This window comes from Rheinheimera sp., from assembly GCF_036782235.1.
In the GTDB taxonomy this organism is placed as follows: Bacteria; Pseudomonadota; Gammaproteobacteria; order Enterobacterales; family Alteromonadaceae; genus Pararheinheimera.
Window position 1 is genome coordinate 339,073 of record NZ_DAIPZL010000004.1, and the last position, 49,118, is coordinate 388,190.

The 49,118-nt window shown below is 49.4% G+C and carries 45 protein-coding genes (1 of these 45 running past the window's edge); 24 read left to right on the top strand and 21 right to left on the bottom strand.

The annotated features are described in order from the left end of the window. Nucleotides 1-1,564: the 3' portion of a TolB family protein gene (locus V7P87_RS07240; RefSeq protein ID WP_333796831.1), read on the top strand. It extends 1,379 nt beyond the left edge of the window; 1,564 of the gene's 2,943 nt are visible here — the last part of the coding sequence; its start codon lies off the left edge, out of view; the stop codon is at nt 1,562-1,564. A 93-nt stretch (nt 1,565-1,657) separates the two neighbouring features. Further along, on the top strand, nt 1,658-2,197 hold the full coding sequence (locus tag V7P87_RS07245; RefSeq protein ID WP_333796832.1) for a YbhB/YbcL family Raf kinase inhibitor-like protein: 540 nt from the start codon (nt 1,658-1,660) through the stop codon (nt 2,195-2,197). 111 nt (nt 2,198-2,308) lie between these two features. Here V7P87_RS07245 and mnmE read toward each other — a convergent pair whose 3' ends face one another. From mnmE to rpmH, 5 genes are all read right to left on the bottom strand, one after another. Beyond that, nucleotides 2,309-3,673 carry a tRNA uridine-5-carboxymethylaminomethyl(34) synthesis GTPase MnmE gene (gene mnmE / locus V7P87_RS07250; protein WP_333796833.1) on the bottom strand — a complete coding sequence of 455 codons (1,365 nt, stop codon included), beginning with the start codon at nt 3,671-3,673 and terminating at the stop codon, nt 2,309-2,311. Nucleotides 3,674-3,770: 97 nt separating this feature from the next. Continuing rightward, nucleotides 3,771-5,405, bottom strand: coding sequence for a membrane protein insertase YidC (yidC, locus tag V7P87_RS07255; protein ID WP_333796834.1), 1,635 nt, complete (start codon nt 5,403-5,405; stop codon nt 3,771-3,773). Nucleotides 5,406-5,413: 8 nt separating this feature from the next. Continuing rightward, entirely contained in the window at nt 5,414-5,671 is a 258-nt protein-coding gene (gene yidD / locus V7P87_RS07260) for a membrane protein insertion efficiency factor YidD (protein ID WP_260657572.1), read from the bottom strand. Next, nucleotides 5,623-5,994, bottom strand: coding sequence for a ribonuclease P protein component (rnpA, locus tag V7P87_RS07265; protein WP_333796835.1), 372 nt, complete (start codon nt 5,992-5,994; stop codon nt 5,623-5,625). The genes yidD and rnpA overlap by 49 nt, the downstream gene beginning before the upstream one ends. Before the next feature lie 14 nt (nt 5,995-6,008). After that, nucleotides 6,009-6,146 carry a 50S ribosomal protein L34 gene (rpmH, locus tag V7P87_RS07270; RefSeq protein ID WP_046519750.1) on the bottom strand — a complete coding sequence of 46 codons (138 nt, stop codon included), beginning with the start codon at nt 6,144-6,146 and terminating at the stop codon, nt 6,009-6,011. Between the two features lie 451 nt (nt 6,147-6,597). Between rpmH and dnaA the strand changes: the two genes are divergently transcribed. The 9 genes from dnaA (at nt 6,598) to glyS (ending at nt 20,383) form a co-directional block, all read left to right on the top strand. Next, nucleotides 6,598-7,968 carry a chromosomal replication initiator protein DnaA gene (gene dnaA / locus V7P87_RS07275; protein ID WP_333796836.1) on the top strand — a complete coding sequence of 457 codons (1,371 nt, stop codon included), beginning with the start codon at nt 6,598-6,600 and terminating at the stop codon, nt 7,966-7,968. 12 nt (nt 7,969-7,980) lie between these two features. Beyond that, nucleotides 7,981-9,084, top strand: coding sequence for a DNA polymerase III subunit beta (gene dnaN / locus V7P87_RS07280; protein ID WP_333796837.1), 1,104 nt, complete (start codon nt 7,981-7,983; stop codon nt 9,082-9,084). A 12-nt stretch (nt 9,085-9,096) separates the two neighbouring features. Continuing rightward, complete coding sequence (recF, locus tag V7P87_RS07285) at nt 9,097-10,212, top strand: DNA replication/repair protein RecF (protein ID WP_333796838.1); 1,116 nt, start codon at nt 9,097-9,099, stop codon at nt 10,210-10,212. Continuing rightward, nucleotides 10,196-12,613, top strand: coding sequence for a DNA topoisomerase (ATP-hydrolyzing) subunit B (gene gyrB / locus V7P87_RS07290; protein WP_333796839.1), 2,418 nt, complete (start codon nt 10,196-10,198; stop codon nt 12,611-12,613). Before recF ends, gyrB begins: the two co-directional genes overlap by 17 nt. Nucleotides 12,614-13,130: 517 nt before the next feature. Continuing rightward, the gene (locus V7P87_RS07295) at nt 13,131-15,398 is read left to right on the top strand and encodes a hypothetical protein (RefSeq protein WP_333796840.1); all 2,268 of its coding nucleotides are present in this window, start codon (nt 13,131-13,133) and stop codon (nt 15,396-15,398) included. A 215-nt stretch (nt 15,399-15,613) separates the two neighbouring features. Then, entirely contained in the window at nt 15,614-15,997 is a 384-nt protein-coding gene (locus V7P87_RS07300; RefSeq protein WP_333796841.1) for a BlaI/MecI/CopY family transcriptional regulator, read from the top strand. After that, entirely contained in the window at nt 15,990-17,183 is a 1,194-nt protein-coding gene (locus V7P87_RS07305; RefSeq protein ID WP_333796842.1) for a M56 family metallopeptidase, read from the top strand. Before V7P87_RS07300 ends, V7P87_RS07305 begins: the two co-directional genes overlap by 8 nt. A 212-nt stretch (nt 17,184-17,395) precedes the next feature. After that, nucleotides 17,396-18,319 (top strand): glycine--tRNA ligase subunit alpha, encoded by a 924-nt coding sequence (gene glyQ, locus V7P87_RS07310; protein ID WP_296299617.1) that lies wholly within the window; start codon nt 17,396-17,398, stop codon nt 18,317-18,319. Between the two features lie 3 nt (nt 18,320-18,322). Then, the gene (gene glyS, locus V7P87_RS07315; RefSeq protein ID WP_333796843.1) at nt 18,323-20,383 is read left to right on the top strand and encodes a glycine--tRNA ligase subunit beta; all 2,061 of its coding nucleotides are present in this window, start codon (nt 18,323-18,325) and stop codon (nt 20,381-20,383) included. Nucleotides 20,384-20,455: 72 nt separating this feature from the next. Here the strand turns inward: glyS and V7P87_RS07320 are convergent, their stop codons facing one another. The 5 genes from V7P87_RS07320 to V7P87_RS07340 form a co-directional block, all read right to left on the bottom strand. Beyond that, nucleotides 20,456-21,214 (bottom strand): MerR family transcriptional regulator, encoded by a 759-nt coding sequence (locus V7P87_RS07320; protein ID WP_333796844.1) that lies wholly within the window; start codon nt 21,212-21,214, stop codon nt 20,456-20,458. Nucleotides 21,215-21,320: 106 nt separating this feature from the next. After that, nucleotides 21,321-22,364 carry a GGDEF domain-containing protein gene (locus tag V7P87_RS07325; RefSeq protein ID WP_333796845.1) on the bottom strand — a complete coding sequence of 348 codons (1,044 nt, stop codon included), beginning with the start codon at nt 22,362-22,364 and terminating at the stop codon, nt 21,321-21,323. Between the two features lie 63 nt (nt 22,365-22,427). Further along, nucleotides 22,428-22,676 carry a sulfurtransferase TusA gene (gene tusA / locus V7P87_RS07330; protein WP_333796846.1) on the bottom strand — a complete coding sequence of 83 codons (249 nt, stop codon included), beginning with the start codon at nt 22,674-22,676 and terminating at the stop codon, nt 22,428-22,430. A gap of 117 nt (nt 22,677-22,793) precedes the next feature. After that, on the bottom strand, nt 22,794-24,116 hold the full coding sequence (gene pepQ / locus V7P87_RS07335) for a Xaa-Pro dipeptidase (protein ID WP_296299622.1): 1,323 nt from the start codon (nt 24,114-24,116) through the stop codon (nt 22,794-22,796). A gap of 97 nt (nt 24,117-24,213) precedes the next feature. Next, the gene (locus tag V7P87_RS07340) at nt 24,214-26,097 is read right to left on the bottom strand and encodes a transglycosylase SLT domain-containing protein (protein WP_333796847.1); all 1,884 of its coding nucleotides are present in this window, start codon (nt 26,095-26,097) and stop codon (nt 24,214-24,216) included. Between the two features lie 212 nt (nt 26,098-26,309). Here V7P87_RS07340 and fadB point away from each other — a divergent pair, with 212 nt between their 5' ends. Next, the gene (gene fadB / locus V7P87_RS07345; RefSeq protein ID WP_333796848.1) at nt 26,310-28,463 is read left to right on the top strand and encodes a fatty acid oxidation complex subunit alpha FadB; all 2,154 of its coding nucleotides are present in this window, start codon (nt 26,310-26,312) and stop codon (nt 28,461-28,463) included. Nucleotides 28,464-28,478: 15 nt separating this feature from the next. Next, the gene (gene fadA / locus V7P87_RS07350; RefSeq protein WP_260657589.1) at nt 28,479-29,648 is read left to right on the top strand and encodes an acetyl-CoA C-acyltransferase FadA; all 1,170 of its coding nucleotides are present in this window, start codon (nt 28,479-28,481) and stop codon (nt 29,646-29,648) included. Nucleotides 29,649-29,923: 275 nt separating this feature from the next. Here the strand turns inward: fadA and V7P87_RS07355 are convergent, their stop codons facing one another. Both V7P87_RS07355 and V7P87_RS07360 read right to left on the bottom strand, forming a co-directional pair. Further along, nucleotides 29,924-30,739, bottom strand: a complete 816-nt coding sequence (locus tag V7P87_RS07355; protein WP_333796849.1) for a hypothetical protein — start codon at nt 30,737-30,739, stop codon at nt 29,924-29,926. Nucleotides 30,740-31,144: 405 nt separating this feature from the next. After that, complete coding sequence (locus V7P87_RS07360; protein WP_333796850.1) at nt 31,145-31,744, bottom strand: LysE/ArgO family amino acid transporter; 600 nt, start codon at nt 31,742-31,744, stop codon at nt 31,145-31,147. Between the two features lie 108 nt (nt 31,745-31,852). Here V7P87_RS07360 and V7P87_RS07365 point away from each other — a divergent pair, with 108 nt between their 5' ends. Beyond that, nucleotides 31,853-32,734: a LysR family transcriptional regulator ArgP gene (locus V7P87_RS07365; protein WP_333796851.1), complete on the top strand. Its 882-nt coding sequence runs from the start codon at nt 31,853-31,855 to the stop codon at nt 32,732-32,734. Nucleotides 32,735-32,754: 20 nt separating this feature from the next. Here the strand turns inward: V7P87_RS07365 and V7P87_RS07370 are convergent, their stop codons facing one another. After that, on the bottom strand, nt 32,755-33,642 hold the full coding sequence (locus V7P87_RS07370) for a CPBP family intramembrane glutamic endopeptidase (protein ID WP_333796852.1): 888 nt from the start codon (nt 33,640-33,642) through the stop codon (nt 32,755-32,757). A 298-nt stretch (nt 33,643-33,940) separates the two neighbouring features. Between V7P87_RS07370 and V7P87_RS07375 the strand changes: the two genes are divergently transcribed. Next, the gene (locus V7P87_RS07375) at nt 33,941-34,495 is read left to right on the top strand and encodes a GNAT family N-acetyltransferase (RefSeq protein WP_333796853.1); all 555 of its coding nucleotides are present in this window, start codon (nt 33,941-33,943) and stop codon (nt 34,493-34,495) included. A 74-nt stretch (nt 34,496-34,569) separates the two neighbouring features. Here the strand turns inward: V7P87_RS07375 and trkA are convergent, their stop codons facing one another. Genes trkA through def form a run of 4 tightly spaced genes read right to left on the bottom strand, consistent with a single transcriptional unit; the run spans nt 34,570 to nt 38,719 of the window. Beyond that, a complete protein-coding gene (gene trkA / locus V7P87_RS07380) occupies nt 34,570-35,946 on the bottom strand; it encodes a Trk system potassium transporter TrkA (protein ID WP_296299635.1) in 1,377 nt (458 codons plus the stop codon). Continuing rightward, nucleotides 35,943-37,244 (bottom strand): 16S rRNA (cytosine(967)-C(5))-methyltransferase RsmB, encoded by a 1,302-nt coding sequence (gene rsmB, locus V7P87_RS07385; RefSeq protein WP_333796854.1) that lies wholly within the window; start codon nt 37,242-37,244, stop codon nt 35,943-35,945. Before rsmB ends, trkA begins: the two co-directional genes overlap by 4 nt. After that, nucleotides 37,241-38,194 carry a methionyl-tRNA formyltransferase gene (gene fmt, locus V7P87_RS07390; protein ID WP_333796855.1) on the bottom strand — a complete coding sequence of 318 codons (954 nt, stop codon included), beginning with the start codon at nt 38,192-38,194 and terminating at the stop codon, nt 37,241-37,243. The genes rsmB and fmt overlap by 4 nt, the downstream gene beginning before the upstream one ends. A gap of 18 nt (nt 38,195-38,212) precedes the next feature. Beyond that, nucleotides 38,213-38,719: a peptide deformylase gene (gene def / locus V7P87_RS07395; RefSeq protein ID WP_333796856.1), complete on the bottom strand. Its 507-nt coding sequence runs from the start codon at nt 38,717-38,719 to the stop codon at nt 38,213-38,215. Nucleotides 38,720-38,842: 123 nt separating this feature from the next. Here def and V7P87_RS07400 point away from each other — a divergent pair, with 123 nt between their 5' ends. The 4 genes from V7P87_RS07400 (at nt 38,843) to V7P87_RS07415 (ending at nt 42,301) form a co-directional block, all read left to right on the top strand. Then, nucleotides 38,843-40,039, top strand: coding sequence for a LysM peptidoglycan-binding domain-containing protein (locus tag V7P87_RS07400; protein WP_333796857.1), 1,197 nt, complete (start codon nt 38,843-38,845; stop codon nt 40,037-40,039). 27 nt (nt 40,040-40,066) lie between these two features. Beyond that, complete coding sequence (gene dprA / locus V7P87_RS07405) at nt 40,067-41,158, top strand: DNA-processing protein DprA (RefSeq protein WP_333796858.1); 1,092 nt, start codon at nt 40,067-40,069, stop codon at nt 41,156-41,158. Between the two features lie 2 nt (nt 41,159-41,160). Then, the gene (locus V7P87_RS07410) at nt 41,161-41,634 is read left to right on the top strand and encodes a DUF494 family protein (RefSeq protein WP_260657601.1); all 474 of its coding nucleotides are present in this window, start codon (nt 41,161-41,163) and stop codon (nt 41,632-41,634) included. 127 nt (nt 41,635-41,761) lie between these two features. Beyond that, the gene (locus V7P87_RS07415) at nt 41,762-42,301 is read left to right on the top strand and encodes a DNA topoisomerase family protein (RefSeq protein ID WP_333796859.1); all 540 of its coding nucleotides are present in this window, start codon (nt 41,762-41,764) and stop codon (nt 42,299-42,301) included. A gap of 76 nt (nt 42,302-42,377) precedes the next feature. On the opposite strand, the gene V7P87_RS07420 is transcribed toward V7P87_RS07415, so the two are convergent. Together V7P87_RS07420 and purE are read right to left on the bottom strand one after the other, a co-directional pair. Next, on the bottom strand, nt 42,378-43,532 hold the full coding sequence (locus tag V7P87_RS07420) for a 5-(carboxyamino)imidazole ribonucleotide synthase (RefSeq protein ID WP_333796860.1): 1,155 nt from the start codon (nt 43,530-43,532) through the stop codon (nt 42,378-42,380). Continuing rightward, nucleotides 43,529-44,020: a 5-(carboxyamino)imidazole ribonucleotide mutase gene (gene purE / locus V7P87_RS07425; protein ID WP_333796861.1), complete on the bottom strand. Its 492-nt coding sequence runs from the start codon at nt 44,018-44,020 to the stop codon at nt 43,529-43,531. Before purE ends, V7P87_RS07420 begins: the two co-directional genes overlap by 4 nt. A 116-nt stretch (nt 44,021-44,136) precedes the next feature. Between purE and V7P87_RS07430 the strand changes: the two genes are divergently transcribed. Genes V7P87_RS07430 through V7P87_RS07440 form a run of 3 tightly spaced genes read left to right on the top strand, consistent with a single transcriptional unit; the run spans nt 44,137 to nt 46,719 of the window. Then, nucleotides 44,137-44,700, top strand: a complete 564-nt coding sequence (locus V7P87_RS07430; protein ID WP_333796862.1) for an L-threonylcarbamoyladenylate synthase — start codon at nt 44,137-44,139, stop codon at nt 44,698-44,700. A gap of 28 nt (nt 44,701-44,728) precedes the next feature. Next, on the top strand, nt 44,729-45,661 hold the full coding sequence (hemF, locus tag V7P87_RS07435; RefSeq protein WP_333796863.1) for an oxygen-dependent coproporphyrinogen oxidase: 933 nt from the start codon (nt 44,729-44,731) through the stop codon (nt 45,659-45,661). Between the two features lie 53 nt (nt 45,662-45,714). Beyond that, nucleotides 45,715-46,719, top strand: a complete 1,005-nt coding sequence (locus tag V7P87_RS07440; RefSeq protein WP_333796864.1) for a D-alanine--D-alanine ligase — start codon at nt 45,715-45,717, stop codon at nt 46,717-46,719. A gap of 66 nt (nt 46,720-46,785) precedes the next feature. On the opposite strand, the gene V7P87_RS07445 is transcribed toward V7P87_RS07440, so the two are convergent. Next, nucleotides 46,786-47,226: a group II truncated hemoglobin gene (locus V7P87_RS07445; RefSeq protein ID WP_333796865.1), complete on the bottom strand. Its 441-nt coding sequence runs from the start codon at nt 47,224-47,226 to the stop codon at nt 46,786-46,788. 9 nt (nt 47,227-47,235) lie between these two features. Between V7P87_RS07445 and aroE the strand changes: the two genes are divergently transcribed. Together aroE and V7P87_RS07455 are read left to right on the top strand one after the other, a co-directional pair. Then, entirely contained in the window at nt 47,236-48,051 is an 816-nt protein-coding gene (aroE, locus tag V7P87_RS07450) for a shikimate dehydrogenase (protein ID WP_333796866.1), read from the top strand. Beyond that, a complete protein-coding gene (locus V7P87_RS07455; protein ID WP_333796867.1) occupies nt 48,048-48,296 on the top strand; it encodes a DUF1488 domain-containing protein in 249 nt (82 codons plus the stop codon). Before aroE ends, V7P87_RS07455 begins: the two co-directional genes overlap by 4 nt. Nucleotides 48,297-48,384: 88 nt before the next feature. Here the strand turns inward: V7P87_RS07455 and V7P87_RS07460 are convergent, their stop codons facing one another. Next, complete coding sequence (locus V7P87_RS07460) at nt 48,385-48,918, bottom strand: gamma carbonic anhydrase family protein (RefSeq protein WP_333796868.1); 534 nt, start codon at nt 48,916-48,918, stop codon at nt 48,385-48,387. Between the last annotated feature and the right edge of the window lie 200 nt (nt 48,919-49,118).

The window sequence follows — 49,118 nt, forward strand, 5'->3', positions numbered from 1 at the left end:
TCTGACTGAAGCTGAACTTGAGAAAATTTATGATTTTCCAAGAATTTCACCCAACCAACAACAATTTGCAGTGCTGCACTTTGCACCCCAACAAGGCTGGCAATTACAGCTGCGTGATTTAACTGGTCAGTTGCAGCAACTGGTGCCAATGCCGGATGGTTATCAGTATTTGTCTTATCCGAACTGGAGTACTGATGGCAAGTCGTTATTTTTTGTCGCCAGCCAGCAAGGACGTTTGTGCTTGTATCGATATGATTTAGCAAACCAAAAGCTTTGGCAGCTGACACAGGGCGCGGAAATGGTACAAATGCCTGTGCCAATGAAGAATGGTTCATTATTGTTGCAGCTGGTGAATCAGCAAGGGCCGGATTTGTATCTGACTGAACAATTTAACGCAGTTGAAGTGACACGTTTTGCCGGCAATACCGCCAGTGAAGGCTCCTGGTTGCTGGCAAAAAACTCAATCAAGCCGGCCGTTGGTGATATAGCCAGCCAAACCCATACCCGCAGAACGGACACTGCGCCTGTACAAAATCATCTGCGGATGCCAGAGGTGCAGGTGCATCAGGAAGCTCCGGTTGGCGCCAGCCAACAGCCTTATGGTGTAGGTCCTCAACAACAAAGTCTGACATTGCATTACCACTTCAGTAACTTTACGCCTGATGCTATTGGTGTTGCGTTAAAAGGTGGCGATCCGGTGAAAATGCTGGATTATCAGTTGGGTGTACAAAAGGACCTTAGCCACAACGATTTTAGCGCTGCTTTTGGCGCTGTGCGTTATCAGGGTTGGCCGGTTAAAGTGTTATTGTCACTACAACAATCCAGGCTTGACCTGAGTGGTCAGCAAAATTTCGAGCTGGGTTTGGAAAAGCAAAAATCTGCTTTATTGCAGCTGAGTTTTCCATGGCGCGCCGGTGAGTGGCAATTTGACCAACAATTACAACTGCGTGAATTGGATTTAACCGGCAGTTTGGGTAACGGCGAGTTATTACCGGACGATCACAACAGCAGTGCCAGTTTGGTGTTGAGTCAGAGCTGGCAGCATCAGCGCAATAGCTGGGGGCTTGGTTTTGCCAACAGTTTTAGTTACCACCAGAGTGCCGGTGACAGCTGGCGTGGTGTCGACTGGTCTCCTGAGGTGCAGGGTCGTTGGCAAGACTGGATTTTAGCTGCGGAAGGCCGTTGGCAGCGCCGTTGGCAGCAGGATGCGTTGCTGCGACTCGGCGGCTTTAGTTCGGCTGCGATGACTGCTGCAGTAGATCCAAACCGGATTTTGTCGTCTGAGCTGGCTTTTGCCACGCTGCAGGGCCAGGACTATCGTCGTTATCAGCTGAGCCTGGCGCATCAGTCGATGCCACCTTTGCGGCTGTTGTACCGTCGTCACCAGTTTGCCGGTATGCCGGATGTGGACACTTATGGTGTGGCTGTTGATATGCCACTGAGTTTTGGTGTCGGGCCGGTCAGCCTCAGTGATCTGCAATTAGATCTCGGCTTGTTCCGCATATCTCCTGAAGGTGCAGAACAAGACACAGCGCTTTGGTTGCATCTGGGTTACCAGTTCTAAGATTCGAAAATGCTGGCCTTGCTGGCCAGCCGTTGGTGCCGTTATAGTGCTTTACCATAAGCGATTTAGCGGCACTAAAAAGAAGGAAAAGTTATGTTAAAACAACTCTGTATCGCTGGTTCTTTATTGTTGGCGTTGCCCGCGCTGGCGCTTGAAGTCAGCAGCCCTGATATTAAAGAAGGCCATTTTATGGCCAAAACCTTTGAGTTTTCCGGTTTTGGTTGTGGCGGTGACAATAAATCGCCTGCGTTAAACTGGAAAGACTTACCAGCAGGCACCAAAAGTATTGCCGTGACGGTGTATGACCCGGATGCGCCAACAGGCTCCGGCTGGTGGCATTGGTTAGTGGCTGATATCGCGGTGGAAAATACCGGTCTGGCGCAAGGCGCGGGTAATGCCGGTGGCAAAATGCCGGCCGGTAGTCGTAGTTTTAATAACGACTATGGCATTAAAGATTTTGGTGGCGCCTGCCCGCCGGTAGGCCATGGTATGCACCGTTACCAGTTTACCGTGTGGGCTTTACCGGATGTGAAGTTGCCGGTTCCGGACAACGCGAACGCTGCTGTTGTCGGTTACACCTTAAATGCCAAAGCGTTGGCGAAAAAGACCCTCACTGCTACTTATGCCCGATAGGATCAGGCGCTAAACAGAATGCCGGAAGTTAAAACAACAAAGCCAGCTTGATGCTGGCTTTGTTGTGAGCGATTTAGTAACTGTGTTACTGCTCTGTTTTCGCAGCAGCAGTTATTTCCCGATACAAAACGAGCTGAAAATACGCCCTAATAAATCGTCTGAGCTAAATTCACCGGTAATTTCATTCAGATGTTGTTGGGTTAAGCGCAGCTCTTCCGCCAGTAGCTCCCCAGCCAGATGGTTATGCAGCTGATGTTCGCCAATTTGCAGGTGCTCCATGGCGCGCTCCAGTGCGTCCAGGTGGCGGCGTCTGGCAATAAAACTGCCTTCGCTGCTAGCTTCAAAACCAATACAGGCTTTGAGATGGTCGCGCAGTGCATCAATACCCTGGTTGGTTTTGGCGGATATATGAAACACCGGCGTTTCACTTTCGTGATTGGCGCCAATTTGTTCACCTGTTAAATCGGCTTTATTGCGCACCACTGTCACGCCCAAAGTTTTGGGCAAACGTTCAATAAACTCAGGCCAGATTTCTGCCGGGCTAATGGCTGCTGTGGTGGTACTGTCCACCATAAACAGCACCCGATCGGCTTGTTCAATCTCTTGCCAGGCGCGCTCTATGCCAATCTGCTCCACTTTGTCGGTGGCTTCACGCAAACCTGCAGTATCGATGATATGCAGCGGCATACCGTCAATATGGATATGTTCGCGCAACACATCACGGGTGGTGCCTGCGATATCGGTGACAATAGCGGCTTCACGGCCGGCCAGCGCGTTTAATAAACTAGATTTACCGGCGTTGGGGCGGCCGGCAATCACAACTTTCATGCCTTCCCGCAAAATGCTGCCCTGAGTGGCCTGTTTTTGTATAGCTGCTAAATCCTGAATAATTTCCGCTAAGTCGCCAGCCACTTTGCCGTCAGATAAAAAGTCGATTTCTTCATCGGGAAAGTCGATAGCGGCTTCAACATAAATACGCAGGTAAATGACTTTTTCCACTAAGTCATGGATTTTCCGTGAAAACTCACCCTGTAAGGATTGCATGGCGGAGCGGGCAGCTTGTTCTGAGCTGGCGTCAATTAAGTCGGCAATGGCCTCGGCCTGGGTTAAATCCAGTTTATCGTTTAAAAAAGCCCGCTCAGAAAATTCGCCTGGTCTGGCGATACGCACATCTGGCAACTGCAAAAGCTGGCGTAACAACATGTCTAAGAGCACCGGGCCGCCGTGGCCTTGCAGTTCCAGCACGTCTTCACCGGTAAAAGAGTTAGGGCCAGGGAAAAACAGCGCTATGCCTTGATCCAGCACTGAACCGTCCGCTGCGTAAAAGGGCAGATATTCGGCATAACGGGCTTTAGGGATTTTACGCAAAATGACTTGTGCCACCGCCTTTACCGCCGGACCTGAGATGCGCAATATGCCAACGCCTGCTCTGCCCGGCGCTGTGGCTTGTGCCGCTATGGTATCTGTGGCGAACATCTGAACCTCGAATTGTTTGCTGCAGCTTGTGCTGTTTGGTCATAAAAAAATGCCCATTAAAAGAATGGGCATTGTCAGGCGTTACGTCAAAAAGCGATTAAGCGTTTCGGACGTACAAACCTTTTTTCTCCATACCGCGGTAGATGTAGAGCATCTGTGCCAGTGAAATCAGGTTGCTGATCACCCAGTACAGCACCAGACCACTTGGGAACCACAGGAAGAATACAGAGAACGCCACCGGCATCCACAGCATAATTTTGGCCTGCATTGGGTCTGTGACTGTCATTGGTGTTAATTTCTGCATGATAAACATACTGATACCATACAGCACCGGCAATACATAATATGGATCTTTCACTGAAAGGTCGGTGATCCACAGCATAAACGGTGCCTGGCGAAGCTCAACACTTTCAACAAAAACCCAGTATAAAGCCAGGAAAATTGGCAATTGGATCAGCATCGGCAGACAGCCACCCATAGGGTTCACTTTTTCTTTGCGATACAGTTCCATCATGGCCGGGCCCATCTTTTGACGGTCGTCTTTGTAACGGGCCTGCAGTTCGTCAATTTTTGGCTTCAGGTTGCGCATTTTGGCCATAGATTCGTACTGAACCTTGGTCAGCGGGAACAAAATACCTTTGACTAATAAGGTGATAGCAATAATAGCCACACCCCAGTTACCGACAACACCATGGATTAACTGTAATAACCAGAACAGTGGTTGTGAGATAAACCATAACATGCCGTAGTCAACGGTCAGATCCAGACCATTGGCAATTTGCGCTAAGTTATCCTGATCTTTTGGGCCGGCATAAAAAGTGGCCGCAAAAGTCTTTTGTTCGCCTACCGCAATGCTTTGTTGTGGACCCTGTACACCAATCACGCCCAGGTTATTAGCAACCATGCTGTACAGCTGGTTGTTCCCTTCGCCCTGTGGTACCCAGGCGGCAACAAAATAGTGTTCCAGCATACTGACCCAACCACCCTGGGTGCCGACATTCAGGTTGGCTTCTTTCATGTCGTCAAAAGACAGTTTTTCGTAGCGTTGTTCGGCAGTTGAATAAGCACCACCACGGTACACCGGCATCATCATATTGGTGCCTTCGCCGTTGTCGATGGTCTGGGCAAAGTGGAAATAAGGTTGCACAACCTTGCTGCCATCACCCTGGTTGGTCACAGAATATTCTACCCGGACATCATATTTACCAGCGGTAAAAATAAACCGTTTTTCAATAACTAAACCTTTGTGTGTCATGGTTAAAGGCACGACCAGCTCAGTCTGACCATTGGCCAGCTGATAGCTGCTCTGGGCGGCCTGGTAAATCTGCCGTGGCGCTTTTTTATCGTCCGGACCATCACCTAATAAGCCTGATTGGGCAACATACTCAAAACCTGGTTGTTGACGCATCAGCTGATAAGCGGCTTTGTTTTCCTGAGAAACGGTAAAACCAGGAAGTTCCAGCGCAACAATGTCGCCACCGCGGCTGTCAATTTTTACCGTCAGCACGTCGGTTTTTACTTCAATCAACTGCGCTTGAGTGGCTTTTACTTCAGGCGCTGCAGCAGTGGTGCTGCCGCTGGCGGAAAGTTGTAAGTCAGCAGCGCTGCTGGTGGTTTGACTGTTGCTGGCCGGCACCACAGGTTTTGGACCATAGTCCACCTGCCATTGTTGCCACATTAAAAAACTGACCAAGGCCAGAGCAATAATTAAAAAACTGCGTTGCGATTCCATGTGTGAGCTTATCTCTTTGGCTTTTCCGGAACGGGATCATCACCACCCGGGTGTAGGGGGTGGCATTTTAATAGACGTTTGGCTGTTAACCAACTGCCTTTTAGCGGTCCAAAACGGGTTAGGGCTTCTACCGCATAATGCGAACAGCTGGGATAAAAACGACAACTGGGCACAAACAGAGGGCTGATACAGCGCTGATAGCCTTTCACAACCTTAATTAAGGCTTGGGCTGGATAGCGTTGTATTGGCGGGAGATCTTGCTCCATAACCGCTCCAGTTGTTTATGTAGTTCTGCGTTATCCGTGTTGCTGATGTCACCTTTCACCATCAACACACAATCTACCGGAGGTAACTGATGTTGGTGTAAGCGAAAGCTGTCGCGGGCACAACGTTTGATTCTGTTGCGTTGCGTGGCTAATTTAACACGTTTTTTCGCGATCGTCAGACCAATACGCGGAACAGCTAAAGAATTAGCTTTACAGAGGATGGTAAACAGGGGAGAAGCAACCCGGAAAGGGTTTTGGAACACATTGTCGAATTCGCGGGGAGTTAACAGACGTAACTCCCTGCTGAAGGTATAGCTGACCACGCAGCGCTTAAAAATTAAGCGACAGTTAAGCGTTTACGGCCTTTAGCACGGCGACGCGCTAATACTTGACGACCATTTTTGGTAGCCATGCGAGCACGGAAACCGTGAACGCGAGCACGTTTTAACACGCTAGGTTGAAATGTTCTTTTCATAACTTCGTCCGTCCGGTCGATATTTACTAAGGTTTATCTGTGTTTTAGTAAAAAACCAAAACGCAGCGATTTCAAAAGAGCGCGAATTTTAAGGACTAAGTACACGCTTGTCAATGCGATCCTTGGTTAAATAACCATCCGATCCTTGAAATAACGCCGATCAACCAGAGTTTTCCACAGGTATGCACATTTTGTTGGATAAAATGTGCATGAATTGGTCGCAAAGCACTTGATATTTCCGAATCGCCTTGGAAAAACCCGCGGTATTATCAATTTGAATAATGGTTATAAATTCAATAAAAACATGAGCATATGTTGTTTTTGCTGCAAATGATGCTTTTTTCAGAAAGTCAATATTGCAGTTGTGGATAAGATCAGCCCATAATGCCAACCTTCGCTAAAAAACGCCTGCCTTGCTAAATACTAATTATTCGGGGCTGTTGGAGATATGGTGTATCAGTCAGTCTGGCAAAATTGCCTAGAAGCACTGCAGTCAGAATTGCCTGCGCAGCAATTCAGCATGTGGATCCGCCCTTTGCAGGCCGATAGTTCCCATGACGCTCTCACATTGTTTGCCCCAAACCGCTTTGTGCTGGATTGGGTCCGGGATAAATATTTAAACCGGATCAACGAGCTGATCCACGATTATTGTGGTGATCATGCACCGCGCCTGCGTTTTGAAGTGGGCAGCAGTCAAAAGGCTGTCAAAGCGGCACCAGCGCCGGTCAGCCGCAGTCAAACAGCGGCCGCTGTGCCAGTGGCAGCGCCGGAAATTCCTGAACCTGCGCCAAAAACCATAGTGCGTAGTAATGTCCGTGCCAATTACACCTTTGATAACTTTGTAGAAGGTAAATCCAACCAGCTGGCGCGTGCTGCGGCCAGTCAGGTGGCAGATAATCCTGGCACTGCGTACAACCCGCTGTTTTTGTATGGCGGCACAGGTTTAGGTAAAACCCACTTATTACACGCTGTTGGTAACGGTATTCTGGCGAAAAAGCCCGACGCTAAAGTGATTTATATGCACTCAGAGCGTTTTGTGCAGGATATGGTGAAGGCACTGCAGAATAACGCCATTGAAGAATTTAAGCGTTATTACCGCTCTGTCGACGCTTTGCTGATTGACGATATTCAGTTTTTTGCGAAAAAAGATCGGTCTCAGGAAGAATTCTTTCATACTTTCAATGCGTTGCTTGAAGGTAATCAGCAAATAATCCTTACATCCGACCGTTATCCAAAAGAGATTGACGGTGTGGAAGAGCGGTTAAAAAGCCGTTTTGGCTGGGGTTTAACCATTGCGATTGAACCGCCAGAGCTGGAAACCCGCGTTGCCATTCTGATGCGCAAAGCGCAGGAGAATAACATCCGTTTACCGGAAGAAGTGGCGTTTTTTGTCGCTAAGCGGCTGCGCTCCAACGTACGGGAATTAGAAGGGGCGTTAAACCGCATTACCGCAAACGCTAACTTTACCGGCCGCCCTATTACCATTGATTTTGTCCGTGAGTCTTTGCGTGATTTATTGGCGTTACAAGACAAACTGGTCACCATCGAAAATATTCAGAAGACAGTGGCTGAATATTACAAAATCCGTGTCGCCGATTTGTTATCTAAACGCCGTTCCCGTTCTGTGGCCAGACCCAGACAAATGGCGATGGCGCTTTCCAAAGAATTAACGAACCACAGCTTGCCGGAAATTGGTGATGCTTTTGGTGGTCGCGACCACACCACTGTGCTGCACGCTTGCCGTAAAATTGAGTCTCTGAAAGAAGAAACTCATGAAATTAAAGAAGATTTTCAGAATTTAATTCGCACTTTGTCGTCTTAATAGGGAAAGGTTATGCAATTTTACATTGACCGTGACACGCTGCTGAAACCACTGCAAATGGTATCTGGTGCTATTGAGCGCCGTCATACTTTGCCTATTTTGTCGAATGTGCTGCTGGACGTGACGCCTGAAGCTTTATCTTTAACAGGTACAGATTTAGAAATTGAACTGGTCGCCGCTGTGCCTTTAACCCAGGTGCAGGTGCCAGGCCGGGTGACGATTCCTGCAAAAAAACTACTCGATATCTGCCGTTCTTTGCCAGAAGGTTCACCGCTGCATATTTCGTTGCAAGGCGACAACTGTGTTGTCAGTACCGGCAAAAGTAAATTTACCTTATCAACCTTAAGCGCCAACGACTATCCGAATCTGGAATCCTGGCAAGGTGAAGTGGAATTTGATTTAACCCGGGCGCAATTACGTAAGTTATTGGACGACACAGCCTTTTCGATGGCGAACCAGGATGTGCGTTATTACCTGAATGGTTTGTTGTTTGAAGTGGATAACGGCACTCTGCGCACTGTGGCAACCGACGGTCACCGGCTGGCGCTCAGCTCAATGGAATTGGCAGTAACTGCTGGTCAGCAAAAACAAGTCATTATTCCGCGTAAAGGTGTGCTGGAGTTAATGCGGTTGTTAGTGAATGATGATCAGGTGATCCGGCTGGCCATTGGCCAAAACCATATCCGTTTACTCGACAGCCAGTTTAGCTTTAGCAGCAAATTAATTGACGGCCGTTTCCCGGATTATCGCCGGGTGTTGCCGCGTAACAGTTCCAAACAAGTCACAGCACATCGTGCTGTGTTAAAAGATGCTTGTGTGCGCGCGTCAATATTATCGAATGAAAAATACCGTGGTGTACGTTTTACGCTGAGTTCCGGTGAGTTGCAGATTGTTGCCAATAACCCTGAGCATGAACAGGCTGAAGAAGTCATTGAAGTTGAGTATCAGGGCGACACCCTGGAAATTGGCTTTAACGTGGGTTATGTGCTGGACGTGTTAAACACTTTAAGTACAGATTTGATCATTATGCATTTAAGCGATGCCAACTCCAGCTCGCTGGTGGAAGGTGTGGGCAATCAGGGCGCCTTGTACGTCGTGATGCCAATGCGGCTGTAATTGTTGTAGTTTATGGCGCTGGCGCTGTTACAGCTGACAGGTTTTCGCAATATCAACAATGCGGCTTTGCAATTTTCGCCAACGATCAATCTGATTTATGGTGAAAACGGCAGTGGCAAAACCAGCATTCTGGAAGCTATTTATTTGCTGGCGCATGGCCGCTCTTTTCGCACCAGCAAACCGCAGAAGGTGATTGGCCATCAGCACTCACAGCTGGTGTTGCACGGCAAAGTGCAATGGGCGCAGCAGTTGTTGAGTGTGGGTATGTTGCGCGACAGATTGGGCGAATGGCAACTGAAGCTAAACGGCGAGAAGGTGCTGCGGGTGGCCGATATTGCCACTTTACTGCCGGTACAGTTGATCACGCCTGACAGTTTCAGATTGTTTTTTGGCGGGCCAAAAGAGCGGCGGCAGTTTTTTGATATGGGATTGTTCCACGTGGAACCTTCCTTTTTTGAACTCTGGGTGTTGTTTAATAAGGTTTTAAAACAGCGTAATGCCTTATTAAAAAGCAAACAGCCTTATGGTGACAACTACAGATTCTGGGATCTGCAGTTGTGTGAAACTGCGGTGGCGTTACAGCGAATGCGGCAGCAGTATATCAACCAGTTGTTTTTAGCCTTAACGCCTTTGCTGCAAGATATTGAAGTGTTGCAGCAACTGGAGCTCGAGCTGACGCCGGGTTGGGCAATGAAACAAGGTAATGCCGCTGAATTAATGCAACAGCTACAACAGAATTTCAGCAGTGACCTGAAGTTTGGTTATACCCAATTGGGGCCACAAAAAGCAGATCTACGGATCAAAATTGCTGGCGAATATGCCGATGAATTTTTGTCGCGTGGTCAGCTGAAAATGTTGTTGTTTGCGTTAAAGGTGGCACAAAGCAATGTAATTTTTAGCAGAGGTCATAAACAGCCACTGCTGCTGATTGACGATTTGGCGTCGGAGCTGGATGACCACTCTAAACGCCATATTTTTAGTTTTTTACATCATATCAATTCGCAGGTGTTTATTACTGCAATTGAAGCTGCTCAGGTCTTGCCATTAGTGTCAGGCACTGAGGTTGGATTGTTCCACGTGGAACATGGGCAGATAGTACGGACGGATGATAATGGCCGAAGAACATAATTACGACTCCTCCAGTATAAAAGTACTGAAAGGTTTAGACGCAGTCCGCAAAAGACCGGGCATGTATATTGGTGATACCGACGACGGTTCAGGATTACACCATATGGTGTTTGAAGTTGTCGATAACTCGATTGACGAAGCGCTGGCTGGCTATTGTAGCGACGTGTTTGTCACTATCCACAGCGATAACTCAGTGTCTGTCCGCGACAATGGTCGTGGCATTCCAACCGATATGCACGAAGAAGGTGTGTCCGCTGCTGAAGTCATCATGACAGTACTGCACGCCGGCGGTAAATTCGACGACAACTCTTATAAAGTGTCGGGTGGTTTACACGGTGTTGGGGTGTCGGTAGTAAACGCTTTGTCGGATAAACTGGAACTGACCATTCGCCGCAAAGGCCAGGTGCATAACCAGATTTACCGTTTAGGTGTGCCGGACGAACCGCTCAAAGTGATTGGTGAAACCGATAGCACTGGTACAGAAATTCGTTTTTGGCCAAGCCCAACCATTTTTACCGATATCAATTACCACTACGATATTCTGGCCAAACGTTTACGTGAGCTGTCGTTCTTAAACTCTGGTGTTAGCATTATTCTGACCGATGAGCGTGACGACAAAAAAGATCACTTTAAATATGAAGGTGGTATCGAAGCTTTTGTGCAGTATTTAAACCGCACCAAAATGGCGATTCACCCTAAAGCCTTTTATTTTACCGCCAGCCGCGAAGATGGCATTTCAGTTGAAGTGGCGATGCAGTGGAATGATTCGTTCCAGGAAAGCATCTTCTGTTTTACCAACAATATTCCACAGCGCGACGGCGGTACTCATTTAGCCGGTTTCCGTTCGGCCTTAACCCGGGTGCTCAACACTTATATTGACGCCGAAGGTTACGCTAAAAAGATGAAAGTGGCGGCTACCGGTGATGATGCCCGTGAAGGTTTAACTGCCGTTATCAGCGTCAAAGTGCCGGATCCGAAGTTCAGCTCACAAACCAAAGACAAGCTGGTGTCCAGCGAAGTGAAGTCGGCGGTTGAAAGTGTGATGCATGAAAAGCTGAATGAATATCTGCTGGAAAATCCAAACGACGCCAAAATCATCGTCACCAAAATTGTAGACGCAGCCCGTGCCCGTGAAGCTGCGCGTAAAGCCCGTGAAATGACACGCCGGAAAGGGGTGTTGGATATTGCCGGTTTACCAGGAAAATTGGCCGACTGTCAGGAAAAAGATCCAGCATTATCAGAACTTTACCTGGTAGAGGGTGACTCTGCGGGTGGGTCTGCCAAGCAGGGCCGCAACCGCAAAAACCAGGCGATTCTGCCACTGAAAGGTAAAATTCTGAACGTAGAAAAAGCCCGCTTCGACAAGATGATTTCATCACAGGAAGTTGGCACCCTGATCACCGCTTTAGGTTGTGGTATCGGCCGTGAAGAATACAATCCGGATAAAACCCGTTATCACAGCATCATCCTGATGACGGATGCGGACGTCGACGGCTCGCACATTCGTACCCTGCTGTTGACCTTCTTCTACCGTCAAACGCCTGAACTGATCGAGCGTGGTTATATTTATATTGCCCAACCACCTTTGTACAAAGTGAAAAAAGGTAAACAAGAGCAGTACATCAAAGATGATGCGGCGATGACTGAATACCTGACCACACTGGCACTGGACGAAGCAACCTTACATGTAAACGCCGATGCCCCAGGTATTGGTGGTGCACCACTGGAAGCTCTGGTTGGCCAGTACCATAAGTGCAAAGCCACTATTGAGCGTTTAGGTCGGAAAATTCCATTGAACCTGCTGAACGAGCTGGTTTATGTGCCGGGTATTACGGTTGAGATGTTAAAAGACGCCACTTTAACCAAAGAGTGGGTTAGTAAACTGGCAAAACGTCTGCAGGACAAAGAAGGTGATGGTTCCAGCTATACTTTTGATGTGACTGAAGATCGTGAACGTAATCTGACCCTGCCAAAAATTGTGATCCGCCAGCACGGTATCGACAATGAATATGTGCTGCATTACGACTTTATCACCTCCAGCGACTATGGCCGTATTGCCGCTTTAGGCGACGCGATTCGTGATCTGGTGGAAGAAGGTGGTTATATCCGCCGTGGTGAAAAAATCAAACCTATTACCAGCTTTGTTGAAGGTCTGGAATGGCTGATGACAGAGTCGAAAAAAGGTCTGTATATTCAGCGTTATAAAGGGTTAGGTGAAATGAACCCTGAGCAGCTATGGGAAACCACCATGGATCCAAATACCCGCCGTATGCTGCGGGTGACCATTGAGGACGCCATTGGTGCCGACCAGTTGTTTAATACGCTGATGGGTGACGACGTAGAACCACGTCGTGCCTTTATCGAAGAAAACGCGCTGCGGGTGGCTAACCTGGACGTGTAATTTGCTGGGGCTAAATAGTGCGGTGTTCACCCTTGTGAATAGCCGGTTTAGCCGCAGACACAAAAACAGCAGCAACAAAAGCCCGGTCGATTGACCGGGCTTTTTTTATGATCATTCCCAGTGTTGTTGAAGCTGTAGCAAACTGAAATTCTGCCGCAATACAACGATCGCCATATGCTGCAGATATTTCCTGCTGCAATCAGCCAGGCATAACGAATTGATTTTTATGGATAGTTCCGAAATCAGGCAACTACAGTTGCCATGTGATGTAGCAGAACTCTGCCAGTCGTGACGCCAGTATCTAATTTAGCCAAGTTGCATTGCCGCCAGGTCAGGCCTATGGTTGGCGGGCAGTCAGGGAGCAGGCGGCATGCAGTGCTACTGGACAGTTGTGTATTCGTTATCCTTTCACCAAGCCCTCTTGTTCTCTATGTCAGGTTTATACCAAATGACACTGCAATCAGTTGCCTTCAGCAACTGAACCCTTTGCCATTTCTGCTGCAGAAGGAGAGTGCAGATGAATACTATCTTTAACCCTGTGACCGGTGATGAAGAGGATGTTGCAACTTTACCGGTCGAGTTGCAGCTGTTGCAACGTGATGACCACCCTGACTTTGTGTCACTTAAAATCAGTGAAGACAGCACAGAGCAGATCCAGGCTTATCAGCCAACACCGGATTGGCCGGAAATGCCAAAGCCACGGATGCCGGAATTACCGCTGCCGTATCCGCCTAAACTACCGTTGCCCATTAAAGTTTGTGCTGCAGTCAGCGGGCGTTATCGTTATCAACCCATTGCCAAACCGGGCACTTTTCCGCTGAACCTGCTTAGTATAACTGTGCGGGTTGATGTGGATAGATTTTTACCCCAGCAGCGCATTTCTATTGAGGCGCGCCGGTTGTTTCCTGCGTCCAGCGCGCATTTAATTGCAGAAGTCACTTCGGATGCCTGCCTCGGGCTGAATCATCGCCGGATCAAAGCCAGTGTGGTATACCGCCACGGTTCCGCCGCTTTATTACCTGCTGATCAACTGGTGTTTGAAGCCAAACGTGGTGCTGTTGGACTGCAGTATGCAAATTATCAGTTAACGGTGATCAACGCAGGTGTCAGCAAAACCTATCCGCTGAGCTTCTGGTCACAGTATTTTGATGAAGTTGAGTTTGAGGTAGACCAGGTGGCCGGTACTAATAATGTCACCACCAGTTACCAGACTCACAGCCATCCGAACCGGCCGGCTGATTTACCCAACGAAACACTCAATCTGACCAACGTGTTTCAGCGTGCGGGTTTTAATGCCACATTGTCACCACATCCTTCGACTATCCCGGTGACGGCTGCGGGGGCGAATGCCACCTGGTCTGACAGCGAAATGCACAATGCAATGGTGACGTACTGGCAGCGTTTTGCCAATAAACCACAGTGGGCTATGTGGGTGCTGTTTGCGGCCAGGCATGACAGTGGACATAGTCTGGGTGGTGTGATGTTTGATGATATTGGCGCTAATCATCGCCAGGGGACGGCCATCTTTACCAATAGTTTTATTCAGGATGTGCCGGCAGGAGAAACAAACGCCGCAGCCTGGCGCCAGCGTATGGTGTTCTGGACTGCGGTGCACGAAATGGGTCACGCTTTTAATCTGGCGCATTCCTGGCAAAAAGCACTTGGGGTGCCGCAGGGGGCACCAGGTAACCCATGGCTGCCGCTGGCCAATGAACCTGAAGCCCGTAGTTTTATGAACTATCCGTATTTTGTTTCTGGCGGACAGTCAGCGTTTTTCAGTAATTTCCGTTTTCGTTTTAGTGATGACGAGCTGGTGTTTATGCGCCATGCACCCCGCAGTTTTGTGCAGATGGGCAATAACAACTGGTTTGATCAACACGGTTTTGAAGCGGCACCTGCTCATACTGAATCTGGTTGGCAACTGGAGATCCGCAGCAACAAAGCCAGGCCATCGTTCAGCTTTATGGAGCCGGTCTGGCTGGAACTCAAACTGAAAAACATTGCAGAGCAGCCGCAGTTGCTTGATGCGGACCTGCTGCAGGATGGCCAGCATTTTAGCCTGGTGATCCAGCGTGAAGGTGGGGTGGCGAAATTCTGGCGGCCGATGATTACCCGTTGTCATCAGGCACATCAGGACGCAATAGCAGCCGGCTCTGCCATTTATGGCAGTCACAATATCAGCTGCACCAGCAGCGGTTGGTTAATTGATGAACCCGGTTTTTATCAGGTGCAGGCGGCGATTGACCTTGGACATGCCGTGGTGCGTTCTAACCTGTTGCGGATTTATGTGGTGGCTTCGGGTTCTGCTGAAGAGCATCAGTTGGCGCCGGATTATTTTACCGAAGATGTAGGGCGGGTATTAAGTTTTGGTGGAGCACCAGCGCTCACTGCTGCAACAGAAGTGCTGCAGGAACTGGAGCAGAGCTGCCCTCAATCTGCAGCAGCTTTACATGCACGTTGGGCCTTAAATGCACCAGCCATCCGGGCTTACAAGACTTTGGGCTACAGTAAAACCGGCGCCGGTTTTAGCTGCAGTACGCCCAATAGCAAGGCGGCAGAGCGGTTAAGAAAACTGCTGACATCTGATGTGCAACAAGTCGCCAACAGCATGGGTAATATTCATTATTACGCTGCTGTGCGTGAGCTGGCCGATTGTTTCCGCCAGGCAGATGACAAAAAAGCTGCCAAAGCCTTGCTGGAGCAGGGTGTGAGCACGATGAAACAACGCCAGGTTCTGCCCGCAGTGCAAGCAGACTGGAATCAGCAGTTAAAACAACTGAAATAACAAACAACAATGCTGCAGTTACTGTGGATATATATTGATACACAGTAACTGCACTACCAATGGCTCCAGTGTTCGTTCTCTTCACTGTTATCCATCACATGGTTCCGTGAACTCTTTGCACAAATAACCGCGAATTTTATTGACTGTTATGATTACAGGTGTAATCTTATGAGGATTACACCTGTAATCCATTGTGCTGTCTGAGGGAGTAACAAATGAATAAAGACATTAGCCAGGCTGAGCTGGAAGTTCTCAAAGTGTTGTGGGCCAAGTCACCCCTCAGCGCTAACGAAGTGGTTATTGCTCTGGCGGACGCCAGTGAGTGGCATGAAAAAACCGTCAAAACCTTACTGAATCGTCTGGTGACAAAAGAGGCTGTGGGCTTTGAAAAAGATGGCAGGGCTTATTTGTATTACCCGCTGGTACAACAAGCGGATTACCAGCAAAAAGAAAGTCTGAGTTTTATTCAACGGGTATTGTCCGGGCGGATCAGCCCGCTGGTGGCCGGTTTTGCCAAACAGCAAAAGCTGGATGCCCGTGATGTGGCAGAGCTGAAACAATTAATTGCAGATTGGGAAAAGGAGCAAAAACATGACTAACTGGCTGCTGTCGCAACTGCTGCCGCTCAGCCTGTTGCTCGCAGTGCTGCTACTGCTGCGCCCTTTTGTACTGCGTATGCTGGGCGCCCGCTGGCAATACAGTCTCTGGGCTTTGGTGCCCCTGTGGTTCGTGTTGTCGTTATTGCCTTTGCCGGTTTATCAAACCACAGACAATGTGATCAGCCGTGTTCAGATTGGTATTAGCCAACTGAATGCGGATATCACTGACAAGTTGTATGCCGTTGATCTGTTGTTGCTGACCTGGCTGGCAGGTGTGTTGTGTCTGAGTTTTGTGCTGTATTGGCAGCAAAAACAAATATGGGCCGAGCTGGCTGCAGCCGAAATGGTGCAGAACCCCACTGTAACCCCGCTCAGCTGCAAACAAAGTATTGGCCAGCACGGCCCATATCTGACGGGGCTGTGGTGCCCACAACTGCTATTGCCCAACGACTTTAACCGGCGTTTTAGTGCAGAACAACAACAGCTGATTCTGCAACATGAACTGACACACTGGCAGCGTGGGGATTTACATGCCAATGCGCTGGCTTTGCTGGTATTAAGTTTGTTTTGGTTTCATCCACTTTGCTGGTGGGCGTATCGCCTGTACCGGCAGGACCAGGAGCTGGCTTGTGACGCTGTGGTATTACAGCATGCCAATGCCAGACAAAAAATTGCTTACAGTCATGCACTGCTGAGTAATGCCCAAACTGCTGCCGGACCATGGCAGTTACTGACCCATCCTTATGGAGATAAACAAATGATCAAACAACGTTTAATGCAGTTACAGCAACAACATGGCTTTAGTAAACCTATGTTGAGCCTGAGTCTTTTGGTGCTCACTGTGGCACTGCTGTGGCTGCAACAACCGGTGCTGGCGGTGGCCAACGACAATGCGGCACCGATCAGCAGGGTTGAGCCACGTTACCCGCTAGCGGCGGCACAAAATAAAATAGAAGGTTATGTGGTGGCGCAATTTGATATCAGTGCCGAAGGTCAGGTGCAAAACATAAAAATTCTGAAGTCTGTACCTGAGCAGGTTTTTGATAAAGAGTCAGTGCGTGCGCTGGAGCAATGGCAATATGCCAAAACGATGGCCGGTCAGCAGGGCGTCAAGGTGCAGCTTGATTTTGCCATGGATCCGGTGGACTACAATATTGAGCGGGTTGAGGTGTCGCCGTCAAAATAACTGCAGCAGCTTATCAGCCAAAACAGCAAAGGGGCCACTGGGCTCTTTTGCTGTTTCGGTTACAGCCAGAGCGCAAATTGGCTTTCACGCAATAATTTTCCCGTGATTCCTGCAGAAAATGCCGCGAAGCGCTACAGAAACGCCACGTAAATGGGTATACTTTTCGGTCATTTTTGCAGGTCTATCTCATTCAGCGAGCAGGTGCGCCTTCTATGCACAATTACGATATTAAAACATTCCAGGGATTGATCCTGGCATTACAGGATTATTGGGCCCGTCAGGGTTGTGTCATAGTGCAGCCCCTTGATATGGAAGTGGGTGCCGGTACCTTCCATCCGATGACCTTTTTACGTTCTTTAGGCCCAGAGCCAAGCAACGTGGCTTATGTGCAGCCGTGCCGCCGTCCAACCGATGGCCGTTATGGTGAAAACCCAAACCGCTTACAGCACTATTACCAGTTTCAGGTGATTTTAAAGCCGTCGCCGGCCAATATTCAGGAGCTGTATTTAGGCTCTTTACGCGAGCTGGGCATTGATACCCTGGTGCACGATATCCGTTTTGTCGAAGACAACTGGGAATCGCCAACCCTGGGTGCCTGGGGTTTAGGCTGGGAAGTGTGGTTAAACGGCATGGAAGTCACACAGTTCACTTATTTCCAGCAAGTGGGTGGCTTAGAGTGCCGTCCGGTCACAGGCGAAATTACCTATGGTTTAGAGCGTCTTGCCATGTACATTCAGGGCGTGGACAGCATTTTTGATCTGGTCTGGACCGACGGCCCTATGGGGCGTGTGACCTATGGTGATGTGTTCCACCAGAACGAAGTTGAACAGTCTACTTACAACTTTGAATATGCCGATGTACCAGCGCTGTTTGCCGCTTTTGACCAATACGAAGCCGAAAGCCATAAACTGATTGAGCTGGGTTTACCACTGCCGGCTTATGAAAAAGTGATGAAAGCCTCTCATGCCTTTAACCTGCTGGATGCACGCCACGCCATTTCTGTGACAGAACGTCAGCGTTATATTCTGCGGGTGCGCACTTTAGCCAAGGCCTGTGCTGAAGCTTATTATGCTGCCCGCGAAAAGCTGGGTTTCCCGTTATGCCGTAACCAGTCACAAGTGCAGCAGGAGGTTTAAGTGGTGCAGGATTTTATTGTTGAGATTGGTACTGAAGAGTTACCACCGAAGTCGCTGCAAACTTTAGCAACGGCTTTTGAACAGAATATTGTCGATGAGCTGAATAAGCTCGGTTTGTCTTTCAGCAACACTGCCTGGTACGCAGCGCCACGCCGTCTCGCGGTGCGGGTCAATCAGCTGGTGGCTCAACAGGCCGATAAAGTGGTGGAAAAACGCGGGCCGGCGCTCGCAAGTGCTTTTGATGCTTCTGGTCAACCGACCAAAGCAGCACAAGCCTGGGCTGCTTCCAACGGCATTAGTGTGGAACAGGCCGAACGCCTGGAAACGGACAAAGGTGCCTGGCTGGTGCATAAAGCCAAAGTGCTGGGCGCTGCTACCGTCAGTTTATTACCTGAAGTCATTCACAACGCGCTGGCAAAATTGCCTATTGCCAAGCCCATGCGCTGGGGCCATTCCACTGCCGAATTTATCCGTCCTGTGCACACTGTGGTCATGCTGTATGGCAATGACATAGTGCCGGCCACAGTGCTGGGTAAAACCTCAGGCCGTGCTACTCATGGTCACAGATTCCACGCCCCGGCGCTGGTGGAAATTGCCAATGCCGATGCTTACTTAAGCACGCTGGAACAGGCTTTTGTGGTGGCCGATTACGCCAAACGCCGTGCTTTTATTGCCGCTGAAGTAGCAAAAACTGCTGCTTCGCTTCATGGCGTGGTCGCAACTGACGAAGCGCTGCTCGATGAAGTGACCTCTTTAGTGGAATGGCCAGTGGTGCTGGTCGGTTCATTTGAAGAGCGTTTCCTCGAAGTGCCGGCTGAGCCGTTAATTTCGACCATGAAAGACAACCAGAAGTACTTCCCGCTGCTCGATAATAACGGCAAGCTACTGAATAAATTCATTTTTGTGGCAAATATCAACAGTAAAGACCCAAGCCAGATCATCTCGGGTAACGAAAAAGTAGTGCGGCCAAGGTTAACAGACGCCCAGTTCTTTTTTACTGTGGATAAAAAAACCAAACTGGCCGACCGCCTTGAGAGTTTAGGCACTGTATTGTTCCAGCAAAAACTCGGCACTTTACGTGAAAAATCTGAGCGCATTGCCAAACTGTCGGCTTATATTGCCGGCAAAATTGGCGCCAATGTACAGCATGCTGAGCGCGCTGGTTTACTGTCGAAAACCGACCTGATGAGCAACATGGTTGGTGAGTTCCCGGAAACACAGGGCATTATGGGCATGCATTATGCCCGGATTGACGGCGAGCCAGAGGCTGTTGCGGTTGCGCTGAACGAACAATACAAACCGCGTTTTGCCGGTGACAGCCTGCCAAGTCAGCTCGAAGCCTGTGCAGTGGCCATTGCTGATAAACTCGATTCGTTAGTGGGTATTTTTGGTATTGGTCAGGCGCCAAAAGGCGATAAAGACCCCTTTGCACTGCGCCGTGCTGCCATTGGTGCGCTGCGCATTATGGTAGAAAAACAGCTGCCATTAGACTTGCTGGACATCATCAGCTATGCCCAAAACACTTTTGGCGACAAGTTAACCCAAGCCACTGTTGCCGACGAAGTGCTGGAATTTATGCTGGCGCGTTTCCGTGCCTGGTACGAAGGCGAAGGTTATGCCGTCGATGTAATTCAGGCCGTACTGGCGCGTCGCCCAACCAATCCGGCCGATTTTGACCGCCGTGTTAAAGCTGTGGCCGAATTCCGCAAATTGGAAGCGGCTTCAGCTTTAGCTGCTGCCAATAAGCGGGTTGCCAATATTCTGGCCAAAGTGGAAGGTGAGCTGCCACAACAGGTCAATACCACTTTATTGCAGGCGGGTGCTGAACAAGCCTTGTTTGCCGCTTTATCGGCTAAACAAACTGAGCTGGAAACCCTGTTTGCCAAAGGTGACTACAACACAGCCTTAAGCACGCTGTCCTCCTTACGTCAGGTGATTGATCAGTTCTTTGACGAAGTGATGGTGAACGTTGAGGATATGGCGGTGCGGCAAAACCGCCTGGCGCTGTTAAACCAACTGCGTTTAGCTTTCCTGCATGTTGCTGATATTTCTGTGCTGCAATAACACTGCAGTTTGGTGCTGATATCAAAACAAAACCCGGCAAGCGCCGGGTTTTTTTATGCTTGAGCTCTGCCATCAGTCTGATTCAGTCCCGGTCAAGGTTGCAGCGTACAGTCTCAGGCCGTCATGCATCAGTTCTGCTGTACCTGCACCAAACCTGTTGTAATAGTTGTTAAAACGTTCGTCCTGCACATAGAGGCTGGCCAGTTGCAACAGCCGCTCCGCCGGGCAGGCGCCATAACTCAGTAACCATTGGTGCTGAGCCTGCATCAGTTGTTGTACTTCAGCTGCGTCCGCGCTGAGGTGACGCAGTTGTGACAATTGTGACGCTATCAGCTCGCCTTGTTCGGCTTGCGCCTGTTGTTCGCTGGCTGATAACTGTTGTTGTTGCTGCTCGTGCTGCTCAATTTCAGTGGCTCCCCAGCGTTGCATTGCTTCTTCGCGCAGCACCTGTGGACTGAAATGCTGAAATAAAGCTGAATGATTTGGGTTAGACATAGTGTCAGACTCCAGTTGTAACAAGGATTGATCCAGCATGGCTAACAGTTTGGTCAGATGGTCCAACCTTGCTGTTAGCTGCTGCTTTTGCGCCAATAAACAAGAGACTAAGTTGTAGTCCGGGTTTTGCAGCAGACGCTGAATTTCCGCCAGCGGCAATTCCAGTTCGCGATACATCAGGATCTGTTGCAGCTGCAATAATTGTTGCTGCTGATACAAACGGTAACCGCCGGCACTGCGTGCCATGGGTTTAAATAAACCTATCTGATCATAATGGTGTAAGGTGCGGACACTAATGCCGGCAATCTTAGCTAACTGGCTGATGGTAAAAGACATAACTTAGTTTCTTTGTTTAGGCTCAACTGCAGTCTGGGCCCTGACGTTACGTCAGACGCAAATGATTTTTTAAAATCTTCAGGCTGGCGCTGATCAAAGCTGTGAGTTAGTGCACCTGATTGCGGCCACTGGCTTTGGACAGATACAACTGCTGATCGGCTCTTTTAATTGCAGCCTGAATGTCCTCTGCTGCTGTGGCTTCGGCCACCCCAAAACTGCCGGTGATCACTAAGTCGGGATGCTGGGGTAACAACCGTTTTTGGGCAATAGCAGCACGAATTTTATCAGCCACCCTTAACGCGTCCTGCAGGCTGGTTTTGGGTAACAACAATAAAAACTCTTCGCCGCCATAACGGCAACAAATATCTTGAGTGCGCAGTTTTTGCCGGAACAACAGCGCCGCCTGTTGTAACACTAAATCGCCCTGATCATGGCCAAAACTGTCGTTGATATGTTTAAAGTGGTCAATGTCGGTCATGACCACCGCCATAGGGAAAAACAGCTCAGGTTGTTGTTGGGTATGTTCCGGCAATACTTCTTCCAGAAAACGCCGGTTGGCCAGATTGGTCAGTACGTCGGTATTGGCTTGTTGCTCTTTGCTGTGCTGTAGCACACTCATTGAATGATGGCTGCGCTCACGGAAATGTTCGTTGATCCAGCCGACCGCCAGCACAGTGGCAAAAGAGGCCAGAAAACGCGGCACCTCGGCTGTGGTATAACGGGCTTGTTGTAGCTCAGGACCAAATAACAAAAATATCAGTCCGGAAAACATCAGCAGATTCAGAATAATGCCGGCTTTGGCACCAAGCAGGCCAAACATGATCAGAGGTACCGGAAATACCCAATATAAAGCAGTGTTTTGTGAACCGCCGTGCCATACCAGTAACAACACAAAAAACAACGCAAAAAGAGCCACTAAAGTACAGGCCAGCTGCAGTTGCTGTGAGCGGTGAAACCAGATAGAAATTAACAGCAGCGCCAGCGCAGCACCAAATATCAGCAGTTGTAATGACAAATCAGCGCTGAATAAGTGATAAAAGCCCATCAGCAATAATGTCAGTGAGCTGATATAGCTGGCAAATAACAGAATATAACGCCGTCTGAGCTGATCGATAGAAGCGGCTTTATGATGGCTTTGCGACAATGGCAAAACGGTAGTTCCGAAGCTGTTGAATAATCAAGAGTCTGCGACCGGATCCTTGAAATAACAAGTTTAACCGGCGCTTTTTTTCAGCAAATAACGATAAGGCAGCGCTGAAGTGTCCATCGCCACAAGTTCGTGATCCATAAAACGGCAAAAAGCCGGAATGTCGCGGGTGGTGGCCGGGTCGTCGGCCAGGATCAACAGAGTTTGGCCTGCGGCCATTTTCCGGATGGTCAGCCGCACCATCATTACAGGCTCAGGGCAGCGTAAACCTAAAGCATCCAGTTGTTGATCGGCATGGGCAAACACATCAGTCATGGTGCATTCCGCGAGAGTAAAACAGCCGCTTATGGTAACGGCTTGGCTGGTGGATTTCAAAATATAAAAAACGGCCGCTAAAGGCCGTTTTGCAAATGATGCTGCTGATGTCAGTGATCAGGCTAAACCTAAATCCCTGGTCATATTTTCATTGCGGTCACGGTGCACTATCACGTTGTCTTCAATCCGGATGCCACCAAACTTACGCATCGCATCTACTTTGTGCCAGTTTACGTATTTGCCGTGTTCACTTTGTTTGAGCGTGGCCAATAACGAATCAATAAAATACAAACCCGGTTCTATGGTAAACACCATGCCAGGCTCAACCAGCCGGGTTGAGCGCAGGAAAGGGTGATTCTGGGGGGCCGCCACATGAGTGCCACGTTCATCCGCCATAAAACCACCCACATCATGCACCTGCAGCCCCAAATGATGGCCAATACCGTGTGGGTAAAAAGTACGGCTGATTTCGGTTTCTACTATGGCGTCGGCGCCCAGCTGCACTAAGTCAAAATCGGCCAGAATATTGGCAATCAGCTGATGTGACTTTAAATGCACTTCAGTGTATTTAATGCCGGGTTTTAAGCTGTCGACCAGTTGTAATTCAATGGCATTCATTGCCTGGATCAGGGCGGCAAATTCGTCGTTTTTCGCACTGTAAGTGCGGGTAATGTCGGCGGCATAGCCATGAAATGACGCGCCGGCATCGATTAAAAACGAATGATGTTCAGCAGGTTTTTGCCGCTCCAGCACTGTGTAATGCAAAATGGCGGCGTTTTGGTTCAGTGCAATAATATTGCCGTAAGGCACTTCGTTTTCGCCCTGGCCCACAGCCGCCAGGTAGGCCAGCTGAATATCAAATTCACTGCCACCGGCACGAAAAGCCGCTTCGGCCGCTCTGTGGCCCTGTACCGCAATGCGGTTGGCTTCACGCATACAGGCCAGCTCATAGTCGGTTTTATAAGCGCGGTGATAATGCAGGTAATTTAATACACCTTCCGGGTTCAGCTCGGTAAAGCCCAGGGCACGGGCCAGTTCCAGCTGTTCACCCAGATACGCCATCCGTGCTTTGTCGTAGGGCAGCAGTTGCTCAACTTTGGTGGCTTTATCAATCAGCTGAATATCAAAAAAGCCGGCCCAGAAGTCGGTTGGGGCGTCCGGCACCTTGTGCCAGAAATCCACAGGTAAATAAAACACCAGTTTAGGTTTGTTGACGCCATCGACGATGAGCCAGCAGTGTGGGTTATCGACCAGCGGCAACCAGGCTTTAAACAGCGGGTTTACTTTAAAGGGATAATCCATATCGTCGAGAAACTGACGTTTAGCCTGGCCCGAATGGATCACCAATGCGTCCAGATTTTCCCGTGCCAGCACGGCTTTGGTGCGTTGTTGCAGCTCAAACAGGTGAGCGGCGTACAGAGGTTGGTAAGCTGGTCGCATGGCTGTTCCTATCATTAGTTATCATATGAAGTTACAGCAGCCGCTTAAGCGGCTGCAATAGGCCCACAGGGGGGGCAACACAGGCTCTGGTGCTGACTCAGGAGCTTTCACCGACCTGCATAGTGCTTAATGGCACAAAAACGTCGTGGTTCTGATTCATTCTGATGTTGTAAATCTGATAATAAGCCAGCACCGCTTTGACATATTCCCGTGTTTCTTTAAACGGAATAGTTTCAATCCAGATATCCAGCGGCATCTGCTGGCCTTTGGGCAACCAGGTTTTTACTCTGCTGTAACCGGCGTTATAAGAGGCGGTCGCAAAGACCAGGTTATTGTTATTTTGCCGCATTAAATAGTTCAGATAGTCGGTCCCCATATCAATATTTACATTGGGGTTATACAAGGTTTGTACCGCAACCCGCCGGCCCGAGATATGTTTAGCCGTTTGCGGCATAATTTGCATTAAACCGTGGGCACCCACCGGCGATTTAGCCGTCGGAATAAAGGTGCTTTCGCGTCGGGTAATGGCCATGGCCCAGGCAGGGTCTACCTGAGCTGCTTTGGCATGTTTTTGAATTTCCTGATTAAACACCATCGGAAAACGCATTTCTACGTCATCCCAATAACCGGCATCCGCCAGTGCAAAAATGGCTCTGTCATACCAGCCTTTGTCATAAGCGTACTTGGCGGCGCTGAGTTTTTCCGGTTCTGTGCCGTATTTTTGCAGGAACGTCAGTTCCCGCTTGGCGGCGTTGGGCCGGCCAATGGCCTGCCATTCATACATCCGCGCTATAGCCGCACTCTTTTTAAAAGCCTGATACTGTTCGGCCGTGATAGGCACTGGTTTATGCGCCAGGCTGGGTTTCAGGCCCAGTTTGGCTGCGGCCATAAAACCATAATAACTGCGTTCTTCGGCAAGGCTTGCCAGCTGTTGTTTGGCTTGTTCCTGCTGCCCCAGCTCCTGCAGCACCCGAGCTTGCCAATACCTTAAGTTATCTTTGTTACGGCTCTCAGCTGGCAGTTCAGCCAGCATTTGCTGAATTTGTTGCCATTGTTTTTGCCGCAACAACCAGGCCAGTTGCCACTGAATAAATAAATCATCTTTTAGTGCCACCGGCACCATAGCGATAAATTTGGTGGCGCGGGCGTCGTTTTTGCTGGCCAGGGCAATAGCAAACTGTCGGGCTACGTCGGTGCGCTGTGCTTTGGTAAATTGCGGATCAGTTTCAAATCTTTGCCATACCCTGAGCGCCTGTTCCGGCTGTTTCCACACCATTTTTTTCAGGGCATAGGTCAGAATTTCGCGCTCCCAACGATGTTTGAGTGGCAAAAAATTTTGTCTTTGCACCAGGCCTGGGTTTTCAATCACCTGTTTCCATTTATCACCAAGGTATTGCAGGTTTTTTGGCAGCAGGGTGCGTAAATAAGGGATGATCCGTTCATCACCGCCATCGGCGGCTTTGGTTAAGCGGGCCCACACCACTTCCGGCGTGCGCTGGCCGGCTTTTTGCCAGCGGGAAAACAGGTTGTCACACTCTTTGGGCAGCGACTTACCCACAGTCCAGAGTTTGGTCACTTCAGGCCAGATGGTTTTAGCCGGCTCATTCAGTAGCCTAAGTTGTAGTGCATAACAGTCCAGCACTGTGTCTGTGCCCATCTGGTAGTTCTGTAAAAACGGCTGGCTCAGGCCAACACTGGCTAAATAAATCAGCCAGCGTTTTTTCATTGGCCATTCCAGTGGTGTGCCCTGGTGGCGTTTTAAAAAGTCTTTTACGTCGGCCGTGTTGCCAAGCGCCCTGCTTAAATACTCCAGCTCAACATAAGGTTTCAGCGGGTAATGATGTAAATCACGCAGGATTTTTTGCGCTTGTTCAGGGCTTGCTTTCTGAATGTTTTTTTCAGCTTTGAGAAAACGTTCCCGCAACACCTGATCGGAAGGTGCTGCCAGAGTGCTGCTGCTGAACACCAGCAGCAGCGACATAAAAAAACCTGTTCCTGAGATGCCGAACTTCGGTTGCCACATCTGTATAAATACCACCTATAGTTACACAGGCGTCGACGGCGAATTCAAACAAGCGTTTAAATAACGGTTGAATTTTTTCCTGAACCGCGACACACTGGACCCGCACAAGACTCATCTGACCTGTTGCGATAAAAAAGCATTTGTCACCTACGCGACGAAGGAGAACATCCATGATCTACCAGAGTTCCAGCATTACCGTGCAATACATTGCTGACGGTATTGCCGAGTTTACCTTTAACGCAGCCGGCTCGGTAAACAAATTTGACCAGCAAACGCTGGCCGATTGCCGCGCAGCGTTGGAAATCCTGCACAAAGATGCAAATCTCAAAGGTTTAATTTACAGCAGTGCCAAAGAAACCTTTATTGTTGGTGCTGATATTACTGAATTTTTAGCCACTTTCCAAAAGCCTGAAGCTGAATTAATCCCGTGGATCAAACAAGCTTCTGACATCTTCGACCTCGCTGAAGATCTACCAGTTCCAACAGTAGTGGCATTAAATGGTTTTGCGTTAGGCGGCGGTTGTGAGTGGTCTTTAACGGCCGACTACCGTGTGGCCGATACCACCACCAAAATTGGTTTACCTGAAGTCAAACTGGGTCTGATGCCAGGTTTTGGCGGCACAGTGCGTTTACCCCGTATTGTGGGTGCTGACACTGCGATGGAGTGGATCACTACAGGTAAAGAACGTGGCGCCGAACAAGCCTTAAAAGAAGGTGCTGTGGATGCCGTAGTGGCACCAGCCAAATTAAAAGAAGCTGCGCTTTCGATGGTGCAGGACGCCATTGCCGGCAAGCTGAACTGGCGCCAGAAACGTGCTGCCAAGTTAGCTCCGCTGAAACTGAATAAAACCGAAGCCACTATGAGCTTTAATACCGCCAAAGGCATGGTATTTGCCAACGCAGGTAAACATTACCCTGCGCCTATGCTGGCGGTAGAAACCATTGAAAAAGCAGCGCGTTTAGACCGCGCCGGTGCCGTAGCACTGGAGAACGCCGGTTTTGCCAAACTGGCAAAAACCGACGCTGCTACTGCCCAGATTGGTTTGTTCCTGAATGACCAACTAATCAAAGGCAAAGCCAAACAAGCTGGCAAAATGGCGAAAAAAGCCATCAATAAAGCTGCAGTGTTAGGCGCCGGCATTATGGGCGGTGGTATTGCCTACCAGTCTGCTTCTAAAGGTGTGCCTGTGGTGATGAAAGACATCAACGACAAGGCCTTAGAGCAGGGCATGGGCGAAGCGATTAAGCTGTTAGGCAAGCTGGTGGAACGTAAACGTTTAGACGCTGCCGGCATGGCCAAAGTGGTGGCTGCTATTACACCGACACTGTCGAACGAAACCGTTAAAGGTGTCGATATTGTGGTAGAAGCAGTGGTCGAAAACCCGAAAGTCAAAGGCGCAGTATTAAATGAAATTGAAACTGTGGTGGGGCCAGACGCCATTATTACCTCCAACACGTCCACAATTTCGATCAACTCTTTAGCGGCCAACCTGGAAAACCCAAGCCGGTTCTGTGGTATGCACTTCTTTAACCCTGTGCACCAGATGCCATTGGTAGAAATTATCCGTGGTAAAGACACTTCAGACGAAACTATTGCTGCGGTAGTGGCTTACGCGGCCAAAATGGGTAAATCGCCGATTGTGGTGAACGACTGCCCTGGTTTTTACGTGAACCGCGTGTTGTTCCCTTATTTTGCCGGTTTTAGCAAGTTAGTGCTGGATGGTGCCGACTTTGCCAAAGTAGACAAAGTGATGGAAAAACAATTCGGCTGGCCTATGGGCCCGGCTTATCTGCTGGACGTCGTAGGTTTAGACACTGCCCATCATTGTACCGACGTGATGGCGGCTGGTTTCCCAACGCGGATGGCCAAAGTTGCCAACGACCCGGTCAGCGCTATGTATAACGCCCAGCGTTTTGGTCAGAAAAACGGTGTTGGTTTTTACGCTTATAGCAAAGATGCCAAAGGCAAACCGAAAAAAGATCTGGATGCGGCAAGCGGCGCTTTATTAGCGGGCATTGCAGCACCGGCAAAAGATTTCTCAGCCGACGAAATTATTGCCCGCACTATGATCCCAATGATTAACGAAGCCATTCGTTGTTTAGAAGAAGGCATAGTGGCATCAGCAGCCGAAGCCGATATGGGCCTGATTTACGGTTTAGGTTTCCCTCCGTTCCGCGGTGGTCCGCTGCGTTATGTGGACACCATGGGCCTGGCCAACTTTGTGGCTTTAGCTGACAAATACGCAGACCTGGGTGAAATTTACCAGGTTACAGATAAAACCCGCGCCATGGCTGCCAGCGGCCAGGTGTTTTACCCGGTTTAATTGCGGAGAATTACCATGAAACAAGCTGTGATTGTCGACTGCATCCGGACCCCTATGGGTCGCTCCAAAGGCGGTATTTTCCGTAATATCCGTGCTGAACAACTGTCTGCTTATGTGATGAGCGGCATTTTAGAACGTAACCCTGGCCTGAACCCAAGCGACATCGACGATGTGATTTGGGGTTGTGTACAACAAACGCTGGAACAGGGTTTTAACGTGGCGCGTAACGCCGCGTTATTAGCCGGTATTCCACATTCGGTGCCTGCTGTTACTGTGAACCGTCTGTGCGGTTCTTCGATGCAGGCGCTGCACGATGCTGTGCGTTCTATCGCCATGGGCATGGGTGAAGTGTATTTAATCGGTGGTGTGGAGCATATGGGCCATGTGCCTATGACCCACGGTGTCGATTTCCACCCGGGTTTAGGTGTATCTGTGGCCAAAGCCGCCGGTATGATGGGCTTAACCGCTGAATTACTGGGTAAACTGCATGGCATCAGCCGTCAGGAACAAGACGAATTTGGCGCCCGTTCACATCGTTTAGCCCATGAAGCGACGCTGGAAGGCCGTTTTAAAAACGAAATTCTGCCATGTCTTGGTCACGACGCTGATGGTGTGCTGAAGCTGTTTGATACCGACGAAGTGATCCGCCCTGAAACTACGGTGGAATCTTTAGCAGCGCTGCGTCCGGTATTTGACCCGGCCAACGGTACAGTAACAGCAGGGACTTCTTCGGCGTTATCCGATGGTGCTTCTGCCATGCTGGTGATGAGTGAAGACAAAGCCCGCGCTTTAGGCTTAAAAATTCGCGCCCGCGTCATTGGTATGGGTGTGGCAGGTTGTGATCCGTCAATCATGGGTTACGGCCCTGTGCCAGCGTCGAAAAAAGCGTTAAAAGCCGCTGGTTTAGACATTGGCCAAATCGACTTCTTCGAACTGAACGAAGCTTTTGCTGCCCAGGCGTTGCCGGTAATGAAAGACTTAGGTTTGTTAGAAGTGAAAGAAACCAAAGTAAACTTAAACGGTGGTGCTATTGCATTAGGTCACCCGCTGGGCTGCTCAGGCTCCCGTATTTCTACGACCTTGCTGAACGTCATGGAAAGCAAAGGCGGCAAATACGGTTTAGCCACTATGTGTATAGGTTTAGGCCAGGGTATTGCCACTGTATTTGAGCGGGTTGACGCTTAACTAGCAGAGCGAACACCATTGCGGATAAGGGGTTTAGGCTCTTATCCGGTGAAAACAAAAAGGGCTGATAAATATCAGCCCTTTTTTATGGTTGATGCACTGCCGGCAACCAACCACCGGCAGCTACTGCGTTCGCCCGTTCGCGCCTCCCGCGCTCACTCTTGAATGCTCACTCCGCAGCTCCCGGTTGTTGGTTGGGGTATGCGAAATAGGGGTTAAGTTTTTTTGTGTAGTAATTTAAAAGCGATACTTGACTTACATTCCTAAGTAAATTCTCAATTCTGTAATCTGACTATGACTGAGTAGGTTGGGCTGGCAGCATTTGAAAGTAACTTTATTCGAACAACCGAGCAAATGGCTCCGTCAGCTCCCTTGAGTTCTGTTATGTCCATCAGATGCATAGCCTTACTGCCAGGCGTTGTTAGTGGATGATCCTCTAAACAGCCAACCCACTCTTTGGCGAAATTGTGTTTGTTTAATACTATGGACAGAATCGGACTTTCCTCTCGAGGAAACACGCCTATTTGTGCAACGTAGTAAGAATACGCAATTTTTGACAGCATTCGGATAAATGGCCATATATCTACGTTTGTCTGAGTTTCGACACCCGTGGCATTGTGGCGTTTAAGTGTCTCAATTGCATCGCCTATGTGAAGTGTGTCGAACCCAACTACGTCTATGCTATCCGGCCTGTCATCTTTGCTTTCCCCGCCAAGAGCTAAAGGGGCTATAAAAATTGGAAGGTGTATGGTGTGAAAGCCGTTTTCAATAGGCATTTCACCATCTAACCGTGTATTTCCGGCAATAAACTTAACTGGAGTAGCAGCTGGCTTTTTATGCTTTTTATGCCGAGATGAAACTCCCATAGCACGACGGCCGTTATCTAAGAATCCTCTCAGTACTTTACGTTCAAATTCTGAGGTTATTTTCGCGCATTCCGCGCAACTTGACTTAGGCAATACAAAATTTCCGTTCAATCCAAAAGGTATAATGTGTTCATCAGAAAGCGCATCCTTTTCATTGCCGCAATAGATACAGTGATTTATTGGAAGATATGTAATCTGAGGTGCTCGTGGCAGTTGTTTACTCATCGCTTGTTCCATTCAGCATGACAAAGTGTTTGAATATAATGGAATTCCATCATTATTTGTGGTCATTGGGGTCAGGTCTTGAACTGTGCGTTGTTTGAGTTATTTTTGCAATTCAGAACTAACCCAATCCTCATACCAGCGCTTTTCCTCCCCGTTGAGACGAGCCGATAAAAATTGAAAGTTTGAGGTTTTAAGACGCCAACTGTTTGAGACGGCTGACGTTAGCAGCCGTCGAGTTTTGGCGGCGCCTCAAACTTTTGATTTTTAGAGGGCTTTCGAAGGCTCACCGGGGTGATTTCTTTACGTCTCTTTCTTTGTCAGCAAAGAAAGAGACTCGCCCGCCGGGGCGAGACCCGGCATACGCGCCATGCCGCAGGGCATTAAAAATCGGTTATTAGGCAACCGCTAAGCAACCGCCAGCTTCACCGCAATCCCAGCCAAAGTCATAGCCACCAAGCCATCAAACACCCGCCAGCGTATGGGTGAACTCAGTAAAGTCTTTAGCCTGGGCGCCAAAGCAGTCAGGCTGCTAAACCAGAGAAAAGATGCCAGACAAGCGCCTACCGTAAACCAACCCGGTTGTGGTTGCAAAGTGCCAACACCACCAATCAACACCACAGTGTCCAGATACACATGAGGGTTGAGCAAAGTAATGGCCAAAGCGGTAATAGCTGTTTTTGGCCAGGGTTGCACCTGCACTTGTTGTTTTGCCATTAAACCTTGGCTGCCTTGCCAGGCGCGGCGGGCGGCGCCATAAGCCAGCCACAACAGCATCAGCACCCCGCACCAGGTAAGCACTGGCACCAGCGGTGGCATTATTTGTTGCAACCACTGCACACTGTACACACCCGTAATAATTAACAGCGCGTCACAGCTGATACATACCAGCGCGATCACCAGCCGGTTAGCGCCGGCCATACTTTGGCTCAGCACCCAGATATTCTGCGCGCCAATGGCCACTATTAAACTCAGGCCCACGGTAAAACCGGTAAAAAATGACAACATCCCCATTTTTCCTTTTTCAAAACACCAGGCTGCAACTCTGGCCAGAGTCTAAACAACAGCATTACAATGAATCCAACGAATAATTTTTAGCCTACATGAGTTTTAATCATGATTGATTATCGGCTGTTACAAGCGCTGGCGGCAGTGATTGAACAACAGGGTTTTGAAAAAGCGGCGCAGCAGCTGTGTTTAACCCAGTCGGCAGTGAGCCGGCGCATCAAACAGCTGGAAGCTTTATTGGGCCAGCCAGTGTTGCTGCGCACCTCACCGCCAGTCGCCACGGCCGCCGGGCAACGTTTGCTGAATCATTTGCAGCAGGTGCGGCAAATGGAAGCGGCGCTTGGGCTGACCGACGACCCGGAGCATTTAGTAGTGCGGCTGGCGACTAATGCCGATTCTTTGGCAACCTGGTTGCCACAGGCTTTGGTGCTACCGGATCACCCCGGAGTGCAGTTTGATTTAGTGGTTGAAGATCAATCCGTTGGCTTAAAACGTATGAAGCAGGGCGACGTGATGGCTTGTGTTTGTGACGCAGCCCAGCCGGTGAATGGCGGTGCTGTGTTGTATCTGGGCGCACTGCGGTATCGGGCTGTGGCAAGTGTGGATTTTGTGGAAAGGCACCAGCTTACCCAAAACCTGCCGGCCAAAATAGCGGCTTTGCCTTGTATGGTGTTTAGTCAGCATGATCAGCTGCAACATCAGTATCTGGCCGATATTGCCGGCGCCACACCACAGCGGGTGCATTTATGCCCGTCTTCTGAAGGTTTTGTCCGTGCTGTGCTGGTGGGTTTAGGCTTTGGTTTATTGCCAGAGCTGCAAAGCCAGCATTTGTTGGACTCAGGGCAACTTATTGATTTATCGCCCGGTTATTTTCTGGATACCCCTTTGTATTGGCATTATTGGCAAAGTGAAAGCCCGCTGCTGCAACTGTTGCGACAGCGGGTAGAACAAACAGCGAAACAATATTTAGTTCAGCCAGCAGTGTTGTGATAACAGGCAGCTTTGCTGCTTTAAACCGCCTGAGCGGGTGATGATGTGTATGCGGGTGCTTTAGCTGTCGTGGCAGTGCCACGCCAGCGCCATAACAACCAGAGCGCCAGACAATCCACCAGCAAAGCAAAAACACTGGCTTCAGCACCAAAGGTGCCGCCGGTCAGCCAGTCTGGCTGCGCTTGCAGTTGAGGTAACAGCCAGCCGTTATGTTCATACCCACTGACCTGAAAACCCAGCAGATAACCTTGCGCCCAGTTCCAGCCAAAATGTAAGCCCAGCGGCAACGCTAAACTGCGGGTTTTGATGTACGCCAGGCCAAAGAGTAAAGAGGCTAATGCCAAATCGACAGAGGCGACAATTTTAGCGCTGCCTGCAAGGCCTGGGTTGTCCCAATGACCTAACACAAAGACTGTGGCAAACAGCAGTTGGGTCGGCCAGGCACCTAAACCATCGAGCAGGCGCTGAAACACAAAACCACGGTATAACAGCTCTTCCAGCGCAGCTGCGATCAATAACAAATAAGCGCCGTACATTAAATCTGAGGCTTGAAACTCCGGGTTCAGACGAAAGCTGACAGTGGCGCAACTCCACATCAGCGCCGCTATCAACAACATCATCACCACGCCGGCACTGGTGCCCAGCAGCAACTGTTGCCACCAGCTTTTGTTGAGCTGCAAACCTAAGTCACTGAATTTCTGCCGGCGCAACAATAAACAACACCAGCTCACCAGCAATAAAAACAGCAATGCCAGTGGTTCAAGTTGAGTGCTGCTGGCACCAAGACTGGCCAGCCAGTTTTTAGTGGGTTTATACAGCTGCTGTGATACAACCAGAATGGCCACAAACACCAGCACCCACCAGCCGTTTCTCAGTTGTTGTTGGGTATTAAAAAAAATTTTATTCATACAATCTGTCCGTTTATTGGAATGATATTTCGGATAAGGTGCCCATCGGGGCAGGTGCGGGTGGCAAGTTAAATGCCATAAAAAATATCATTTAAATTCAGTTGGTTGGCCCTGTTTCTGTTTTGTTGATTCGGCAGAACCACCAGTTAATGGTCATTTAACTTATAAAGTGGTTACAATGCGAAAAAATGGTTGTTAAGCAATAAGTTACAGGCCAAAACTAAGATGCAGTTTTGTTGCCTGAAGCTTGTTGCAGGGGCGTTATGTACGGCATTTGGGCCGGTTCAAAGGATAAAAAATGGCAGATTTTGTATTACAACCTGTGTTAACCGGCAAACAGATCACGTTACTGCCATTAGAAGCCGATGATTTTGAGGCCTTATACCTTGCCGCCAGCGACCCTTTGATTTGGCAACAACACCCTGAACCCAACCGCTACCAGCGGGAGGTGTTTGCGCGTTTTTTCGACAGCGGCATAACCTCCGGCAGCGCTTTTAAGGTGGTTGATAACCAAAGCGGTCTAATCGTTGGCTCCAGCCGTTATTACGATATCAATCTGGCAGAACGTGAACTGGCGATAGGGTACAGCTTTTTAGCACGCAGCCATTGGGGTGGGGCTGTGAATGGCGAAATGAAGCAGCTGATGCTGCAACATGCTTTTTTGCATGTGGATAAAGTCTGGCTGCATATTGGTGCTGACAACATCCGTTCGCGCCGTGCCGTCGAGAAAATTGGTGGGGTATTTTCGCATCAGGTGGAAGCGAAAAATGCCGCCGGTGAAACCGAATATAAAGTGCATTATTACCTGACGCCGGCTTTGTATCAGGCCGCTGTTTCAGGCGCTGTTATATAACCTGCAATAACAAAAATGCCGGAATAAACCAATGTTTAATCCGGCATTTAAAGTTTAAATCTTATTTAAAACAACTAGATAAATATAGCGCTGACCTGGAACAAACGTTCCACTTCACCGATAAACTTTTTATCTACTAAAAACAAAATTACGTGGTCGTCGGTTTCAATCACAGTGGCGTCGTGGCCAATCAACACTTCGTCACCCCGCACTATGGCGCCTATGGTGCAGCCCGGCGGCAGTTTAATTTTGCCAATGGCCTGGCCCACCACTTTGGAAGTGGTTTTATCCCCATGTGCTATCGCTTCAATAGCTTCGGCGGCGCCACGGCGCAGGGAATACACGTTCACAATGTCACCACGGCGCACGTGGGTTAACAAGGCTGAAATAGTGGCTTGTTGTGGCGACACCGCAATATCCACTTCACCACCTTGCAGCAAATCGACATAAGCGCCGCGTTTAATCAGCACCATGGTTTTTTGTGCGCCCATCCGTTTGGCCAGCATAGCCGACATAATGTTGGCTTCATCGTCGTTGGTGACCGCTAAAAACACGTCCACCTGATCGATGTTTTCTTCCTGCAATAACTCTGGATCTGACGCATCGCCGGCGTATACCACAGTGTTTTCCAGGGTGCTGGATAAATACTCGGCGCGCTCTTTACTGCGTTCGATGAGCTTGACGCTGTGGGTTTTTTCTAAAGCTTTGGCCAAACCAAAACCGACGTTGCCGCCGCCGGCGATCATAATGCGTCTGTAGCTGTTTTCCAGCTTTTGCAGTTCGCTCATCACAGCGCGGATATGTTTGGTGGCCGCGACAAAAAACACTTCGTCGTCGGCTTCAATAATAGTGGTGCCAATAGGCTTAATAGCATGGCCACGGCGGTATATCGCCGCTACCCGGGCGTCGATATGGGGCATATGTTCACGCAAGGTAGACAACGCATGACCTACCAGCAAACCACCATAATAAGCTTTCACCGCCACTAAACTCACTTTGCCGCCGGCAAACTCCACCACCTGCAAAGCACCCGGGTAGTCGATTAAACGGCGGATATAGTCGGTGACCAGAGTTTCAGGGGCAATAAAGTGGTCAACCGGCATATCGTCTTTGTTAAACAGCTGGTCGCGGTATTTGATGTATTGGTTGGTGCGGATGCGCGCTACTTTGGTTGGTGTATTAAAAATACTGTAAGCCACCTGGCAAGCGACAATATTCACTTCATCGCTGTTGGTCACTGCAATAATCATATCTGCGTCTTCAGCGCCGGCTTTTTTCAGGATATCCGGATGGGCGCTGTGGCCATGCACCACCTGCAAATCCAGCTTATCCTGCAAAGCCCTGAGTTTGTCGGCGTTAATGTCGACCACAGTAATGTCGTTTTCTTCACCCACCAGGTTTTCCGCCAAAGTGGCGCCAACCTGACCTGCACCCAGAATGATAATTTTCATCCGTTCGCCTTTTTGCTGAGTTTGGCGTAAAAGAAGCCGTCGGCTTGTTGTTCGCCAGGCAGAATTTGCATTTGACTGTCGTTGATACCGGCGCCTAAAGCCACAGCTTCGGCATCCGGGTGATGTGCCAGGAACTGACTGATTTGCAGTTGGTTTTCTGCCGGCAATACACTGCAGGTGGCATATAACAGCGTGCCGCCCGGTTTTAATAAAGGCCAGATCTGGATCAGAATTTGTTGTTGTAAGGTGGCAAGCGCTGCAATATCGGCGGCTTTTCTGAGCCAACGGATATCCGGATGACGGCGAATGACGCCGGTGGCCGAGCAGGGCACGTCCAGCAAAATACGGTCAAAGGGCTGGCCATCCCACCATTGGCGTGGTGTGGCGGCATCCGCGGCTTTCATCTCAGCCTGATGGCCAAGGCGCGCCAGATTATCGCGCACTCTGTCCAGCCGTTTTGCGTCTTTATCCAGCGCCAATACCTGAGCCTTTGGCGCAATTTCCAGGATATGGCCGGTTTTACCCCCTGGGGCGCAACAGGCATCCAGAATATGTTCGCCGTTTTCTGGTGCCAGAAACACAGCGGCATATTGGGCGGCTAAATCCTGCACTGCAAACCAGCCATCCAGATAACCGGGCAGCAGTACTACATCTGTGGCCTGTGCCAGCAAAATAGCCTGTGGCAAACTGGGTTCCGGTTGGCTGAACTCAATACCTTCGGCTGTTAACGCCTGACAAAATTCTTTAATGCTGCAGCGCTGCACATTCACGCGAAGCCACAGCGGGGCTTTTTGCTGATTGGCAGCCAGCACCTGTTGCCACTGCTGTGGGTAAGCCTGTTGCAGTGAATTCACCAGCCAGGAAGGGTGATTGGTTTGCACCGGCAGAGGTGCCTGACTGACATCAAACAGCTCTGCTTTACGTTGTACCGAGCGCAGCACACCGTTAATTAATTTGGTCATGGACTGACCTTTTAAATAACGGGCGGCTTCAACGGTTTCACCCACAGCGGCGTGATCGGGAATACGTAAAAACTTCAGCTGATATATGCCAACATAAATTAAAAACTGCAGTGGCCTTAATTGTTTGATCAGCGGTTTAGCCATCAGCTGCTGGCAGACAAAATCCAGCAAAGGTAAATGGCGCAGCACACCAAAACAAATCTCCTGCAACAAAGCTTTATCGGCTGGGTTCTCAAATTGCAGCTGAGCTTTGGGCAGTACATCAGACAAAGATTTGCCCTGATCAACCACCTGATAACAACAAGTGGCGGCTACCGCTCGCAGGTTGGCGCTCATGCTGAAACACCCAGTACTTGCCCAACAGGAAACCAGTCGGCGCGGCCGTTAATAAAATCGGCCACTGCCATGGCTTTTTTACCTGGCGGCTGCAATTGCTCAAGCACTAAAGCACCTTCGCCTGTGGCAATCACAATGCCTTTTTTGTCCACTTTCAGCACTGTGCCAGGCGTGGCAGTTTGGGTCAGAGGTTCAACCCTGGCCTGCCAGATTTTTAACTGCTGGTTGCCCAGTTGCAGGTAGCTGACCGGCCATGGGTTAAAAGCGCGAATTTCCCGCTCCAGCGCTGCTGCGGGTTTGGTAAAATCAAGTTTTGCTTCTTCTTTACTGAGTTTTTCAGCGTAATTGGCTTGGCTATCGTCCTGCGTTACGGCTTTTTGTTGCAGCGCGGGCAAATCCTTCAGGGCATCCAGCAATGCTTTGGGGCCAATCTCAGCCAGTTTTTCATAGAGGCTGGCGGAAGTATCGGTTGGCTCAATAGCCAGTGTCGCTGTGCTGAGCATAGCGCCTGTGTCCAGGCCCTCATCCATTTGCATAATGGTCACGCCGGTTTGGGCGTCACCCGCCCACAAAGCGCGCTGAATAGGCGCAGCCCCACGCCAGCGTGGCAACAAAGAACCATGCACATTAATACAACCCAGTGTGGGGGTATTGAGTACCACAGCAGGTAAAATCAGACCATAAGCCACCACCACCATCAGATCGGCATTTAAGGCGGCAAGTTCGGCCTGCGCTTTGGTTTTTTTCAGAGACTTGGGCTGAAACACCGGAATATGGTGTTGCAGCGCCAGCTGTTTGACCGGGCTGGCTTGTAGCTGCTGGCCGCGGCCGGCAGGGCGGTCGGGCTGGCTATAAACGGCAACCACTTGGTGTTCTGAATTCAGCAAAGCCTGTAAATGGCGGGCGGCAAAATCCGGTGTACCGGCAAAAATAATGCGTAATGGAGTCACGGCAATTCCTGTGATGGCTTAACGAGCCGCGTTACGGGCTTCTTTTTCCAGCTTTTTCTTGATGCGGTCGCGTTTTAACGGCGACAGATAATCAATAAAAAGTTTGCCGAGCAGGTGGTCCAGCTCATGTTGCAGGCAGATAGCCAACAAACCATCAGCCTTCAGTTCAAACCATTCACCTTCCAGGTTCTGCGCTTTGACTGTCACTTCGGCAGCACGCTCCACATTAGCGTAACTTTGTGGTACCGACAAACAACCTTCTTCATAGGTCGTGTCGCCACTTTTGCTGGTGATTTCCGGGTTGATAAAAATTTGCGGCTGGTCACGGCTTTCGGACACATCAATCACCACAACCCGCTGATGTACATTGACTTGTGTCGCAGCTAAGCCTATACCATTTTCATCGTACATGGTTTCAAGCATGTCAGCGACCAACTGCCGGATCTGAGGGGTAATTTCTGCTACAGGCTTGGCTACTGTACGTAAACGATCGTCTGGGTAATGTAAAACGGTTAAGACTGTCATGGCACCTACAAAAATATGCTTTGTTTAAGTATCTGTGATATGGTCTAATTTTAGCCATTAATCAGCTGTATTAACAGCTTAGTCTGCAATAATTACTACAAGTTCGGGCTCAAGGAAGCTGGCATGCTCAAAACAATAACAACCTCACTCGCCGCTTTGCTGCTTTGTTATACAAGTTTATCAACAGCGGAAGAATTGGTGCTCAAGGCTGATGCGCCTAAAAATTACACTGTGAAGGAAGGGGACACACTCTGGGACATCTCCGGCATGTATTTGTCCAAGCCCTGGTTGTGGCCACAATTGTGGAAACTGAACCCACAGGTTGATAACCCGAACCTGATTTACCCCGGTGATGTGCTGAGTTTATCTTTTGACGCCGACGGCAATCCTGTGCTGGAAGTCAATGAAGACAGCAAAGTGGTGAAGATTTCTCCGGATACCAGCGCGCCGGTTGCTGAGCCTGAAGTAACGGCCAGTGAAGACACAACTGCGATGAGCCGGCCTGAGGGTTACAAAAAACTGTCGCCGCAACAACGCAAAACGATGAAATCAACTAAAGCAGTGACAACCTTGCCACTGAAGATGATCCGGCCTTTCCTGACTTACGAGCAGGCACTGAGTGAAAGCGAAATTAACAAGCTGCCTTATGTGTTAGGTGCCAACGATCAGATTAAAAACTCGATTAAAGAACACGTGCTTTATGTGCGTGGTGAACTTGAATTGGGTGCTAGTTATGGTATTTACCGCAAAGGTAAAGCTTATATCGACCCACAAAGTGAAGATTTATTAGGTTACGAAACCATTCTGGTGGCCACGGCTAAAGTCTTCCGTCCGGGCAGCAAAGAAAATAATGAACCAGCTTCAGTTCAGGTAATTGATGTTAAGCAGGAAATTCGTCAAGGCGACAAACTGTTACCTGCTGCTGAAGGGCAGTCCTTGCCGGCGTTTTTTGTGATGAAAAAACCGGAAAAATCAATTGAAGGTGTGATTATCGACACTACTTCAGATCTGCGTGAATTTTCCAAGTGGGACATTGTGGTACTGAACAAAGGCTTGATTGACGACGTTGCACCTGGCCATATGTTCTCAATCTACCGGAATTCACCTTCAGTGGTTGATACCAAACGTGGCCCGGTGTATCTGACGGACGCCAGTAAATATGAAAAACTGACAGGTGGCATTGATGGTGAAGTGCTGCAAATGCCTAAGGAAAAAATCGGTAACCTGATGGTTTTCAAAGTGTCAGACCGCGTCAGTTTTGCCATTGTCACAGGCACCCGTCAGCCAATCAGGGTTGGAGATTTAATAGGCGATATTTAACGCGGCGATACAGCCAATGGGGGGATCATGGATGATCTGCGCCAATGGCTGGCTCTGGCGTCGGTACCGGGCATGGACTTGCCAAGGTACCAGCGCCTGATCCAGTCGATACCATTTTCAGAATTCTTCAGCGCCAGTCCGGCGCAATTACAAAGTTACGGCTTAACCGAACTGCAAAGCCAGATGTTACTGGCCCCCCAGCACCAGCGCATCGACAACACGCTGCGTTGGCTTGAGCAAAGCCCGGACCGCCATTTTATTTCCTGCCTTGACTCCCGTTATCCGCCCTTATTAAAACAAATTAAACAGCCACCACTGGCTTTGTTTGTGGAAGGTCAGCCCGATGTATTGAATAAACCCGCTGTTGCCATAGTGGGCAGCAGAGAACCTACACCAACGGGCCGGCAGATTGCTTTTGATTTTGCCGCTGAACTGTGCCGGGCAGGTTTGAGTATTGTCAGTGGCCTGGCGCGGGGCATCGATGGTTGTGCTCATCAGGGCGCTTTGTCGGCGAATGGCACCACTATCGCTGTGCTGGGTAACGGCTTGTTGCATATTTATCCGAAACAACACACCAAACTCACTGCGCAGGTGCGGGAAAGTGGTGCCCTGGTGTCTGAATATCTGCCGGATGAAGCGCCCCGCACAATGTTTTTTCCGCTGAGAAACCGTATTGTGGTGGGGCTCAGTCTGGGCACCCTAGTGGTGGAAGCGGCGGAAAAAAGTGGTTCACTGATCAGTGCCAATTACGCCGCTGAATACAGCAGGGAAGTGTTTGCGGTGCCAGGTTCTATATACAATCCGCTGGCGGCAGGTTGCCATCAATTAATTTTGCAGGGTGCTAAATTAGCCCGTTCTGTGGCCGATATTATCGAAGAGTTAGCGATTTTTCTGCCAGCAAAACCGTCTAAACAAATACTACGTAAAAATAATTGTCAGCAAGGCTTGTTCGAACACAGCTTGTTGGCTAACGTAGGAGATGAGGCGACGGCAATAGATGTGATCGCATCACGTGCTGGGATGCCGATCGCTGACGTAACCATTATGCTGCTGGAGCTGGAATTGTCCGGTGAAGTGGCTGTAGTACCTGGTGGCTACATTCGAGTGAGGAGGGCCTGATTATGTTTGATATCCTCGTCTACCTGTTCGAAAACTATATCCATAATGAATCAGAAATTTATGTTAATCAGGCTGATCTGACCCGCGAGCTGGTCAAAGCTGGTTTCCATGATGATGATATTTTTAAAGCCCTGCGTTGGCTGGAGAATCTGTCCAAACTGCAGGAGAGCCATGTCAAACCTTACTTAACCAAAACCAATTCAACAGCGGTACGTATTTTTACTGCTGATGAGCAACGTAAGCTGGATGCGGAGTGCCGCGGATTCCTGCTGTTCCTCGAACAAATAAACGTGCTGGACTTGCCAACCCGCGAGATGGTGTTGGACCGGGTGATGGATTTAGACAGCAAAGAAGTGAATCTGGAAGATTTAAAATGGGTGGTATTAATGGTGTTGTTTAATGCACCGGGTCACGAAACCGCTTATGCCCAGATGGAAGACTTAATTTTTGAAGAACCGACAGGGCCGCTGCATTAGCGGCCTTTTTTTTACCTGCCCTAAGGTTCCGGCAGCACAGAGTTGTGCATTCGGCCTTATTGATTTGTTGCTACAGCTGCCTCGGACTATGCGATAATCCATTTATTCTGTTAGTCGGTTATCACTGATGTCTGAAGCGCCATTATTTGCCATTCCTGAGCACAAACAAATTTGCCCTTTATGTCAGCACGAGCTGGTGATGAAGTCGGGCAAACATGGCCCTTTTTTAGGCTGCAGCAATTACCCAAACTGCAGTTATATTCAGAATTTACACCCGCATGAAAGCACAGTAGTCAAGCTGCTGGCGGATACGCCTTGCCCCAGTTGTGGTTCGCCACTGGCAGTAAAAAATGGCCGTTATGGCATGTTTATCGGTTGCAGTAACTTTCCGTCTTGTCATTTTATTGTGCATGAAGAAGCCCCGGCAGTGGCTGATGTCAGTTGTCCACTCTGTCACAAAGGCAAGTTGCTGGAGCGTACCAGCAAATACGGTAAAACCTTTTATGGTTGTGATCAGTACCCGGCCTGTGACTTTGTGCTGAATTTTAAACCTGTGGCCGGCACTTGCCGCCATTGTGGTTTTCACTTGTTGGCGGAAAAAAACACAGCTTCAGGTGTTAAACTGATTTGCGCCAGTAAAAAGTGCCAGTTGCCGCAGGCAGAATAAAGCAGGTGAGCAACAGCCCGACATAAAAAAGGCCCTGTGCGGGCCTTTTGCTAATTTGTGCGTGGAAAAAGCAAAGTTACACTCTTTCTGCCAGCTTAGCTGCCATATCAGCCACTTCAGGGAAACTCAGCTCTGGCAGTAACCTGCTCAGCGCCACAAAACGTTCAGCCAGTTCTGCCACTGTTTCGCCAGACAAATTAATATGGCCCATTTTGCGGCCAGCTCTTTTAGCTTTGCCGTACCAATGCAGATGGCAGGACGGCAGCGCTAATACGGCCGGGTCTACTGCATCTTCACCCAGAATATTCACCATCAAAGTGGGGCGCACTAAAGCTGTGCTGCCAAGCGGTAAACCACAAACAGCACGCAGATGGTTTTCAAACTGGCAGGTGTCGCTGCCTTGTTGGGTCCAGTGGCCTGAGTTGTGCACCCGGGGCGCAATTTCGTTCACCAGCAGCTGGTCACCTACCTGGAAAAACTCCAACGCCAGCACACCAACGTAATCGAGTTTGGCGGCCACAGCATCAAACATCTGTTTGGCTTGCTGTTGTAACTGGTGCTCACCTGGCAGCGCCAGAGACACGGCCAGTACACCGTTTACATGGTGATTTTCGGTCAGTGGATACACCACAGTTTCGCCTTTGGCGTTGCGGGCACCCACTAAACTGACTTCACGGTCAAAACGCACAAACTGCTCGGCCACTATAGCCTGTGGCAGAGTGTGATTCGCGCCCTGCATAAAATTTTCGATATCAGCCCAGATGGCTGCAGCATCTTCAGATTGCTTTAACCGCCACTGGCCTTTGCCGTCGTAACCAGCCAACGCACTTTTTAATACCAGCGGCAAACCTAAAGCAGTAATAGCTGCATGAAATTCAGCTTCAGTGCTGACAATCCGATAACCGGCATTGGCCACGCCTGCCGCATCCAGCAGCTGTTTTTCCTGGCGGCGGTCGCCGCCTGCTTTAATGGCGGTGCTGTTTGGTAAAAACTTACCACTGGCCTGACAAATGTCTTGTACCGGATAAGGAATATGTTCAAATTCAGAGCTGACCACATCAGCATCAGCCACAGCTTGTGCCAGGGTCAGTGCAAACTTTTGTTGAGTGACCGGGTGCAGCACAGTGTCTGTGTTTACATCATAAGCCAGCACCTGAATATTCAGCGGAGCGCCGGCCAAGGCCATCATCCGGGCCAGTTGCCCTGCGCCCATCACCAGAACTTTTTTCATTCTGCATCCTCTGCAGGGTTAGGCTGGCTCAGCACCGAGTCGGTTTGTTCCTGACGGAATGTATCGATTTTTGTCATTAAAGCGGCATCTGACGTGGCCAGAATTTGTGCGGCCAATAAACCGGCGTTGGCGGCTCCTGCATCACCAATCGCCAGAGTGCCAACGGCAACACCTTTTGGCATCTGCACTATAGACAACAAAGAATCGATGCCTTTCAGTGCTTTGGATTGCACGGGCACGCCCAGTACCGGCAAACTGGTAAAAGCGGCAGCCATACCAGGTAAGTGGGCTGCACCACCTGCACCGGCAATAATCACTTTTAAACCGCGGCTGGCGGCGTTGCCGGCATATTCAGCCAGCAAATGTGGGGTTCTATGGGCAGAAACAACAGTGGTCTCATAACTGATACCAAATTTGTCTAACATGTCTGCTGCATTTTTCATGGTGGGCCAATCAGATTTTGAACCCATAATGATACCGACTTTCATTGCTGTTTCCTCAAAACCGCCAGCTGCTGGCATAATAGGCGGCTATTATAGCCATCTGGCCGGTGGCAGGAAAACATTTGTACGCTTCATTGCGTTGTTTAACGATAGAAAAGACGATGAATCAGACTGAAATATTAAATGCTGTCAATGCCTTAGCTGAAGGTAAAACAATTGGGTATCCAACCGAAGCTGTGTTTGGTGTGGGTTGTGACCCGGACAATCAGCAGGCCATCGCCTTGTTGTTGCACATTAAACAAAGGGAAAAAAACAAAGGTCTGATTTTAATAGCGGCAGATTATGCCCAGTTGCAGCCTTATATTGATGAGAGCGCCATCAATGCCGAACAAAAACAACGGATGCTGGCGAGCTGGCCAGGTCCTGTGACCTGGGTGGTGCCCGCCCGTGCTGGTTTGAGTGACTGGTTAACCGGACAATTCAGCACTATTGCTATCCGGGTGTCAGATCACCCTTTAGTGCAGCAATTATGCCGGGCTTATGGCAAACCCATTACCTCCACCAGCGCCAATCTATCGGGCCAGCCCGCCTGTCGAAGCGCAGCCGATGTGCAGGCACAGTTAGGCGAAAAACTGGCGGTGATTATTGATGCGCCAACAGGTGGCCGGTTAAACCCAAGTGAAATTCGTGATGTTCAGACCGGTCATATTTTTCGTGCTGGCTAAACAGCAGCCAGCAGCATAGGAGTAAAGGATGCAAGCAGCAATACAGCAGGTTGATAAAGCCAAGGTCAAAGCATTTTTATTGGCGCTGCAAGATCAGATTTGCGCAGCCTTAACAGCAGCAGACGGCAAAGCACAGTTTGTTGAAGACAGCTGGCAGCGTGCTGAAGGTGGTGGTGGCCGTAGCAGGGTATTAACGCACGGCGCTGTATTTGAACAGGCTGGCGTGAATTTTTCCCATGTGTTTGGTGATAAAATGCCGGGCTCGGCCACAGCCCACAGGCCAGAATTGGCCGGTCGTGGTTTTGAAGCCATGGGTGTTTCATTGGTGATCCACCCGAATAATCCGCATGTGCCAACCAGTCACGCTAATGTGCGTTTTTTTATTGCTGAAAAAGAAGGTGAAGCGCCGGTCTGGTGGTTTGGCGGTGGTTTTGATCTGACGCCTTTTTATCCGGTAGAAGCAGATGTAGTGCACTGGCATCAGGTGGCGAAAAACTGTTGTGACCCTTTTGGCGCAGAAGTGTATGCCCAATATAAAAAGTGGTGTGACGAATATTTTTATTTAAAACACCGGCAGGAAACCCGCGGCGTGGGCGGCTTGTTTTTTGATGATCTCAACGAATGGGGTTTTGCCCGTAGTTTTGCTTTTATGCAAAGCGTCGGTGAAGGTTTTTGCCAGGCTTATCTGCCAATTGTTGAAGCACGCAAAAACACCCCTTATGGCGAGCACGAGCGGCAGTTCCAGCTGTATCGCCGCGGTCGTTATGTTGAATTTAATCTGGTATTTGACCGTGGCACCCTGTTTGGACTGCAAAGTGGCGGCCGTACAGAGTCTATTTTAATGTCGATGCCACCTTTAGTGCGCTGGGAATATGGTTATCAGCCGGCAGCGGGTTCGCCGGAAGCACTGTTATATCAACGTTATTTAACACCACAAGATTGGCTTGGCCTGAACGGATAACCTTTTTGCGGGTCTGTTTGGTGTGGGCTGGTTGTATCTTAGGAAAATAAAAGATGAAAAATATCCATGTATTGTTGTTGTGTGGTGGTGGCAGTGCTGAACACGAAGTGTCGCTGCGCAGCGCCAATTTTCTTGAACAACAATTAGCGGCATTACCTGGTGTGAGCGTGACCCGGGTGGAGATGCACAAAGACCGTTGGCTGACTGCGGATGGTACCGAATGCAGTTTAGGCTTAAACCGCCAGTTATTGGTGGGTGACAACAGCTTTGCAGTTGATTATGTGGTGCCTTGTATTCATGGGTATCCGGGGGAAACCGGTGATCTGCAGTCGATGCTGGAGCTGGCCGGTTTACCTTATTTAGGCTGTGGCCCTGAAGCCAGCACTTTGTGTTTTAATAAAATCAGCACCAAATTATGGTTGTCGGCTGTGGGCATTCCGAATACCCCTTATTTGTTTTTAACAGATGCAACAGTGGACAGCCTGCAACAAGCCCAACAAGCGCTGAAAAATTGGGGCAAGGTGTTTGTGAAGGCGGCCAGCCAGGGCTCTTCAGTGGGGTGTTATTCAGCCAGCACCGAAGCTGAGCTGATGCAGGCTATTCACGACGCTTTTGGTTATTCTGAGCAAGTGTTGATTGAAAAGGCATTAAAACCACGTGAACTGGAAGTGGCGGTTTATCAATATGGTGACGAGCTGATTGCCACCCGTCCCGGTGAAATTTGTGTACCGCAGGACAGGTTTTATTCTTATGAAGAAAAATACAGTAACGCCAGTCACACCACCACCAGTCTGGAACCTGCTGGTTTGACGGAAACTCAGATTGCGACTATGCAGCAGCTGGCATTAAAAGCCTTCCGGCAGCTGAAATTAAGGCATTTGTCTCGGGTGGATTTTTTCCTGACCGAAGATGGCGAGATTTTGCTGAACGAAATTAATACCTTCCCCGGCATGACCTCTATATCGATGTTCCCGAAAATGCTGGAACATCATGGCCATCAGTTTGGTGCATTCTTGCAGCAGATTTTGCAGCGTGCTTTACCACAACGCTCAAACTGAGTGTGTTGATAAGCCAAAAAACAAGGGGCCAGTTGGCCCCTTGTTCATTAGTGTGAAAAGCCGAATTTAGTTATCGCGGTTAATCATATGGCTGGCCAGTTGTCCCAGCGCTTCACTTAATCCCATCCGCAACATTTTGTCCTGTACCACTTCTTCCAGTGCTTTATTCATACAAAACATCCACTGATCGCGTAATTGTGGGCTGACCGGGAACGGCATATGACGGGCACGTAAGCGTGGATGACCATATTTTTCTTCAAATAAGCCTGGACCGCCCAGCCAGCCGGATAAAAACTCAAAAAATTTCTGCCGGATCAGATCCAATGGCAAAGGATGAATAGCATACAATTCTGCTGCTTCAGGCGCTGTGGCCATAATGTCGTAAAAACGATTGGCCAGCTTCCGGGTGGCTGCTTCACCGCCAATTAATTGATAAGGCGTGACTTGTGGTGTCGGGTGGCTCTTGTTATCGTCGGTTTTAAACATCTTTTTCAGCAACTTTATCATGGTGGTAGTGTGGACCGTTACGCTGTATTTGGAAATCCGGTAGGGCATTCAAAATCGCCCTTAATCCATCGCTGTTTTGCCGAACAAACGGCGCAACAGCTGAGTTACGACGCCATTCTAGCACCGGTCGATGGCTTTGCCGACAGCTGGCAGCAGTTTGTGGCTGCTGGCGGGCGCGGCGCTAATGTCACGGTACCTTTTAAAGAGGTTGCTTTTGCCCTTGCCGCAAAGCTCAGTGACAGGGCAAAACAGGCAGGTGCTGTGAATACACTTTATCTAGATGATCAGGGCATCTTGTGTGGTGACAACACGGATGGTCTGGGTCTGGTGGCCGACTTAACTCGGCTTGGTGTTAAGCTTGGTGCGGCGCAGCTGTTGTTGTTAGGAGCAGGCGGCGCCAGTCGTGGTGTCGTTGGGCCTTTGCTGGCGGCCGGTGTTGGGCATATTCATATTGCCAATCGCACCCCGGAAAAAGCACAGGCAATCGCAGCCTTATTTGATAGCCGGGTCACTGCTTCGGGTTTTGCCGATATTCCACAGCAGCCATGGTTATTGGTTATTAATGCAACTTCATCCGGTTTAAGCCAGCAGCGACCTGACATCAGCGCCAGTCACCTGAAATCTTGTGAGCTCGCCTACGACATGCTTTATGACAAAGAGCCAACAGCATTTTTAAGCTGGTGTCAGCAGCAGGGGGTAAAACAATGTGCCGATGGTTTAGGGATGCTGGTGGCGCAGGCTGCTGAAAGTTTTGCAATCTGGCGGGGCGTCAAACCTGAACTTGAACCTGTGCTGGAGCAACTGACCGCATTGGTGAAAACATGAATCAGCAGCTTATCTTTAACGACGACTATCATTTTGATGCCATGCATCAGGCGGTGTCTTGTTCTGTATTGCAGGGCGGGCTTCGATTGCAGGTGTTGATCCTGATGCCGGCTGGCTGGCAGCATGATGCCTGGCTGTGTCAGGTAAAAGAAGACTGTTTTTTCTGGGAAGAACAAATAGAAGAAGCAGTAAAAACTGGTGCTATTGGTGATGACGGCATTATTCACTTGCATGGCGCTGGCTGAAGCCTGCCATTTCTTCAACGGCCGGCTGTATAGTTGCGCCTCTATATAAGTAGCTTTATATAGAGGCGGCCTGTGACAGCTTTGTGCATCAGCCTTCAGCCAGATAGTCGTTTTTCAGTACCACATAATTGGCGGCTGATACGGCTAAAAATGCACGTTCTGCCTCATTCAGTGCCCTGGCTTGTTTTACCGGACTGCCTACATATAAATAACCGGATTCCAGTTTTTTCCCTGGCGGCACTAAACTGCCGGCGCCAATAATCACATCATCTTCTACTATAGCGTCGTCCATCACTATGGCACCCATGCCCACCAAAATACGATTGCCGAGCGTGCAGCCGTGTAACATACATTTATGGCCTACTGTCACGTCTTCACCAATAATCAATGGCGAGCCTGCCGGATTTTTCCCGCTGGGTCTGGATACATGCAATACAGTACCGTCCTGAATATTGCTGCGCGCGCCTATGCTGATCTTGTTGACATCACCCCTTGCCGCCACTAATGGCCAGAGACTGACGTCAGTTCCTAAGCTGATATCACCAACGACAACGGCACTTTCATCTATATATACCCCTTGCGCCAGGCTGGGGCTGATACCTTTATAACTACGTACTGGCATATAAATCTCCTGTGCTGTGTGGAAAGTATGCGACAATTGTTGGAAAAAAGCACCTTTCGACTGAAAAAGAAGCTGTCACACTCAAAAACATAAGTTTTCTTAAATTTGCGCTTGCCACTGCTCTGAAAGTCTCTATAATGCGCCTCATGCCGACGGGGTGGTGCGAAAGCAGCAAGCCGGGTGAGTTTGAAATAAGTTGA

Coding starts and splice junctions, on each gene's coding strand:
- yidC (WP_333796834.1), bottom strand. CDS start 5,405: ATGGAATCGCAACGCAGTTTTTTAATTATTGCTCTGGCCTTGGTCAGT.
- V7P87_RS07455 (WP_333796867.1), top strand. CDS start 48,048: ATGAATCAGCAGCTTATCTTTAACGACGACTATCATTTTGATGCCATG.
- V7P87_RS07410 (WP_260657601.1), top strand. CDS start 41,161: ATGTTTGATATCCTCGTCTACCTGTTCGAAAACTATATCCATAATGAA.
- rsmB (WP_333796854.1), bottom strand. CDS start 37,244: ATGAGCGCCAACCTGCGAGCGGTAGCCGCCACTTGTTGTTATCAGGTG.
- V7P87_RS07440 (WP_333796864.1), top strand. CDS start 45,715: ATGAAAAATATCCATGTATTGTTGTTGTGTGGTGGTGGCAGTGCTGAA.
- rpmH (WP_046519750.1), bottom strand. CDS start 6,146: ATGAAAAGAACATTTCAACCTAGCGTGTTAAAACGTGCTCGCGTTCAC.
- V7P87_RS07460 (WP_333796868.1), bottom strand. CDS start 48,918: ATGCCAGTACGTAGTTATAAAGGTATCAGCCCCAGCCTGGCGCAAGGG.
- V7P87_RS07295 (WP_333796840.1), top strand. CDS start 13,131: ATGAATACTATCTTTAACCCTGTGACCGGTGATGAAGAGGATGTTGCA.
- pepQ (WP_296299622.1), bottom strand. CDS start 24,116: ATGCGACCAGCTTACCAACCTCTGTACGCCGCTCACCTGTTTGAGCTG.
- V7P87_RS07445 (WP_333796865.1), bottom strand. CDS start 47,226: ATGATAAAGTTGCTGAAAAAGATGTTTAAAACCGACGATAACAAGAGC.
- gyrB (WP_333796839.1), top strand. CDS start 10,196: ATGGCCGAAGAACATAATTACGACTCCTCCAGTATAAAAGTACTGAAA.
- V7P87_RS07305 (WP_333796842.1), top strand. CDS start 15,990: ATGACTAACTGGCTGCTGTCGCAACTGCTGCCGCTCAGCCTGTTGCTC.
- def (WP_333796856.1), bottom strand. CDS start 38,719: ATGACAGTCTTAACCGTTTTACATTACCCAGACGATCGTTTACGTACA.
- dprA (WP_333796858.1), top strand. CDS start 40,067: ATGGATGATCTGCGCCAATGGCTGGCTCTGGCGTCGGTACCGGGCATG.
- hemF (WP_333796863.1), top strand. CDS start 44,729: ATGCAAGCAGCAATACAGCAGGTTGATAAAGCCAAGGTCAAAGCATTT.
- V7P87_RS07355 (WP_333796849.1), bottom strand. CDS start 30,739: ATGAGTAAACAACTGCCACGAGCACCTCAGATTACATATCTTCCAATA.
- fadA (WP_260657589.1), top strand. CDS start 28,479: ATGAAACAAGCTGTGATTGTCGACTGCATCCGGACCCCTATGGGTCGC.
- V7P87_RS07400 (WP_333796857.1), top strand. CDS start 38,843: ATGCTCAAAACAATAACAACCTCACTCGCCGCTTTGCTGCTTTGTTAT.
- V7P87_RS07430 (WP_333796862.1), top strand. CDS start 44,137: ATGAATCAGACTGAAATATTAAATGCTGTCAATGCCTTAGCTGAAGGT.
- V7P87_RS07340 (WP_333796847.1), bottom strand. CDS start 26,097: ATGTCGCTGCTGCTGGTGTTCAGCAGCAGCACTCTGGCAGCACCTTCC.
- V7P87_RS07360 (WP_333796850.1), bottom strand. CDS start 31,744: ATGTTGTCATTTTTTACCGGTTTTACCGTGGGCCTGAGTTTAATAGTG.
- recF (WP_333796838.1), top strand. CDS start 9,097: ATGGCGCTGGCGCTGTTACAGCTGACAGGTTTTCGCAATATCAACAAT.
- V7P87_RS07370 (WP_333796852.1), bottom strand. CDS start 33,642: ATGAATAAAATTTTTTTTAATACCCAACAACAACTGAGAAACGGCTGG.
- fadB (WP_333796848.1), top strand. CDS start 26,310: ATGATCTACCAGAGTTCCAGCATTACCGTGCAATACATTGCTGACGGT.
- tusA (WP_333796846.1), bottom strand. CDS start 22,676: ATGACTGATGTGTTTGCCCATGCCGATCAACAACTGGATGCTTTAGGT.
- V7P87_RS07375 (WP_333796853.1), top strand. CDS start 33,941: ATGGCAGATTTTGTATTACAACCTGTGTTAACCGGCAAACAGATCACG.
- purE (WP_333796861.1), bottom strand. CDS start 44,020: ATGAAAGTCGGTATCATTATGGGTTCAAAATCTGATTGGCCCACCATG.
- V7P87_RS07320 (WP_333796844.1), bottom strand. CDS start 21,214: ATGTCTTTTACCATCAGCCAGTTAGCTAAGATTGCCGGCATTAGTGTC.
- dnaN (WP_333796837.1), top strand. CDS start 7,981: ATGCAATTTTACATTGACCGTGACACGCTGCTGAAACCACTGCAAATG.
- V7P87_RS07415 (WP_333796859.1), top strand. CDS start 41,762: ATGTCTGAAGCGCCATTATTTGCCATTCCTGAGCACAAACAAATTTGC.
- yidD (WP_260657572.1), bottom strand. CDS start 5,671: ATGGAGCAAGATCTCCCGCCAATACAACGCTATCCAGCCCAAGCCTTA.
- glyQ (WP_296299617.1), top strand. CDS start 17,396: ATGCACAATTACGATATTAAAACATTCCAGGGATTGATCCTGGCATTA.
- mnmE (WP_333796833.1), bottom strand. CDS start 3,673: ATGTTCGCCACAGATACCATAGCGGCACAAGCCACAGCGCCGGGCAGA.
- V7P87_RS07365 (WP_333796851.1), top strand. CDS start 31,853: ATGATTGATTATCGGCTGTTACAAGCGCTGGCGGCAGTGATTGAACAA.
- V7P87_RS07245 (WP_333796832.1), top strand. CDS start 1,658: ATGTTAAAACAACTCTGTATCGCTGGTTCTTTATTGTTGGCGTTGCCC.
- V7P87_RS07420 (WP_333796860.1), bottom strand. CDS start 43,532: ATGAAAAAAGTTCTGGTGATGGGCGCAGGGCAACTGGCCCGGATGATG.
- trkA (WP_296299635.1), bottom strand. CDS start 35,946: ATGAAAATTATCATTCTGGGTGCAGGTCAGGTTGGCGCCACTTTGGCG.
- V7P87_RS07300 (WP_333796841.1), top strand. CDS start 15,614: ATGAATAAAGACATTAGCCAGGCTGAGCTGGAAGTTCTCAAAGTGTTG.